Source organism: Streptomyces sp. NPDC029138 (assembly GCF_055564375.1).
This window is the reverse complement of sequence record NZ_JBVHWM010000065.1, coordinates 1-54644: the sequence shown is the minus strand read 5'-3', so window position 1 is coordinate 54644 and position 54644 is coordinate 1. Positions and strand designations below refer to the sequence as shown.

Genomic DNA, 54644 nt, shown 5'->3' with positions numbered 1-54644 from the left:
CCCGCCGTACCGCGCTCGTCATCGGCGGCAGTACGGCCGGCATGCTCGCCGCGTCCGTGCTCGCCAGCCGCTTCCACGAGGTGACGATCGTGGAGGCCGACCGGCTGCCGGCGGGCCCCGAGCCGCGCAAGGGCCTGCCCCAGGCCCGGCACGCCCATCTGCTGTGGTCGGGCGGGGTGGCCGCGCTGGAGGAGCTGCTGCCGGGCGTCACCGGTGAGCTGACCGCCCGGGGCGCGGGGCTGATCGGGGTGATGCGGGACCTGGTCAGCAAGGCGCCCTCCGGGCAGTGGTTCCGGCGGTTCACCGACTCCCGGCACCACATGATCGTGTGCAGCCGGGACCTGCTGGACGCGGTGATCCGCGCCGACGTCCTCGCCCGGCGCCGGATCACCCTGCGCGACGGCATCCGGGTGGCGGGCCTGACGGGCGACCGCCACCGGGTGACCGGCGTCCGCCTACCGGGGGGTGACACGCTGTACGCGGACCTGGTGATCGACGCGAGCGGGCGCGGCTCCCAGGCGGACACCTGGCTACGGGCCCTGGGCCACGCGCCGGTCGAGGAGCGGGTGGTCGACGCGGGCGTCGCCTACGCCAGCCGCGTCTACTCGGCCCCCGACGCCACGGCGACGCTGCGCTACCCGGTGGTGAACGTGCAGGCCGACCCGCGCGACGCGCCCGGCCGGGGCGGGGTCGTCGTACCGATCGAGGGCGACCGCTGGCTGGTCACGCTCTCCGGCACCCGGGGCGGCGAACCCTCCGCCGACCCGGACGCGTTCGAGCACTTCGCGCTCACCGGCCTGAAGGACCCGGTCATCGGCCGGCTCCTCGCGCGGGCGAAGCCGCTGACCGACCCGGTGACCACCCGCAGCACGGCCAACCGCCGCCGCTTCTACGAGAAGGCCGAGACCTGGCCCGAGGGCTTCGCCGTCCTCGGGGACGCCGTCGCCGGGTACAACCCGGTCTACGGCCACGGCCTGTCCGTCGCCGCGCAGAGCGCGCTCGCCCTCGGCCGCACCCTCGACCGGTACGGCCCCACCGCCCCCGGCACCGCCCGCCGCGTCCAGCGCGCGGTGGCCCGGCCGGTCGCGGGCGCGTGGAACCTCGCGGTCGGCCAGGACGCCTACTACCCCGGGGCCGCGCCCCAGCCGCCGACCCTCGTCGAACGCCTCCTCACCGCCTACGTCGACAAGGCGGTGGCCGCCGGCTCCGAGAACCCGCACGCCCTGCGCGGCCTGCTGGACGTCATGAGCCTGCGCACTCCGGCGGCCCGCCTGTTCGCCCCCGACATGCTCTGGACCCTCTGCTTCGGCCCCCGCAAGGGCCCCCTGCCGGGCCCGCCGCTGACGCGGGGGGAACGGGAGGCGGCGGGTCTGGACTGAGGGGCGGAGGCTCTGCTGCGGGGGCGGTGAGGGCGGTGGGGCTTGGCCGACGGCGACCGGGCTCGGTCGAGGTGTGCGGACTACACCGCCACGTACGCCACCGGATCGCTCCCCGGTACCGGTTCCGCGCGGCCCAGCTTCACCAGGCGGCGCAGGTGGGACTCGGCTTCGGAGACGGCGATGTTGCGGGAGCCGTAGGGGATGTCGGACCAGGGGCGGTTCCACTCCATGCGTTCGGCGAGCTGCCAGGGGGTGAGGGGCTCGGCGAGGAGGGCGAGGAGGCCGGCCAGGCGGTTCTCGTGGTGGTCGAGCAGGGCGCGGACGCGGCCGGGGGCGTCGGTGAAGGGGTGCTGGTGGGCCGGGAGGATCTCGGCGGGGGTGAGCCGGCCGATCCGCTCCAGGGAGTCCAGGTAGTCCCCCAGGGGATCGGTGACCGTCGCGTCGTCGGGGTCCTCGTACAGGCCGATGTGCGGGGAGATCTCGGGCAGCAGGTGATCGCCGCTGAACAGGCGCCCGTGACCGGAGAGTCGCGCCGGGTGCTCCTCCTCCAGGTGGAGGCAGACATGGCCGGGCGTGTGTCCCGGGGTCCAGATCGCGCGCAGGCGGCGGCCCGGCAGGTCGAGGAGGTCGCCGGGGACGATCTCCCGGTCCGGCAGGGCGGGGGAGAGGCCGGGCAGGGTCCGGGCGCGGGGCGTCCGCAGCGGCGCCACGTGCTCCTCGGGCGCCCCGGCCGCCGTCAGCTTGGCCGCCATGTACGCGAACCACCGCTCCGGCCGGGTCTCCCGCGTCCGGCGCACGATCGCCGCGTCGGCCGCGTGCAGCGCCACCCACGCACCGGACGCCTCGCGGACCCGCGCGGACAGGCCGTGGTGGTCCGGGTGGTGGTGGGTGATGACGACGCCGTGGACCTCCCCGACCGCCGTACCGCAGGCCGTGAGCCCCGCCACCAGCGTGTCCCAGGACCCGGGGTCGTCCCAGCCGGTGTCGATCAGCACCGGGCCCCGGCCGGTGTCCACCACGTAGACCAGCGTGTGACCGAGGGGGTTGTCCGGAATGGGCACCCGCACCGACCGTACGCCCCCGCCGTGATCGAACGTCGTCGCCATCTGATCTCCGCCCCTCCACCCGTCCACCCCGCCGCCCCAGGACCATTGCCCACTATAACTAGAACTGATATCAGTTCTGAAACAGCGTCAGAAATGACGGATGCGGTGCGGTGCGGCGGGAGGCAGTCGGCCATGACCGAGCTCGTGGAACACGGACAGCTGTTCGTCGGCGGGGAGTTGACCGACCCGCTGGGCCAGGACGTCATCGAGGTGATCTCGCCGCACACCGAGGAGGTCATCGGCCGGGTGCCGCACGCCTCCCGTGCGGACGTCGACCGGGCCGTGGCCGTCGCGCGCCGCGCCTTCGACGAGGGCCCCTGGCCGCGCGCCGGCCTGGAGGAGCGGATCGAGGTCGTCACGCGCATCAAGGACGGCATCGCCGCCCGGCACGAGGAGATCGCCCGGGTGATCTCGTCCGAGAACGGCTCGCCGTACTCCTGGAGCGTCCTCGCCCAGGCGCTCGGCGCGATGATGGTGTGGGACGCGGCGATCCGGGTCGCCCGGGACTTCACCCACGAGGAGCGCCGGGACGGCGTCCTGGGGCCGATCCTCGTCCGCCGCGAACCGGTCGGTGTGGTCGCCGCCGTCGTCCCGTGGAACGTCCCGCAGTTCGTCGCCGCCGCCAAGCTGGCGCCCGCGCTGCTGACCGGCTGCACGGTCGTCCTCAAGCCGTCCCCGGAGTCCCCGCTGGACGCGTACCTGCTGGGCGAGATCGCCCGCGAGGCCGGCCTCCCCGAGGGCGTGCTGTCCATCCTGCCCGCCGACCGCGAGGTCAGTGAGTACCTGGTCGGACACCCCGGCGTCGACAAGGTCTCCTTCACCGGCTCGGTCGCGGCCGGCAAGCGCGTGATGGAGGTCGCCGCCCGCAACCTCACCCGGGTCACCCTGGAACTCGGCGGCAAGTCGGCGGCGCTGGTGTTGCCGGACGCGGACCTGGAGGCGGCCGTCTCCGGGATCGTCCCGGCGGCCTGGATGAACAACGGGCAGGCCTGCGTGGCCCAGACCCGGATCCTCGTACCGCGCGCCCGCTACGCCGACTTCGCCGACGCCTTCGCGCAGGCGGCCCGTGCCCTCGTCGTCGGGGACCCGCTCGACCCGGCCACCCAGGTCGGCCCGCTGGTCGCCCGGCGCCAGCAGCAGCGGAACCTGGACTACATCCGTGTCGGCCAGGAGGAGGGCGCCAAGATCCTCACCGGCGGCGGCCGTCCGGACGGCGTGGAGCGCGGCTGGTACGTCGAACCCACCCTCTTCGGCGACGTCGACAACTCCATGCGCGTCGCCCGTGAGGAGATCTTCGGCCCGGTCATCTGCCTGCTGCCGTACGGCGACGAGTCCGAGGCGGTGAAGATCGCCAACGACTCGGACTACGGGCTGTCCGGCAGCGTGTGGACGGCCGACGTCGAGCACGGCATCGACATCGCCCGCCAGGTCCGCACCGGCACCTACTCCGTGAACACCTTCAGCCTGGACATGCTCGGCCCGTTCGGCGGCTACAAGAACTCGGGCCTGGGGCGGGAGTTCGGTCCGGAGGGGTACGGCGAGTACCTGGAGCACAAGATGATCCACCTCCCGGTGGGGGCCTAGGCGATGGGCGACCGCTGGCACGTGGAGGTCGACCGGTCGCTGTGCATCGGCTCGGCCCAGTGCCTCCACCACGCCCCGAACGACTTCCGCCTCGACTCCGCGCGCCAGTCCCACCCGGCACAACCGGACACGGACGCGGCCGAGCAGATCCTGGCGGCGGCCGAGAACTGCCCGGTGGAGGCGATCGTGATCACACTGCTGGGCAGCGGGGAGGCGGTGTTCCCGCCCGAGGAGTAGGGCGTGTCGGGCGTGTGTCCCCCTTGGCCAGGACCTCTCAGGAGAATTCGTGCAGCACCACCCAGTAGTCGTACTCCTCCACCGAGGCGGCGCACAGGTGCGGCCGTCGGTCGAAACGGTCACGAACTCGGGGGAACCCGTCACCTCGGCAATGCGTGAGGGCAGATGCGTGCCGGCCGTGTCCCTGACCCGTACCCAGCCGATCTCACTGCCTCCCGACACGGGAGGCAGGATCAGGAACTCGCCGTTGTCGTCGTAGAGGGACACGCTGGACGCGTGGAGATGCCACTTCTCGTCCAGTGCGGCGGTGGCACCCGGTGACGTGGCGGGGACGGTGGCGACCGGTTCGACCTCGACTCCGGTGACGGCGTAGAGGGCGGACCGCACGGGAGGCCCGCTCCGGGCCGCCTCCTCCACCACCTGAAGTCCGCAGCGCTCCAGGACGTCCCGCCATGCGGGCTTCTCCGGTTCCTTCGTCATCTGTGACCCGTTCCTCGTTCGCCGGGCGGTCGGCCGCGGTGTCAGTTGTTCACGCCCTCGCCGGCACCCTCATCACTCGCGCCCAGCGCACCGCGCCGCGCAGCGACACGTCGCCCTGTTCCTGATCAGCCCGCACCGGACGTGCGCACCGGGGCCCGCGTGATGCCGCGGGCGGCCTCACTGCGGTCAGGACGCGGCGACTGGCCACGGCTACCTCAGCACGGACGCCGGGTTCTTCGTGTTCGCGGCGACGTGGTCGGACTTCAGGTCAGCCGAGCCAGGCGAGTGGGTCCTCCTCGTCCTCCCCGGACGCCCGGACCGTCGTAAAAGTGACAGGGACTCCCAGCTCCGCAAGACCTGCGAGGACGTCTGGCGAGATGTAAAGCCCCGATCCAGACTCGGCAACGCCTGCCACATCGACCTTCACCGATTTTCCCGCCTCCTTCAGCGCGTCGAGCGCCGACTTGCGGGGCTTGAGGAATCCGATGAGTGCCGCGGCCTGTTCGTCGGCGCATTGCGAGCGTCGCTCGTCAACAGTGAGCGTAGCCCAGCCGGGGCCGGAATGGATTCCCACGCCTTCCAGTGAAGCGAACTCTTCGCTGTCGGCCAGTTGCAACTCGATAAACAGGGATCCGGAATCCACTTCATGACCCGATACAACCAGGGACGTGATCAGGTCACCCCAGGGCTTCAATCCCGCCGCAGGTTCCATTTCCATGATTACTCTCTCAGCGTTCGTTCATGCTGGCTGCAACCTTGATCGGAAATCCCAGGAGTGCGATTCTCTTGATTTCTTCGGAATGAAGAGAAAGAGTGGAATCGTTTCCGGAGAAGCCGAAGAGGTTGACGGTCACCTCATATCCTTGTCCGGCCAGTTGCCTGAGCTCGGTCCGCTTCCGTTCCGCGATGGAGAGGATACTGTCCAACTGTTCGTGGAAGTCCCGGGTGGTGCGCTCGTCACAGCTGATCCTCCACTGTCCAGCGATCTCGCCCGGGCGGTCCCATTTACTGACGCCCGGATTTCGTACCCCAGTGGGCTCGATGGCAAGGAAGGGTGTGATCTCTTCGGGGTGCAGATCTCTTCCCTTGATGACGAGCGACACCTCCGTCAACACCCAGTAACGCTTTACTGTCACATTCATACATGGCTCCTCACGAGTCAAGTTGTTCTACTTGATCTCACGACAGGCTGCCCAGTGAACATTTCCCATGCCGGGCTCCAGCAGCTCTCCCAGTTGCGTCCTCTGCCCAACGGTCGTCGAATTCTCGAACACACTGAAACCGCCGGCACCTGACGAAAGACGCCCCGCTCGACGGTCAGGCCGTTGAGGCCGGGCAGTTGCTCGCCGTGTTGCGCGTAGAAGGAAATAGAAGTGCCCTCCGGAACCACGATTTCACCGGCTCCCGATTCGATGTAGCCATGCCCCGCGAAGACTTTCTCCCCGTCTGGGCGGCCACCGGCGAGCGCCCGGTCCGCATAGTAACGGCCATCAGTGTCCGGCCATTTCTTGTTCACTATCTGCGGGTTGGAGTCGCGCAGCGCCTGCATGACGTCGGCACGCTCGGGCATGGGGTCCCCGGAGCCCCTGGCGACCTGACGCTCGAGGCCCTCCCTCACTCCGCGTCGCGCCGCCGCCCCGCCCCCGCGTCGACGTCCACCGCCACCTCGTCCGGCACGATCCCGCGCACCGGAGGAAAGACCATGCCGTCCTCCCCGTCCGCGCAGTCCAGCGCCACCCCGCACGGCACCCCGGCCGCGGGAACGGCGACGTCCAGCAGGCGTGCGCCGAGGATCGTCTGGTACGTCCACTCCCGGGCCGCCTCACCGCGTGCGACGGCGTAACGGGCCAGCGCCTGCTCGTCGGAGAAGGCCAGGACGAAGCGGATGCCGTTGAAGTCGGCCGTCAGCAGGCCACGTTCGGAGTCCGGGCCCGAGCCGTCGCCCAGAGGCACCAGGACCGGCGTACGGCGGAGCTCGCCCAGCAGGGCGGCGAACGCCCGCTTGCGGGCTTCGGCCTCCGCGGCCGCTTCGCTCCGTACGGCCGGTTCGGGCGCTTCAGTCGGTTCAGGCTGTTCGTCGGGGGCGGGCGTCAGGTCGGGTGCCGCCTCCGTGCCCGGTTCTGTACGTCCCGGATGTGCGTTCGCGGACGCCGCCCCTTCCGGTGAAGGGAGCGTCATCTCGGCATAGTCGTACAGCCGTGACCTGGGAATGCTCTGACGAGGCGTCTCCTCCGCCTCACCCCCGTGTTCAGCCATGCAGCCCATCGTCACCACCGCGACCGGAGGGAACAACCCGCCGCTGTATCACCCTTGTCACGGCCGCGTCTCAGTGGGCGGCGGGGTACGCTCCTGCGGTTCCGGTGTACCTCGACGTGGCGAGCAGGGTGGGAAAGAGTGGACAAGGCCGAGGCCGAGCAGCTGATCGACCAGGCGTACGTGGCCTGGGACGCTGAGGACTGGCTGACCGCCGCCGGGCTGTTCGAGCGGGTCCTCGCGCATTACCCGGACGAACCGAAGAGCCCGGTGTGGTGGTACGACGCCGCGCTCGCCCACAAGTTCCTGCGCAACTGGGGCAAGGCGTACGCGCTGGGCCGCGAGGCCGCCTCCCGGGCTCCGCGGGGTGAGGGTGATCCGGCGTACTGGAACCTCGGCATCGCGGCGACGATCCAGCGCGACTGGGCGACGGCCAGGGACGCCTGGGAGGGCTTCGGTATCGAACTCCCGCCGGGAGAGGGCGAGATCAGCGGGCGGTTCGGGCCGGCGTGTGTTCGGCTGGACACGGGCGGGGAACGGGAGGTCGTCTGGATCGACCGGCTCTGTCCGACTCGCGGCCGGGTGATGAACGTGCCGGTGACCGGCGGACGCCGCTTCGGCGAGATCGTCGTCCATGACGGGGAACCGAAGGGGCGACGGATCATCGAGGGGCGGGAATACCCCGTCTTCGAGGAACTTCTCCTCTTCGAGCCGTCCGAGCTGCCGACGCTGACCGTGATGGTGAACGTGAGCGAGGTGGCCGACATCGACGCCCTGGTGGAGCTGTTCGACCGGCACGGCTACGGTGCCGAGCCGGCGAGCGGGTTCGAGGTTCTGTGCGCCTGCTGTAGCGAGGGCACGCACGAGCAGGAGCGGAAGACCCACGCGGGTGCCCAGCGGGTGTCCTTCGGGGCGCCTGAGGAGGAGGCCCGCCGCCTGCTCGACCAGTGGGCGGCCAAGACGCCGATCGGCCGGAGCTGGAGCGGGCTGGCCGCGATCGGCTGAGCGTGGACGCTCGGGCGCGCCGGCGCCGCCCGGCGCGGACGAGCAGGGTGCTGATGGGGAGAATTGGTCGGAATTGAGGGGTTCCGTCAGGCGATATCCGCTCTATCCGTTCTATCCTGGAATCAGCCTACGAGGCGAGTGAGGGAGTCCGACCGGAGTAGCCGACTCAGGCGGGATGCGCAGGCATCCGCCCGGGCCGACAGCGACGGTAGGGCTGAGAGGCCGGAAGGCAGCAGTCAGGCCGGACGGCGACCCCCATAACCTGATCCGGACCATGCCGGCGAAGGGAACCCGTCTCGTAGGTCTTTTGTGTGCCCCGCGTCATGCGCGTCCCGTCGGCTCCGTCAGGTCGATCAGCCGGCACACCGTCTCGATGTCGATCTTCACCTGGGCGATGGAGGCACGGCCCGAGAGCCAGGTGATGAGGGCCGAGTGCCAGGTGTGCTCGATGACCCGGACCGCGGAGAGCTGCTCGGGGGTGGGGTCCGCGAGGCCCATCGCGTCCAGGATGATCGCCGTCGTCTGGCGGGAGACCTGGTCGACCTCGGGTGAGACGCTGCGGTCGGCGAAGGTGAGCGCCCGGACCATCGCGTCGGCCAGATGAGGCTCGCGCTGGAGCGCGCGGAAGGCCCGCATCAGGGTCTCCGCGACCCGCTCGGCGGCCGTGTCGCCCGCCGGGGGCTTCTTGCGCAGGGTCCCGTGCATGTGCTCCAGCTGGTCCTGCATGGTGGCGACCAGCAGATGCACCTTGGACGGGAAGTAGCGGTACAGCGTGCCGAGAGCCACCTGCGACGACTCCGCGACCTCACGCATCTGTACGGCGTCGAACCCGCCCCGGCTGGCCAGCTGCGCGCTCGCGTGCAGAATCCTGCGCCGGCGGGCCTCCTGCCGCTCGGTGAGGGGCGAGGCCGGACGCGAGGTGCTGGCTTCCGCAGGCATGGATCCCCGTTCCGTGACAGTCGGTGAGGCCGTTTGTCGGGCTCGTGATCGGACAGCATGGCAGGGCGGCGCGCCGTGGCGCGAATCACCTGATCCACTGCTCACAGCGCCCCTACCTGCCGGTAGATTCAGAGGCTCTTGAACGATCAAGTCTGAAACTTGTTCTAGATTACCGTCCCGTCGTAGTGTCGCGGGACAGTGCAGGCAGAAGGGGGCACGGAGTGACCGCTGAGGCCCGGGAAGCGGGTGCCGATCAGGAACCCGCTGCCGACGGCGGACGACCGCTCGACATCGCGCTCCTCACCTATAAAGGGAACCCGTTCTGCGGGGGCCAGGGCGTCTACGTACGACACCTCTCGCGGGAGCTGGCCCGCCTGGGCCACCGCGTGGAGGTCATCGGCTCCCAGCCGTACCCCGTCCTCGACGAGGGCCACCCCGGCCTCACCCTCACCGAGCTGCCCAGCCTCGACCTCTACCGCCAGCCCGACCCCTTCCGCACCCCGAAGCGCGAGGAGTACCGGGACTGGATCGACGCCCTTGAGGTCGGGACCATGTGGACCGGCGGCTTCCCCGAGCCGCTGACCTTCTCGCTGCGCGCCCGCCGTCATCTGCGCGCCCGGCGCGGCGAGTTCGACGTCGTCCACGACAACCAGACCCTGGGCTACGGCCTGTTGGGCGACATCGGCGCCCCCCTGGTCACCACGGTCCACCACCCCATCACCGTGGACCGGCAGCTGGAGCTGGACGCCGCCGACACCTGGCAGCGCCGCTACTCGGTGCGCCGCTGGTACGCCTTCACCCGCATGCAGAAGCGCGTCGCCCGCCGGCTGCCCTCGATCCTCACCGTCTCCGGCAGCTCCCGCCAGGAGATCGTGGACCACCTCGGCGTCCGGGACGACCGGGTCCACGTCGTCCACATCGGCGCCGACACCGACCTGTTCGCGCCGAATCCGGCCGTCCCCGAGGTGCCGGGCCGGATCGTCACCACCTCCAGCGCCGACGTGCCGCTGAAGGGGCTGGTGTTCCTCGTGGAGGCGCTCGCCAAGGTGCGCACCGAGCACCCCGCCGCCCATCTCGTCGTCGTCGGCAAGCGCCCGCAGGAGGGCCCCGTCGCGCAGGCGATCGAGCGGTACGGCCTCGAAGGCGCCGTCGACTTCGTCAAGGGCATCTCCGACGCCGAGCTGGTCGACCTGATCCGCTCCGCCCAGGTGGCCTGCGTGCCCTCCCTGTACGAGGGCTTCTCACTGCCCGCCGCCGAGGCCATGGCCACCGGCACCCCCCTTGTCGCCACCACCGGCGGTGCGATCCCCGAGGTCGCGGGGCCGGACGGCGAGACCTGCCTGGCCGTACCGCCCGGCGACGCGGGGGCACTGGCCGCCGGGCTGAACCGGCTGCTCGGGGACCCGGAGCTGCGGGCGCGGCTCGGCCACGCGGGCCGTCGGCGCGTGCTCGACCGCTTCACCTGGGCCCGCGCCGCCGAGGGCACCGTGGCCCACTACCGCGAGGCCATCGCCCGCTCCGCAGGCCCCCACCGCTCCGCGGGCCGGCCCCCGAGCCGCTCCGCGGCCCAGACCCCCGGCCGCTCCGCGGCCCCGGCAAGTGTTGCAGGCGTCTCCTCCGAAAGCAGGGCCACGTGCTGACCGTCGACTTCTCCCGGTTCCCGCTCGCCCCCGGCGACCGTGTCCTGGACCTCGGCTGCGGAGCCGGCCGGCACGCCTTCGAGTGTTACCGGCGCGGCGCCCAGGTCGTGGCGCTGGACCAGAACGGCGAGGAGATCCGCGAGGTCGCCAAGTGGTTCGCGGCGATGAAGGAGGCCGGGGAGGCACCGGAGGGCGCCACCGCCACGGCGATGGAGGGCGACGCCCTCGCCCTGCCCTTCCCCGACGAGTCCTTCGACGTCGTCATCATCTCCGAGGTGATGGAGCACATCCCCGACGACAAGGGCGTGCTCGTGGAGATGGTGCGCGTGCTCAAGCCGGGCGGGCGCATCGCGATCACCGTGCCGCGCTACGGCCCCGAGAAGGTCTGCTGGGCGCTGTCCGACGCCTACCACGAGGTGGAGGGCGGCCACATCCGCATCTACAAGGCCGACGAGCTGGTCGCCAAGGTCCGCGAGGCGGGACTGAAGCCGTACGGCAGCCACCACGCGCACGCGCTGCACTCGCCGTACTGGTGGCTGAAGTGCGCGTTCGGCGTCGACAACGACAAGGCGCTGCCGGTGCGGGCGTACCACAAGCTGCTGGTCTGGGACATCATGAAGAAGCCGCTCGCCACCCGGCTCGCCGAGCAGGCGCTCAACCCGCTGATCGGCAAGAGCTTCGTGGTCTACGCGACCAAGCCGCACCTGCCGCGGCTGTCCGAAGGGGCGGCCGCCGAGTGACCACCCCCCGGACAGAACACCTCGTCCTGCCCGGGGTCCTCACCGCCGAGCAGGCTGCCGCGACCGTCCGCGGCATCCTCGCCGCACAGCGGGAGGACGGCGCGATCCCGTGGTTCCGCGGGCATCACCTCGACCCGTGGGACCACACCGAGGCCGCCATGGCCCTGGACGCGGCCGGTGAGCACGAGGCCGCCGAGCGGGCGTACAACTGGCTCGCCCGGCACCAGAACGAGGACGGCTCCTGGTACGCCGCCTACGCCGACGGTGCCCACGACGAGGTCACCGACCGCGCCCGCGAGTCCAACTTCGTCGCCTACATAGCCGTCGGCGTCTGGCACCACTACCTGTCCACGGGCGACGACACGTTCCTCGACCGCCTGTGGCCGACCGTCTACGCGGCTGTCGAGTGGGTGCTGCGGCTCCAGCAGCCCGGCGGACAGATCGGCTGGCGCCGCGAGGACGACGGCACGCCGACGACGGACGCCCTGCTGACGGGCAGCTCCTCCATCCACCACGCCCTGCGGTGCGCGCTCGCCATCGCCGAGGAACGGGAAGAGCCGCAGCCGGACTGGGAGTTGGCCGCCGGGTCCCTCCGCCACGCGATCCGCCGCCACCCGGAGCGCTTCCTGGACAAGGACCGCTACTCGATGGACTGGTACTACCCGGTCCTCGGCGGCGCGCTCACCGGAGCGGAGGCCAAGGCCCGCATCGAGGCGGACTGGGACCGGTTCGTCGTCCCCGGCCTCGGTGTGCGCTGCGTGGTCCCGAACCCCTGGGTGACCGGCGGCGAGTCCAGCGAACTCGCCCTGGCCCTGTGGGCGATGGGGGAGTCCGACCGGGCCCTGGAGATCCTCCAGTCCATCCAGCACCTGCGGGACGCGGACAGCGGCCTGTACTGGACGGGCTACGTCTTCGAGGACGACGCGATCTGGCCCCGCGAGCTGACCACCTGGACGGCAGGGTCCCTGCTGCTGGCCGTGGCCGCGCTGGGCGGCCACGAGGCCACGTGCGCGGTGTTCGGCGGCGAACACCTGCCGGCCGGCCTGGCCCCGGACTGCTGCGGCTGACCCGGACGAGGACGCCACGGCTCCGCGAGCGTTCAGCGCGACCGTGCCGCCGGGGTCAGTGCCGGTGCATCCGGTTGGCTATGGCGTGGCCCACGAACAGGTAGACCACCGCGGCGAGCCCGTATCCGGCGACGACCCGGGCCCAGGCCTCGTCGAAGGTGAAGAGGTCGTGGGACCAGCCGGCCAGCCAGGCGGCCGCGTCATGGACGAACTGGACCAGGCTGTTGGCCCGGTTCGCGTCCAGCAGGTACATCAGGATCCACAGGCCGAGGATCAACGCCATGATGTCGGCGACGACCGCGATGACCGTCCCGGCCTGGTTCGCGCCGTTGCGATATCGAGGGGACATACTTTCCGGATTGCCGGGCGGTGTGCCGTGAAACCCCCCAGGGAGCCCGGAGCGAACCCGGACGCGACCCGGACACCACCCGGACGGCGTCCCCCGAGTGGCGCACCCCGCAGCCCCGGGTGAGGCTGCCGGAGGAAGCAGACCGCTCGGGGAGGACACGTCCGGAGGACTCCGTGCCCGTACCGATACGGCGCCTCGTCGTGGCGCTCACCTTGTGCTGCGCCCTGGTGGCCGGTGCCACCGCCTGTGGAGGCACCGAGAAGAGCAGTACGAAGGACACCGCGGCGGCACAGGTCGTGCCCGCCGTCGACAAGCCCAGCCCGACCACGTCCGCGGAGAAGCGCAAGTTCGCCAAGACACGCTTCGTGGCGGACGCGGGCCTCGCCGCCGGCGCGACCTACCAGTGGATCGTGAAGCCCTGGAAGGCCGGCAAGTTCAAGAAGGGCGCCGAGGGCCGCAAGCTCGCTCTGGTCAAGGCCGGTCTGGCCGGCGCCTTCGCCTACAACCGGCTCAAGGCGGCTCAGAAGAACGCCCAGGCCGACCCGACCCTCTCCAAGGCCCTCGCGCCCCTCAGCAGCGGCATCGAGGCCCTGAAGAACCTGCCGTCCAAGCTCCGCAAGGGCGACGGGAACGCGGCAAACTCGTTCAACGAGGTCATCGGCAACGTCAAGGACGCGGGCAAGAGCGCCGGCGCCCCGGTCAAGGACCAGGTGCCCTCGGCGTCCCAGCTGTCCAAGGGCTAGGAGTTCAGCTCCGCGAGCACACGCAGCGTGTGCGGGTCCGGTGACAGGGCCAGCAGGTCCGTCACCGGGCCCCGGCGCCACAACTCCAGCCGTTCGGCGATGCGTTCGCGCGGACCGACCAGGGAGATCTCGTCGGCGAAGAGGTCCGGCACGGCCAGCACGGCCTCCTCCCGGCGCCCGGCGAGGAACAGCTCCTGGATCCGCCGGGCCTCGGCCTCGTGCCCCATGCGGGCCATCAGGTCGGCGTGGAAGTTGCGGGCCGCGTGCCCCATCCCGCCGATGTAGAAGCCGAGCATGGCCTTGACGGGCAGCAGCCCCTCGGCCACGTCGTCACAGACCTTCACCCGGGCCAGGGGAGCCACCAGAAACCCCTCGGGCAACTTCCGCACCACGTCCCCGTACACCTCGGGCCGGCTCGGGGCCCAGTACAGCGGCAGCCAGCCGTCGGCGATCCGGACCGTCTGGGCGACGTTGCGCGGCCCTTCGGCGCCGAGGAGGACGGGGAGGTCGTGGCGCAGGGGATGCGTGATCGACTTGAGCGGCTTGCCGAGGCCGGTGCCGTCCGGGCCCCGGTAGGGCAGCGGGTGGAACCGTCCGTCCACCGCCACCGGCGCCTCCCGGCGCAGCACCCGCCGTACGACGTCCACGTACTCCCGGGTCGCGGTCAGTGGCGACTTCGGGAACGGGCGGCCGTACCAGCCCTCCACCACCTGCGGCCCGGAGAGCCCGAGCCCGAGCAGCACGCGTCCGCCGGAGAGGTGGTCCAGGGTGAGCGCGTGCATCGCGGTGGCGGCCGGCGAGCGGGCGGCCATCTGGGCAACCGCCGTGCCCAGCTTGATCCTTGACGTCTGCGCGGCGATCCAGGTCAGCGGGGTGAAGGCGTCCGAGCCCCAGGACTCGGCCGTCCACACCGAGTCGTAGCCGAGCCGTTCCGCCTCCCGGGCGAGCGGCACATGACCGGCGTCCGGACCGCGCCCCCAGTAGCCGAGTGCGAGACCGAGCCGCATACGCCTGCCTCCTGACATGTCGTCAGATACGAGCCGGGAGGCGACTGTACGACAACGGCCCCCCGCCCGGAAGGGCGAGGGGCCGGTGCGCCACGGCGGTACGGCTCAGCCGCGCTGGATGCCGGAGGTGTCCTGGAGCACGCCACGACGGCCGTCCTGGGTCTGCGCGACGAGCGCGGCACCGCGCTGCTCGACGGCCAGGTACCAGGTGCCCGGCGCCAGTTCGGCGATCTGGTTCGGCGAACCGTCCTCCGAGAACAGCGGGCGGGGCACCGGCACGGCGAACCAGAAGGGCGAGAAGTCCGCGGCGGCCGGCTGCGGCGCCGGAGCGGCACCCTGCGCGGCCGGCGGCTGCTGCCCGAACGGCTGGCCCGGCTGCGGCTGCGCGCCGTAGGGCTGCTGCGGCTGGGCGCCCGGGTAGCCGTAACCACCGGGCGGCTGGGCGCCGTAGGGCTGCGGGGCGACCGGCTTGGGGGCCGGGATCAGGGCGGCCTGGAGGGCGGGGACCAGCGGGGTGGCGATGGCGGCGGCGGACAGGACGAGTGCGGCGATGAACCCGAGGACGAGACCGGCGCCGGCGTCCACGTTTTCGAGGTCGATCAGCGTCCACAGCAGCGTCCAGGCCGTCAGGATCGCGAACGCGGTGCCGGCGGCGCCGAGATCGAGCCCGGCCACCTTGCGCGGCTGGGGCAGGCAGCGGTTGACGACGATGAGAACGGCACCGATCACCGCGCCCATGTAGGTGCCCAGGCCCATGCCCAGGTTGTCCCACGCGCTCCGGCTGACTTCAGCGCCGAAGCCGGAGTAGGTGTAGAAGTCGAGGAACGACGCGATGAACAGCACCACCGCTGCTCCGATCACCACGCCGTCGCCTCTAGTGAGGGAGCGGATATTCACTTCAGGTCCTTCGTAGGTCGTCTCGTCGTCGGTAGACACTATCGTCCGCAAGATCCGGCTGTCCGGCCGGTTCCGCCCGCCGGTCACGAATCGCGCAGGAAACTCACGATTCCCTCAGAGATCCCTTGCGCCGCCCGCTGTCGCCAGGCGCCGCTGGTCAGCAGTGCCGCGTCCTTGCTATCGCGCATGTTGCCGCACTCGATGAACACCTTGGGAACCGTTGACAGATTGAGACCACCCAGGTCCGTCCGCGTGACGAGACCGGTACCGCCGCCGAGGTAGTTGGAGGGCGGCTCCCCCGTCTCGCGGAGGAAGTTGCCCGCGACGCGCACCCCGAGAGCGTGGGAGGGGCCGACGATGTCACGGGTGTCGGCGGCACCGGCGTGCACGGACCCCGGCAGGATGACGTGGAAGCCCCGGTTGCCGGCGGCCGATCCGTCGGCGTGCAGGGAGATCGCCGCGTCCGCGTGCGCCGTGTTCCCGATCCGCGCCCGCTCGTCCACGCACGGACCCCACGCAGGGCTGTCGCCGTCGTGCGTCAGCTTCACCGTGGCGCCCTGCCGCTCCAGCAGGTCCCGCAGCCGGTGCGCCAGGTCGAGCGTGAACCGGGCCTCGGTGTAGCCGTCGTTGGTGGACGTCCCGGTGGTGTCGCACTCCTTGTGGTTCGTTCCGATGTCCACCGGGCGGTTGATCTCCGCCGTGTGCCGGAAGTTGCCCGGATTGTGCCCCGGGTCGACGACGACGACCTTCCCCTTGAGCGGGCCGGAACCGCCGGGCCGGTCGGAGGGCGAGGGGGACGCCTTGCCGTCGTCACCGCCGCTGGTGCCACTCTTGTCGCTCTTGTCGCTCGGGGAAGCGGCCGGGGCGGAGGACACCGCGGAGGTGTGCGGGGCCGGCGCGGGGGAGGCCGTACGGTCCTCACCGCCCGGGCCGCCACCGCCCACCGCCTCGTACACCACCCAGCCGAGCAGTGCTCCGGGTACCAGCGCGGCGAGCGCAACGGTCAGCGGGCGCCGCCGGGGCCGGCGGGGCTGCGGGGGATCGAAGTCCGGGCCAACGTACGACACGACTGCGACTCTAACCGGGGCCTCAGATCCCCGCTCCCGTTCGCCTCAGGACGCGCAGCGAGCCGGTCGCCGAGACCTCCGTGAACGCGCCCGATCCAAGGGCCCGCAGGTACACCCGGTACGGCGCCTGGCCGGTGAACTCGTCCTCCGGGTGCGGGAAGACGTCGTGGATGACCAGCAGCCCGCCCTCGGCCACACGGGGGGCCCAGCCGTCGTAGTCGGCCGTGGCGTGTTCGTCCGTATGGCCGCCGTCGACGAACACCAGTCCGAGCGGGGAGTTCCAGATCGCCGCGATCTGCGGGGAGCGGCCGACGAGGGCCACCACGTGCTCCTCCAGCCCCGCCTTGAACAGCGTGCGCCGGAAGGCGGGCAGCGTGTCCATCAGGCCGATCTCGGGATCGACCGTCTCCGGGTCGTGGTAGTCCCAGCCGGGCTGCTGCTCCTCGCTGCCCCGGTGATGGTCGACGGTGAGCGCCGTGACCCCGGTCGCGCGTGCCGCGTCGGCCAGCAGGACGGTGGAGCGCCCGCAGTATGTCCCGACCTCCAGCAGCGGCAGCCCGAGCCGGCCGGCGGTGACCGCGGCGTCGTAGAGGGCGAGCCCCTCGTCGAGGGGCATGAACCCCTTCGCCGCCTCGAACGCGGCCAGGATCTCGGGCTTGGGAGCGGCGGGCATGGGGCGCCTTTCGGTCGTACGTCGGTCCGGGCGCCCATGCTGCCGCACCCCCGGTCACATGGGTGACAGGGGGTGCGTCGAGCGCCCGAAGGGGCGCGGGGCCGTATCCAATACGCGGCTCCGCCGCGTGAGCGCGACAAGTCACGACGGCGCGTCACCCGCGAGGCGGCAGAGCCACCCGAGTTCTACGCGCTGACAGTCTCCCCTGGCAGCGAAAGATCGAGATCGACAGCCCGCTCCTCACCGGAATGCGTCGCCGAGGAGGCCAGCGGTCCATGGCCGGAGGCCCGCGCGGCCAGCACGTACGCCCCCTCACCCGGTACCGCCAGCACATAGCTGCCGTCCACCTCGGAGAGGGTCGCACCGGCCTGCCGCCCCCGGCGGTCGATCAGGGTGACCTTGGCCCGGGCGACGGGCGCGCCGCCGGCGTCCAGGACCCGTCCCCGGAACCCGCGCAGCACCTCCTCGGCACGCTCCAGGTTGGCCTCCTCCTCACTGCTGGCCCGCAGCTGCGTGTGCCGCGCCGGACGGGCGGCGTTCGGCAGGAAGAACGCCAGCAGCAGACCCACCGCGACGGCGGCGGTGGCGATCAGGAAGGAGACCCGGAACCCGTGCATGGTCGGGATCGCGACGCCGCCCACGTTGTTCGCGGTGTTGGCCAGCACCATGCCGATGACGGCGCTCGACACCGACGTGCCGATGGACCGCATCAGGGTGTTCAGGCCGTTGGCCGCGCCGGTCTCCGAGGCCGGGACCGCGCCGACGATCAGCGCGGGGAGCGAGGAGTAGGCGAGGCCGATGCCCGCGCCGAGGACGACGGACGTGACGATCGTCTGCCAGGCCGCGTCCATCAGGCCGAGGCCGCCGCCGTAGCCGATCGCGATGACGAGCAGGCCGGTGATCAGGGTGACCTTGGGGCCGTAGCGGGCGGACAGACGGGCGTACACCGGGGCGGTGAACATCATCGTCAGGCCCAGCGGGGCCACGCACAGACCCGCGACGACCATGGACTGGCCGAGGCCGTAGCCGGTGGCGGTGGGCAGCTGGAGCAGTTGGGGCAGGACGAGCGAGACGACGTAGAAGCTGACGCCGACCATGATCGAGGCCAGGTTGGTGAGCAGCACCTCGCGGCGGGCGGTCGTGCGCAGGTCGACCAGGGGCGCCGGGACACGCAGCTCGAACAGGCCCCACAGCAGCAGGACGACGACGGCCGCGGCGAACAGGCCGAGCGTCGTGCCCGAGGACCAGCCCCAGTCGCTGCCCTTGGTGATGGGGAGCAGGAGCAGCACGAGTCCGGTGGACAGACCGAGCGCGCCGACCAGGTCGAAGGAACCCTTGGCCCGCATCGGGGACTCGGGGACGACGAGGAGGGTGAGCAGGATGGCGAGCACGCCGAGGGCGGCGGCGCCGTAGAAGAGGGCGTGCCAGTTCGTGTGCTGCGCGACCAGGGCCGCTGCGGGCAGCGCGAGGCCGCCGCCGACACCGATCGACGAACTCATCAGGGCCATGGCGGAGCCGAGCTTCTCGCGCGGCAGCATGTCCCGCATCAGGCCGATGCCGAGGGGGATCGCGCCCATGGCGAAGCCCTGGAGGGTACGGCCGACGATCATGGTGAGCAGTTGGTCGGTGAAGGCGCTGACGAGGGCGCCGACCACCATCACGGCGAGGCTGAGGATCAGCATGCGGCGCTTGCCGTAGAGGTCGCCGAGCCGGCCCATGATCGGTGTGGCGACGGCGCCCGACAGGAGGGTCGAGGTGAGGACCCAGGTGGCGTTGCTGGGGGCGGTGTCCAGGAGCTGCGGCAGGTCCTTGATGACCGGCACGAGCAGCGTCTGCATCACCGCGACCACGATGCCCGCGAAGGCGAGCACGGGGACCACGGCGCCGCCCGCTCTCCGGGTGGGCTGGTCGGTCGTCTCTGGCATGGGGTGAGGCCTTCCGCGTGTCATAAGTGCTGGGTAAACCTCGTATGCACAGGCAACTATTCCGTTGCTTCGGGCCCCTAACGAATTCTTGACCGTTCCATGGGTTACTGACGGGGTGTCATGGCGAGTGGGCCTGCCGGGAGCTGAGAGAGGCCGGAGGTCTGGCTCAGAGCCAGCCCTGCTGCCGTGCCTCCCGTACCGCCTCGGCCCGGTTGCGGGTGCCGGTCTTGCCGATCGCGGAGGAGAGGTAGTTGCGGACGGTGGACTCGGACAGGCGCAGCCTGCCGGCGATGTCGGCGACGGTCGCCCCGTCCACCGACGCCGTCAGCACCTCCCGCTCACGGGGCGTCAGCGGATTCGGCCCGGCGCTGAGCGCGGCGGCGGCCAGCGCCGGATCGACCACGGTCTCCCCGGCGAGCACGCGCCGGATCGCCGCGGCCAGCTCCTCCACGGGCCCGTCCTTGACGAGGAAGCCGGCCGCTCCGGCCTCCATGGCGCGGCGCAGATAGCCCGGCCGGCCGAAGGTGGTGAGGATCAGCACCCGGCAGTCGGGAGCCCGGGTCCGCAGCTCGGCCGCCGCGTCCAGCCCGCTCATGCCCGGCAGCTCGATGTCCAGCAGGGCCACGTCCGGCCGGTGCGTGAGCACGGCGTCCACGATGCCGTCGCCCGAGCCCAGTTGGGCGACCACCTCGATGTCCTGCTCCATGCCGAGCAGCAGGGCGAGAGCGCCACGCATCATGCCCTGGTCCTCGGCGAGCAGCACCCAGATGCAGGTGACGGGCCGGTGGTCCCGGGGCATCTCGTCGTCCATCGCCACAGGTTACGCCGGGCGTCCCGGGGCGGGGCCGTACGACCGGGTCACGCGGACCGGCGAGGGACCCGTTGCCGCGGGCGGCCCGGTCGGCCCTGCGTCATGTCGTGCCGAACCGCGTCCCGGCGAGTGGACTCGGCGTTCCCTCGGTGGGGTCGGGCAGTGCGCGCAGGTACCAGGGGAGGGGCGCACGGATGGCCGTCGGTCGGGGTCGGCGGCGGTACGGAGACCGGGGGCGCGCCGGCCGGCCGCTCACCGGGGCGAGCGGTGCGCGCTCGCGGAAATTGCCTACCGTGGCCGTGGGAAAGGGCGGAGACTCGGCTCATGGCTGACATGGGGGCGTTCCGGGAGGCGGTCAGCGCGTGGGCGGCCGGTGGGTCCGATGGTCCCGCGCGTGAGCTGGCGGCGCGGCTGTCCGTCCGGGCCGTCGTCCTGCTCGAAGGGCCGAGCGACGCGGCGGCGGTCGGCGCGCTGGCCGGGGGCCGCGGCCGGGACCTGGCCGCCGAAGGGGTCTGCGTGCTGTCGATGGGCGGTGCGATGAACGTCGGGCGGTTCGCCACTCTCCTCGGGCCTCCCGGCCTGGGCCTGCGTCTGACGGGGTTGTGCGACGAGCGGGAGCGCCCGTACTACGCCCGCGGCTGGGAGCGGGCCGGTGCGGCGCCGCACGGGTTCTTCGTCTGCGCGGCGGATCTGGAGGACGAGCTGATCCGGGCGCTGGGCGTGACCCGGGTGGAGGAACTGGTCCGGGCGGAGGGCGACTCGCGCCCGCTCCAGACCTTCCTGCGCCAGCCCGCGCAGCGGGGGCGCACCGCACAGCAGCGGTTGCGGCGCTTCCTCGGCACGAAGAAGGGGCGGAAGATCCACTACGGCCGTGTCCTCGTCGAGGCCCTCGATCCCGACCGCGTACCCGCCCCGCTCGACGGCCTGCTCGCCAGTCTCTGACCGAGCGACGACGGGGCCAACGCCTTCGACAGCGGCACGTCCTGGACGGCCGACGTCAGCCGGGCGGTCGCCGCGCCCCGGGCGCCGTGACAGCCGTAGCCGTACCAGTGGCGGTACCCACCGCCGACGGGACCTCGTCACCGCCCACCGGAAGGTCGGCGGTGACGGTGAAGCCGCCGCGTGGCGCCGGGCCGGCCGTGAGGGAGCCGCCCGCCGCCGCGAGGCGCTCGGTCAGCCCCTTCAGCCCCGTACCGCCGACGCCGCCACCGGCGGGGCTTCCGGCGCCCGTGCCGTTGTCCGTGACGGTCAGCCGGACCCGCTCGGCGGCCCCCTCGACGGTGATCTCGCAGCGGCCGGCACGGCTGTGCCGGACGACGTTGGTGACCGCCTCGCGCACCACCCAGCCGAGCAGCGCCTCGGCCTGCGGGGCCAGCGGCGGCCCGGACTGGCGGACCACCGGCTCCACGCTCGCCGCGGACAGCGCCGACCGGGCCCGGGTCAGCTCGGTGGCCAGGCTGCCCTCGCGGTAGCCGGTCACCGCCTCCCGGATCTCGGTGAGCGCCTGCCGGCCCACCGACTCGATGTCCGAGATCTGGGCCAGCGCCGCGTCCAGGTCGCGCGACGCCAGCCGGCGGGCCGCCTCCGACTTCACCACGACCACCGACAGCGTGTGCCCGAGCAGATCGTGCAGATCGCGGGAGAAGCGCAGCCGCTCCTCCGCCACCGCGCGCCGGGCCAGCTCCTCCCGGGCGGCGCGCAGCTCCCGCACGGCCTCGGACAGGCTGAGGATCGCGGCGGTGACCATGCTGGACAGGAAGGTGGCGTAGGCGATGCTCGACGCGTCGTCCCAGCCGTCCCGCAGCCAGGTGACGGCTCCCGCGTAGAGCGTGAGCAGCAGGCCGACGCGGCCCAGCCACGGTCCGCGCAGGGTGGCGCCCGTGGCGAGGCCCAGCAGGGGGAAGAACATCAGCCAGTTGCCCCCGTACCCGAGGGCGAGGCCCGTCGTGACCAGGCCGAGCAGGCCCAGCGCCACCCGGGTGGACGCCGACTCCCGGCTCGCCCGGTCGAAGGCGCGGAAGGTGACGTAGACGTAGAGGGAGTTGAAGGCGAGCAGGCCCAGGCCGCCGATCCACGGGTTCGGGGTCTCGCCCTGGATCACGTTGGAGAAGGAGCCCATGCCCAGCAGCAGCCAGGGCAGCAGGGTGAAGCCGGTGGGCGGCGGGCCCGGATGCTCGACGGCCGGGTGATCCGTGCCGGCGCGCCGGGCGGCCCGCCGCGCGGCCCTGAAGCGCCGCATGTCCGCCCGCCACACCAGCCGCTCCCGCTGCCAGGCCGCCGCCTGACAGCGCAGTCTCCGCCACCACGTCATCTCCGTGTCCCCCGTTTCAGTCGTCAGAACGGCCCCCCGCACGAGGGCGGGAGGGCAGCACAGCGTACGAATCGAACGGTACGGATCCGGGCCCGGCGCCGGCAGACACGCATGTACCGATTCGGGCAGGACAAATGTCACGGCCGGCCCACCCGGGCTGACACGGTGTCAGGAGCCTTCACAACTGCGGAGCGCTCGGCTATACAAGGGGCGCCGGACTGGAACGCGTTCTAGGTCCGCACGTGGACGACCTCGGTGCGGCCGACGGTGCGGACGTCCGCACCGAGGTCTTGAGACCCGTCAGGAGCCCCATGCCCATCGACGCCGCCAAGGCACTCGCCGCCGAGCCCCGGTCGGGAGAGATCTCCTGGACGCGCAAGGACGTCCTGCTCTACCACCTCGGCATCGGCGCGGGCGTCCCCGCCACCGACCCCGACGAGCTGCGCTACACCCTGGAGTCCCGGCTGCACGTCCTGCCCAGCTTCGCCACCGTCGCGGGCGCCGGCTCACCGGGCGTGATCAGCGGGCTGTCCATGCCCGGAGTCGACGTCGACCTCGCACGCGTCCTGCACGGCGGCCAGACGCTCACCCTGCACCGCCCCCTCCCGGTCGAGGGCACCGCCACCGCCACCGGCCGCATCGCCGCCGTGTACGACAAGGGCTCGGCCGCCGTCCTCGTCATGCGCACCGAAGTCGCCGACGCCGAGGGCCCGTTGTGGACCAACGACGCCCAGATCTTCGTACGGGGAGAGGGCGGCTGGGGCGGCGACCGGGGACCGTCCACCCGGCCGGAGCCGCCCACCGGGGAGCCGGACCGCATCGCCGAGCGGCGCCTGCGCGAGGACCAGGCGCTGCTCTACCGCCTGTCCGGCGACTGGAACCCCCTGCACGCCGACCCCGAGTTCGCCAAGCTCGCCGGCTTCGAACGGCCCATCCTGCACGGCCTGTGCACCTACGGCGTCACGCTCAAGGCGGTCGTGGACACGCTCCTCGGCGGGGACGTCAGCCGGGTGCGGTCGTACGCCACGCGGTTCGCCGGGGTCGTGTACCCGGGGGAGACCCTGCGGATCCGGATGTGGGCCTCGGAAGCCTCCGTGCGGGTCGCCGTGAGCGCCGCCGAACGGGACGACGCGCCCGTCCTCGTCGACACCGTCGTCCACCACGCCTGAACCCTGGATCACCGCGAGGGGAGCCGCACCATGCGCGCAGCCGTACTGCACGAGATCGGCCAGGAAAAGCTGGAGGTCCTCGACGACGTCGAGGCGGTGGGCTTCGGCCCCGGCAAGGTCCGGGTCCGGGTGCGCGCCACCGGGCTGTGCCACTCCGACCTGTCCGCGATGAGCGGGGTGCTGCCCCAGCCGGCGCCCTTCGTACCCGGTCACGAGGGCGCCGGCGAGATCCTCGAGGTCGGCGACGGCGTACGGCACCTGAAGCCCGGGGACCGGGTCGTCCTGTGCTGGCTGCCGGCCTGCGGCGCCTGTCCGGCCTGCAAGCGCGGGCAGACGCAGCTCTGCCTGGCCGGGTTCATGAACGCGGGCACCCCCAACTTCCGGCGCTCGGGCGGCGACCTGTTCGGCTTCGCGGGCACCGGCACCTTCGCCGAGGAGGTCGTGGTCGACGCCGGCTGCGCCGTGCCGATCCCGGACGACGTGCCCTTCGACATCGCCGCCCTCATCGGCTGCGGGGTGACCACCGGCCTCGGCGCCGCCCTCAACACCGCCGATGTGGCCGCCGGTTCGTCGGTCGCCGTCATCGGCTGCGGAGGCGTCGGCATCTCCGCCGTCCAGGGCGCGCGGCTGAAGGGCGCCGCCGAGATCGTCGCCGTCGACCCGGTCGCCTCCCGGCGCGAGTCCGCCCTCGCGTTCGGCGCCACGAAGGCCGTGGCGCCCGAGGGGCTGGCCGACGCCAAGCAGCAGGTCACCGGCGGCGAGGGCTTCGACTACGTCTTCGAGGTCGTCGGCAGGTCCGCCACCGCCCGCACCGCCTACGAGAACACCCGGCGCGGCGGCACCCTCGTCGTGGTCGGCGCCGGCGCCATGGACGACTTCCTCCAGCTCAACATGTTCGAGCTGTTCTTCGACGAGAAACGCATCCTGCCGTCCATGTACGGCGGCGGCGACGTCCTGCGCTCCTACGAACGCACGATCGCCCTGTGGCGGGCCGGCCGCGTCGACCTGGCGGGCCTGATCACCCACCGGGTGCCGCTCGCGGGGATCAACGAGGCGCTGGACCAGATGCGCACCGGGACCGCCCTGCGCACCTGCATCGAGATCTGAGGAAGCGGCGCATGACACTGCCACTTGACGGGCTCTGCGCGATCGTCACCGGCGCCGGACGCGGGCTCGGCCGGGCCGAGGCCCTGGAACTCGCCCGGCTCGGCGCGGCCGTCGTCGTCAACGACTACGGGCAACCGGGGCGGGACGGCTCCGGTGCGGCGTCGGCGGGGCCCGCGGAGGAGGTCGCGGCTGACATCCGTGCGGCCGGCGGCACCGCCGTGGCGCACGCCGGGGACGTCTCCGACTTCGCACAGGCCCGCGAACTGGTCGGGTCGGCCGTCTCCGCGTTCGGCAAGCTGGACATCCTCGTCAACAACGCCGGCATCCTGCGCGACCGCATGGTCTTCTCCATGACGGAGGACGAGTGGGACGCGGTGATCCGCGTCCACCTCAAGGGCCACTTCAACACCATCCGCTTCGCCGCCGCGCACTGGCGGGAGCGGTCCAAGGCGGCCGGGGCGGCGGTGTACGGGCGGATCGTCAACACCTCCTCCGAGGCGTTCCTGGCCGGGTCCGCGGGCCAGCCCAACTACGCGGCGGCGAAGGGCGGGATCGTCGGCCTGACCACCTCCACCGCCCTCGCCCTCGCCAAGTACGGCGTCACGGCCAACGCCATCTGCCCGCGCGCCCGGACCCGGATGACCGAGGACGTCTTCGCGGGCCCGCGGAAGCCGGAGGAGGGCCTGGACCCGCTCGCTCCCGAGCATGTCGCCCCGCTCGTCGGCTATCTGGCCTCGCCGGCCGCCGCCCGGGTCAACGGCCAGTTGCTCGTCGTCCACGGCGGCATGGTGGCCGTGATGGAACGGCCCCGGGTGCGGGCCCGGTTCGACAGCAGGCAGGAGTCCTTCACGTACGACGAACTCGACGCGCTGCTCACCCCGCACTACGCGGACCGGCCGGCGGGGGAGACCTTCGCGGCGGCGGAGGTGCTGGGGCTCGGGCGGGGGTAAGGCGAAGGGGGCGCTCGCCGAGCGAACGCCCCCTCTTCTTCGGTGCCGTCAGGCAGCTGCCTCCGCCGTCTCCTGGACCGGCTTGCGATGCCGGCCGTGCGGAGCCGACTCGCTCTCCTGGGCCGCGACCGGGCCCCGGTGCCGACCGTGGCCGGCGGTCTCGGAAGAGCCGGCAGACAGCTGCTCAGTCGTGCTGGTGTCGCTCATCGGACGTATTCACCCCGTCAACCTGATCTTTCGTACAGCCGGGCGAGTTTAACCGGCGCACCACGGGCCGAATCCAGGCGCACACGCCAACCGGCACTAGTTCGTTACAAGACGTCCCAAGGGGGCCTGTTGCAACGGCACGGGCCGGGTCACCGGCGGTACCGGAGGCCCCGGTTCCGCCGGTTCCGCCGCCTCCGCCGGGAGGATCCGCTCCTCCGCGACCGGGTCCCCCGCCCCCTCCGTGGCTCCGGCCGCCGGGCCCCCGCCGCCCCTCGTCACCGCGTCCCCGCTCGGGGCGACCAGCCCCGACACACCGCACGGAATCGCCTCCGTGGCGTACGGCAGGCGCAGCACCCCGTCGCGCGTGAACAGCCCGGCACCCGCCAGCCAGCCCTCGGGCGCCGGGAGGTGCCGGACCTCACGGTCGGCCGGGCGCCACATGCCCACCCAGGTGCCGAAGGTCCCGTCGACGCGCAGGCCCACCGCGCAGTTCTCCGGCATCAGCACCTGCCCGGGCTGGATCGCGAACGGCGTCACCACGCACTCCGGCACCCGCAGGCATTCAGGGAACCGCACCGGCAGGGTGCTGCCGAGCACGCCCCAGCCCAGGCGTTCGCGCCCGGGGGAGGGCGCGTCCGAGGAGATCAGCAGCAGGCCGCTGTCGGGATCGGCGAGCAGCAGCCGGTCGTCGCTGCCGTCCGCGATCTGGAGCAGCGGCGAGACCTCGCCGGCGCGCTCCAGGTCCACCACCACCGTCTTGGTGCGCCCGCCCAGTTCCCGGTCCAGCGCCAGCATCCGCCCGGCCCCGTCCAGCCAGACCCCGCCCGAGCAGCGCCCCGGCACCTCGGCGCACCGCTCCGGGCCGAACGCCCCGCCCGCCACCAGCCACACCACGCTGGAGCGCGGCCCGACCGCGAGGGCGTACGCCCGCACGCCCCCCGGCGCCGGCGGCAGCAGGGTGAGCCGGGTGCCGGGCTCGGCGCACTCCACCGCGCCCAGCGGCAGCTCGCCGGTGCCGGGCCCGGTCGGGTACAGCAGCGAGAAGGCGTGCCGCCCGGCCACCAGGCGGTGGATCAGCACCCGCCCGTCCCCCATCGGCTGCACCTCGGTCCCGGGCTCCTCCGGCTGGTTGCCGGGCAGGGGCACCGCGTACGGCTCCGGGCCGTCCAGGGTCCAGCGCTCCGGGAACCAGGAGTCACCGTCCCGCGCGAGCCGGGCGGCGTACGCGCCGTCCACCGTGATCGCGCATCCCGCCCCCGGCACGCCGTCGGCCCCGTCCGTGGAGGGGGGTTCGATCGCACAGGCCGTCATCGTTCGGTCACCTCCGGCGACGAAGCTAGTTTTCGCAGGCACAGGCGGGGGACCGGCCCTCTCCGGCTTCACACGTACGTGTGGTGCAGAAGCGATTCACCTGAGGAAACCGGGGCGTCTGTGCTGAGCGGGGTCAGACCGGACGCATGCGGTACAGCCGCGCCGAACAGCCAGGTAGCCTTGGCCCGTGCCCTGTCTGTCTGAAGTCATCGCCGCGCTGGAGAACCTGTGGCCCGCCGAGCGGGCCGAGTCCTGGGACGCGGTCGGCACGGTCGTGGGCGACCCCGCCCAGCAGGTCACCCGGGTCCTGTTCGCCGTCGACCCCGTCCAGGAGATCGTCGACGAGGCTGTGAAGCTCGGCGCCGACCTGCTGGTCACCCACCACCCGCTGTATCTGCGCGGGACGACCACGGTCGCGGCCACGCACTTCAAGGGCCGGGTCGTGCACACGCTGATCAAGAACGACATCGCGCTGCACGTCGCCCACACCAACGCCGACACCGCCGACCCGGGTGTCTCCGACGCCCTCGCCGGGGCCCTCGACCTGAGGGTCGTACGCCCCCTCGTGCCGGACCCGACCGACCCCGAGGGCCGCCGCGGCCTGGGCCGCGTCTGCGAACTCGACCACCCCCTCACCGTCCGCGAACTCGCCGCCCGTGCCGCCGAGCGGCTGCCCGCCACCGCGCAGGGCATCCGGATGGCCGGCGACCCCGAGGCCGTCGTCCGCACGATCGCCGTCAGCGGCGGCTCCGGCGACAGCCTCTTCGACCAGGTCCGCGCGGCCGGCGTCGACGCCTTCCTCACCGCCGACCTGCGCCACCACCCGGCTTCCGAGGCGGTGGCCCACAGTCCCCTCGCGCTGCTCGACGCGGCGCACTGGGCCACCGAGTGGCCCTGGTGCGAGCTGGCCGCGAGCCAGCTCGACGAGATCTCCGACCGCCACGGCTGGGACCTCCGCGTCCACGTCTCCAAGACGGTCACCGACCCCTGGACCGCCCACGCGGCGTCCACCACCACCATCTAGCAACGGGAGCCCCCAACTGAACGCCGCGCCCGCCGACCAGATCCGACTCCTCGACGTCCAGGCCCTCGACGTCCGCCTCCAGCAGCTCGCGCACAGGCGGAGGTCCCTGCCCGAGCACGCCGAGATCGAGTCGCTGACGAAGGACCTCACGCAGCTGCGCGACCTGCTCGTGGCCGCGCAGACCGAGGAGAGCGACTGCGCCCGCGAGCAGACCAAGGCCGAGCAGGACGTCGACCAGGTGCGGCAGCGTGCCGCCCGTGACCAGCAGCGCCTGGACTCCGGCGCGGTCACCTCGCCGAAGGACCTGTCCAACCTCCAGCACGAGATCGCCTCCCTGGCCAAGCGGCAGGGCGACCTGGAGGACGTGGTCCTGGAGGTCATGGAGCGCCGCGAGGCCGCGCAGGAGCGGGTGAACGAGCTGACCGAGCGGGTCGCCTCCGTGCAGTCGAAGATCGACGACGCGACCGGTCGCCGTGACGGGGCGTTCGAGGAGATCGACGCCGAGGCCGCCTCGGTGACGAAGGAGCGCGAGGTCGTGGCGGCCTCCGTCCCCGCGGACCTGCTCAAGCTCTACGACAAGCTGCGCGCGCAGCAGGGCGGGATCGGCGCGGCCAAGCTGTACGCCCGCACCTGCCAGGGCTGCCGCCAGGAGCTGGCCATCACCGAGCTGAACGAGATCCGCTCGGCGGCGCCGGACACGGTGGTCCGCTGCGAGAACTGCCGCCGCATCCTGGTGCGTACGGCGGAGTCGGGTCTGTAAGGAGCTTCAGGGGTGCGGGAGTTCATCGTCGAGGCCGACGGCGGGTCGCGGGGCAACCCCGGGCCCGCGGGCTACGGCAGCGTGGTCCGTGACGCGGCGACGGGGGAGACGCTGACGGAGACGGCGGAGTACATCGGCGTCGCCACGAACAACGTCGCCGAGTACCGCGGCCTCCTGGCCGGCCTGCGCGCCGCCCACGCCCTCGATCCGACGGCCCGGGTCCACGTCCGAATGGACTCCAAGCTGGTCATCGAGCAGATGTCGGGCCGCTGGAAGATCAAACACCCCGACATGAAGCCACTGGCGACGCAGGCGAGGGCGGTCCTCCCGCCGGACCAGGTCACGTACGAGTGGATCCCCCGCGACCGGAACAAACACGCGGACCGCTTGGCGAACGAGGCGATGGACGCGGGGGCGAAGGGCCGGCAGTGGTCACCGTCCCGGTCCCGGGCGGCCCTGGACACGCCACCTGCCATCCCCGAGCCGTCGGGCCCACCCGGAGACCCGGCAGCGGGGGCGGCAAAGGCCCGCGCGGCCCTGACGGAGGGCCGGGCCGCCGGTTCGGCGAAGCCGGTGGCTGCTCCGGCCGAGGACGACGTCGAAGCGGAAGCGGCACGCGAGACGGGGGCCGCCGCAGCTGACGCGGGTCCCGCGGCCGGCGAGGCTCCGGGCACTCGTGGGGAAACCGTCAGCGAGCAGCGTGTCACCAGTGCCCCTGGTTGGAGCGCCGCCCCCGACCTGGGTGCCCCCGCCACCCTCGTCCTCCTCCGTCATGGCGAAACCCCCCTGACCCCCCAGAAGCGCTTCTCCGGCAGCGGCGGCACCGACCCCTCCCTCTCCGCCGCAGGCCGAGAGCAGGCGTACCGCGTGGCCGAGGCCCTGGCGAGGCGCGGCACGATCCAGGCCGTCGTCGCCTCCCCCCTCGCCCGCACCCGCGAAACCGCCGAGATCGTCGCCGCCCGCCTGGACCTGGACGTCACGCTCGAGGACGGACTGCGCGAGACGGACTTCGGTGCCTGGGAGGGCCTGACCTTCGGCGAGGTCCGCGAACGCCACCCGGACGACCTGAACGCCTGGCTCGCCGACCCGGAGGCCCGCCCGACCGGCGGCGGCGAGAGCTTCGCCGAGACGGCCACCCGGATCGCCGCGACCCGCGACAAGCTGACCGCGGCCTACGCGGGCCGTACGGTCCTGCTGGTCACGCACGTCACCCCGATCAAGACCTTCGTCCGCCTCGCGCTCGGCGCCCCGCCCAAGTCGCTGTTCCGGATGGAGCTTTCGGCGGCCTCCCTGTCGGCGGTGGCGTACTACGCGGACGGCAACGCGAGCGTACGGCTGTTCAACGACACCTCTCACCTGCGCCCGTGAGCCGCCCGCCCCTACGCCCCTGAGCCGCCCGCAGACCTCAACCGGGCCGCGGCACGCGCCAGTTCTTCGATCCTTCCCCAGTCCCCGGCGGCCACCGCCTCCGCCGGGACCATCCAACTCCCGCCCACACACCCGACGTTGGGCAGAGCCAGATACTCCGGTGCGTTCTGCGGACCGATCCCGCCCGTGGGGCAGAACCGGGCCTGCGGCAACGGCCCGGCCAGCGACCTCAGATACGCCGTACCGCCCGCCGCCTGCGCCGGGAAGAACTTCATCTCCCGCACCCCCCGCTCCAGCAGCGCGACGACCTCCGAGGTGGTCGACACCCCGGGCAGGAACGGCACCCCGGACCCGCGCATCGCCTCCAGCAGCGCCTCCGTCCACCCGGGACTGACCAGGAACCGCGCCCCGGCCGCCGTACACGCCTCCACCTGCTCCGGCGTGATCACCGTGCCCGCCCCGACCACGGCCTCCGGGACCTCGGCGGCGATGGCCCGGATCGCGGCCGGCGCGGCCGGGGTCCGCAGGGTCACCTCGATCGCGGGCAGCCCGCCCGCCACCAGCGCCCGCGCCAGCGGTACGGCGTCGGCGGCGTCGGTGAGCACCACGACGGGCACGACCGGGGCGAGGTCCAGCACGGAGGCAGCCGGAAAGGAGGGCAGCGGCGAGGTCATGCGCTCATCGTGCCCAGTTACTGCAAGCTACGCAATGAGCGTTGCGCATGGTGCAACGCTCGGGCGCCTGGGGTCAGTGGATCTCGTCCACCAGCACATCCAGCGCCCACGCCCTGCCCGCCTTCCCGGGGGCCTCCGCCTCCACCACGTACCCCAGCTCCCGCAGCACCTCCACCAGCTCGGCGGGGTCCTTCGGCGCGGCCCCGGCGGTCAGCAGGGCGCGGACGATCCGGCCCTTCGTCGCCTTGTTGAAGTGGCTGACGACCTTCCGGGTCGGCGCGTGCAGCACCCGTACCGTCGCCGTGCGCCCGGCCACCTCGCCCTTCGGCCTCCAGGCCGCCGCGTAGGCCGAGGACCGCAGATCGAGGACCAGGCCGTCGGCCGCCGCCTCCGGCAGCACCTCGGCCATCGACGCCCGCCAGTGCCCGGCCAGCGCGCCCAGCCCCGGCAGCTTCACGCCCATCGAGCAGCGGTAGGAGGGAATCCGGTCCGTCACCCGCACGGCACCCCACAGCCCGGAGAAGACCAGCAGCGAGTCCGCCGCGCGGCGCCGCGCCGCCGTGTCCAGCGTGGCCAGGCCGAGGGCGTCGTAGAGGACACCGGTGTAGATCTCCCCGGCGGGGCGGGCGCCGGCCGTGCGCAGCCCGGCGTTCTTCGTGACCTCGCCGCGGAGCCCCTCGCTCAGCCCGAGCACCTCGCGGGCCTTCTCCTCGTCGCCGGAGCACAGCTCGGCCAGCTCCCCGAGCACGGCCTCCCGCGCGGCGGTCAGCCCCGGCAGGGACAGCGACTCCAGCCGAAGCGGGGCGCCCTCACCCGCGTTCGCCTTGCCTTCGGAGGGCGGCAGCAGGACCAGCAACACGTACTCCTTACGTAGACCTCCGCGCCAGGGTACGGCGTGCCTCCGGTGCCGCCTCGACCTACGCTCGCTGTATGCCCCGCCGCAAGATCCGCGTCACCGGTGCCCCCGAAGCGCCCCTCCGGGCCGCGCTCGACGCGCTGCGTTCCGAACTCGGCATTCCGCAGGCCTTCGCACCGGAGGTGCGGGCGGCGGCCGAGCAGGCCGCCAAGGACCCCGCCCTGCCGGTGCACGACGCGACGGACATCCCCTTCTTCACCCTGGACCCGCCCACCTCCACCGACCTCGACCAGGCCACCCACCTGTCCCGGCAGGGCACCGGCTACCGCGTCCGGTACGCCATCGCCGACGTCGCCGCCTTCGTCGCCCCCGGCGGAGCCCTGGACGCGGAGGCGCACCGGCGGGTGACCACCCTCTACTTCCCGGACGAGAAGGTCCCGCTGCACCCCACCGTGCTCAGCGAGGGCGCGGCCAGCCTGCTGCCCGGCCAGACCCGGCCGGCCGCGCTGTGGACGATCGACCTGGACGCGGAGGGCCGTACCCTCGCCGTCGACGTGCGCCGGGCCCTGGTCCGCAGCCGGGCCAAGCTCGACTACGCGGGCGTGCAGCGGGACATCGACGCGGCGACGGCCGAGGAGCCCGTCGCGCTGCTCAGGGACATCGGCGTGGCGCGGGAGCGGCTGGAGGCCGAGCGCGGCGGGATCTCCCTGCACGTGCCCGAGCAGGAGATCGTCGAGCGCGACCACAGCTACGCGCTGCGCTATCGCGCCCCGCTGCCCGCCGACCGCTGGAACGCCCAGCTCTCCCTGCTCACCGGCATGGCCGCCGCCGATCTGATGCTCGCCCACGGCACCGGCATCCTGCGCACCCTCCCGGCGGCCCCGGACGGCGCGGTCGGGCGGCTGCGCCGTACCGCCACGGCCCTGCACATCGACTGGCCGCACCACGTGTCGTACGCGTCCCTGCTGCGCACCCTGGACCCGCACGACCCGCACCACGCGGCCTTCCTCCAGGAGTGCACCACCCTGCTGCGCGGCGCCGGCTACACCGTCTTCCGGGACGGCGCGCTGCCCGCGCTCACCACGCACGCGGCCGTCGCCGCCGCCTACGCGCACTGCACGGCCCCGCTGCGCCGCCTCGCCGACCGCTACGCCTCGGAGATCTGCCTGGCCGCCGTCGCCGGTGAGGACCCGCCCGACTGGGTGCTCGCCGCGCTGGACGTGCTGCCCCGGCGGATGGCCGAGGGCTCCCGGCGCGCGGGCACGGTGGAGCGGGAGTGCGTCGACATCGTGGAGGCGGCCCTGCTCAAGGACCGGGTCGGGGACGTCTTCGACGGCTGCGTGGTGGACGTGGACGAGCACCGGCCGACCGTGGGCACGGTGCAGGTGCTGTCCCCGGCGGTCATCGGACGGATCGAGGGCGCGCACCTGCCGCTCGGCGAACGCCTGCGGGTCCGGCTCACCCGGGCCGACCCGGCCACGGCGAAGATCCTCTTCACCGTGGCGTGAGCGGCGCCCGGTCTTCCTCGGCTCCGTACGGCGGCTGCCGGCCGGTGATCCGGTGCAGGACGGGGCACGGGACCACCGGCGTCCGGGGCGCCGGAGCGGGTGGGGCCGGACGGCCGAGGACATGGCGCGGCGCCTCGCCTGACGTCGGCATGGACGCGGGGCCCTGTGACGTTGTACCCGTAGCGGGGAGCACGGCGTGCGCGTCGGCATGGAGGCGGGGCTTGCGGCGTTGCAGCCCGGTACCAGGGAGCACAGCGCATGCCGGGCGCCGACGGCGGGAGTGGCGAGGGGGACGGTCCGATGGGGGAACAGGCACGGTGGACGCGGGCGCGGCTGGGCCGCTGCGGGCCCCCGCTCGACCTTCTCACCGCGAGCTTCCGCCGGCACGTCTACGCCCCGCACGCCCACGACGAGTACACGATCGGCGTCTGCGTCGGCGGCTCCGAGATCATCGACTACCGGGGCGGCCACATCCGCACCGGCCCCGGCACGATCGTCGTCCTCGAACCCGGCGAGATGCACACCGGCGGCCCCGGCAACCCCACCGACGGCTACGCCTACCGCGCCCTGTACGCCGACCCGTCCCTGCTGACCGACGGCACCCTCGGCGGCCTGCCGCACTTCCGCGAACCCGTCATCGACGACCCCGCCCTGGCCACGGCCCTGCGCACCGCCCACACGCGACTCAGCGCCTGCCCCGACGCGCTGGAGACCGAGTCCGTCCTGCCCTGGCTGCTCACGGCCCTGGCCCAGCGCCACTCCACGGCCCGCCCGCTCCCCGACCGCATCCCCGGCGCCGACGCCATAGCCCGCACGGTCCGCGACCGCCTCGCCGACGAACTCACCGACCCGCCCTCCCTCGCCCTGCTCGCCACGGACCTCGGCCTGTCCCGCTACCAGCTGCTGCGCGCCTTCCGTACGACGATGGGCATACCCCCCTACGCCTGGCTCGCCCAGCACCGGGTCACCAAGGCGCGGGTCCTGCTGGAGACCGGCCTGCGCCCGGCCGAAGTGGCCGCCCTCGTCGGCTTCGCCGACCAGGCGCACCTGACCCGCTGGTTCCGCCGGGTGCTCGGGGTGACCCCGGCGGCCTACCGCAACAGCGTTCAAGACACCCCCGCACCGGGAGGCCGACACTCGGCCGCATGACTGCACGCGGCTGGTTCCTGTTCTCCCTGATGGGAGTGGTCTGGGGCATCCCCTATCTGATGATCAAGGTGGCGGTGGACGCGGTGTCCCCGCCGGTGGTGGTGTTCACCCGCTGCGCGCTCGGCGCGGCCCTGCTGCTCCCGTTCGCCCTCCGCCAGGGCGGCTTCCTCGACGCGATACGACGCCACTGGCGGCCCCTGCTGGCCTTCGCGGTCCTGGAGATCATGGTCCCCTGGTTCACGCTGACCGACGCCGAACGGCGCCTGTCCAGCTCGACGGCGGGCCTGCTGATCGCGGGCGTACCGATCGTCGGCGTGGTCCTGGCCCGGCTCCTGGGCGACACGGAGCACCTGGGCGTCCGCCGTGCGACGGGCCTGAGCCTGGGCCTGGCCGGGGTGGCGGTCCTCACCCTCCCGCACCTCACCGGCGGCGACGCCCGCTCGCTGGCGGAGGTCCTGCTGACGGTCCTGGGCTACGCCACGGCCCCCTTGATCGCCGCCCGCCGTCTGAAGGAGGTCCCGTCGCTCCATCTGACCGCCGCCTGCCTCACCCTGGCCGCCCTGGTCTACGCCCCGGCGGCGGCCCTCACCCGCCCGGCCGCCCTGCCCTCTCCCACCGTGCTGGCCGCGCTGGCCGGCCTGGGCGTGATCTGCACCGCGGTGGCCTTCGTGGCGTTCCTGGAGCTGATCAAGGAGGCCGGCCCCACCCGGGCCACGGTGATCACCTACGTGAACCCGGCGGTGGCCGTGGCGGCGGGCGCGCTGTTCCTGGACGAGCCGCTGACCCTTCCGGTGCTGGCCGCCTTCGCCCTCATCCTGGCCGGCTCGGTCCTGGCGACGGCCGCGGGTCCGCGACGCGGCACGCGCCCGGTACCATGGTCCACACGGCAGACGAGCCGGGCGGACGGCCGCGTGGAGTCCCCTTAGGGGGCTTCCCGAGGAACGTCCGGGCTCCACAGGGCAGGGTGGTGGCTAACGGCCACCCGGGGTGACCCGCGGGACAGTGCCACAGAAAGCAGACCGCCCGGGGCTCCGGCCCCTGGTAAGGGTGAAACGGTGGTGTAAGAGACCACCAGTGCCCAGGGTGACCTGGGCAGCTAGGTAAACCCCACCCGGAGCAAGGTCAAGAGGGGCCGCCTTTCGCAAGAGGGGCGTCCCTGCGCGGACGATCGAGGGCGGCCCGCCCGAGTCCGCGGGTAGACCGCACGAGGCCGGCGGCAACGCCGGTCCTAGATGGATGGCCGTCGCCCCGGCGTCCGCGAGGACACCGGGGAACAGAACCCGGCGTACAGCCCGACTCGTCTGCCTCTCCTCCGCTCAACCGGCTTGGAAAGCCAGGCCGTTGGGGCGGAAGGGGGTGGCCTCCGGCGATCTTCGTGGGTAGGGTCCCGTCGTATGGTGCCACGCCTTGTCGTCATCGGGGCCGACGTCGACACCGCCCGGGCGGCACACTCCCTGGGCTGCCACACCGTCTTCCTCCAGCCGCCCGGATCGCCGGTGGAGGAGCTGGTGGACGCCGACTCCCATCTCTACTCCGTCGACTGCGCCGGTGACCTCTTCCCCGAGTTCGTGGACACCGTGCTGCGCCCGCTCGCGCCGGACGCCGTCGTCTCCCTGTCCGCGTCCGGGGTGCTGCCGGCCGCCGTGGCCGGCGCGGTCCTCGGTCTGCCGGGGACCTCCGCCCAGACCGTGCGCCGGCTGCGGGAGGGCGGTGGGGCGGGCCGGGCAGCTGGTGGCCGGGTGCTCGGAGTGCAGACCTTCGGTACCGGGGGCCGGGGACACCGGCTCCTCGCCGTCGTCGGAAGCCGGGGTGGGGACAGCCGGGGAGGGGACAGCCGGGGTGGGGATGACGCGGTCGAGTCTCCCTCGCCGGGACCCGGCCTGCCCTCGCCGGAACCCGAGATCCTCTCGCCGCAACCCGAACTCCTCTCGCCCGGCCCCGGCCTCGTGGCCGGCCTGGAGAAGGAAGTGGGTGCCTTTCTCGATCAGGCCGGGCTGGCCGACGGGCCCGCGTACACCACCGTCGCCGTGACCGGTGGTCGCGTGGACGTGGTCACCGCCGTGAACTGCCCCGGTCCCGGCGACGTACCGGCACTCGTGCGCCGGGCCACGGGGGTGGACGTGCGGCGGTGGGCGCTCGCGCGGGCCCTCGGGCTCCCGTCCGACGACCTGGTCGAGGCGATGGGGCAGGAGGGCGCCCGGTGAAGACATCCGCGCTGCTGGTCAACCACCACCCGTACCCGCACTTCCGCCGCGCCGGCCGCTCCCTGCTGCCGCTCACCGAGGTGGACCTCCACCTGGTGACACGCAACCGCTCCTTCGGCGGGACCGACGGTGTGGACGCCGACGCGCTCCCGTACGTCACCGTGTGCGCCGCCCGCGACGAGGAACAGTGGCGGACGGCCTGCGAGTGGGCGCTGCGCACCCGGCCCATCGAGCGGATCGTCGCCGTGCACGAGCGGTCCGTGCTGCTCGCGGCCGAACTGCGCTCCCGGTTCGGGCTGCCCGGCATGGACGTCGACACCGCCCTCCGCTTCCGGGACAAGGTCCGGATGAAGGAGGCCGTACGCGCCGCCGGGGCCGCGCGGGTGCCGGACTTCGCGGCGCTGAACGGCCCCGGGGACCTGGCCGCGGTCGACTGGCGCACCGGGCCCAAGGTGATCAAGATCCGCCGTGGACTGGCCGCCCAGGACGTGCACATCGTCCCCACCCGGCAGGACGCCGAACGGCTCTGCGCGACCCTGGACCTCGGCGAGGAGCGGTACGAGATCGAGGAGTTCGTCCACGGGCCCATCTACCACTGCGACTCCGTCGTGCGGGACGGGCGGATACGGTTCGCGAGCGTGGGCCGCTATCTCGCCGACCCCGCCTCCTACGCCTCCGGCGGCACCTTCGGCACGGTCATGGTGCTGGACGGCGGCCTGCGCGAGCGGATCCGCGCGCTGAACGCCCGGGTGCTGGCCGCGCTGGGGCTCAGGGACGGCACCACGCACCTGGAGCTGTTCCACACCCCGGACGACGAGCTGGTCTTCTGCGAGGTGGCCGGCCGGCCGCCGGGCGGGATCATTCCGCCGGTGATCGAGTGGCAGTACGGCTTCAACATCGTGGAGGCGTCCGTACGGCTCCAGTGCGGGCTCGACGACCGGCTGGGCCGCGGGGACGCGGACCCCGGCCCCGGCGTGTGCGGATTCATCGCCTTCTACCCGCACGACCGGGGGCCGCGGACCGTCGACCCGCGCCGGTTCGCCGCGCTGGGCGTCGTCGAGCACCTGGGCCACCCGGGGATCGGCGCCCCGGCCGGCCGTGAAGAGGCTGCCGCCTCCGGTGACACCGTGCGGCACTCCGTCGACTTCCGGGACTCCTACGTCCTGCGAGCCCCGGACGAGGCCACCCTGCTGCGCCGTATCGACGACATCCGCACCGCCTACCTCGGCTGACCGCCGCCGGCCGGCTCAGCGGCCGTCCGGGCCCGCCAGACCGGCCACGTGGTCGTGCATGGCCTGTACGGAGGTCAGTTCCTGGATCAGCACCGGATCGACCGCGAAGCCGTACCGCTCCGACAGCCGCAGCAGGATGGTGAGGTGCTGCAACGAGTTCCAGGAACCGGCGGTCAGGCTGGCGCCGTCCCCGATCCCGTCCGGGCCGGCCCCGACGACCTCCGCGATCTCGTGCCGGATCTCCTCACGCAGGCTCTCCATCGGCCCTCCTTGTCACCAGCTGCTCCATGTTCCGCGCGTACCAGGGGTCCAGGACGTCGAAGAAGTCCGCGAGCGACACGGCGCCGATCCGGCACAGCCCCACCTGCGCGTACCGCATGGCCCCGGCCCGCCGCAGCACGTCCTCCAGCGGCGCGTACGACACCTCCAGCGTGGGGATGCGCGTGTGGTGCCGGAACTCGCGCTCCGTCGCGACGCCGTCGACGACGAGCTTTCCGCGGTGGGGCTTCCAGCGGCGGTACGGGGCGCCGTGCCGTTCCTCCAGGCAGTGCATGTGCGAGATGCCGTCGTGGAAGTTGCACCCGATGATCAGCAGCTGGGTGTCGAACCGGGTCATGTACTCGTACACCGAGTCCGGGCCGAACGACGTCTCCGACTCGATCGCGCACAGCTCGTCGGCGAGCGGGCCCCGCGCGCACACCGGGTTGAACGGGGGTGCGAACGAGCGGCGGGTGCCGGGCAGCCGGCGGAAGTACTCCGTGAGCATGCCGAGACCCGAGGGTGTGTGCTCCCGGTCGAAGACCTTCTCCCGGCGGAAGCTCTTGCCGCCCGAGGGCATGACGAGCGTGCCGGACGCGCCCAGCACCTGGTGCAGCGCGCCGAGCACCAGCTCCTCGGGGCGTTGGACGTAGGCGAGGCCGGCCAGCGAGGAGCCCGCGTAGACCAGTTGGCCCGCGGACAGCCCCACCGCACGGAAGGCCCGCTCCACGGCGGCCGGGGTGACTTCCGGAAACCCGCTCGCGCTCACCCCGCCACGACCTTCCGCAGACTGAGCGGCCACTGGTCCACCTCGCATCCGAACTGGCTGAACACTCCAAGACACCACCGGTCGATGCCGAACCCCATGCAGCAGCTGTGTGCCGTGGCGCCGTCGGCGAGGCCGATGTCCCAGGCCTTGCCGAAGTGGTCGCCGTGCCGGTTCACCGAGGCGGCGGCCACGGGCGGCCCCTGACCGAGGTCGAGCAGCACCTCGTGCTTCAGCTCGAACGAGATCTGGAAGGCCCGGTACCGCGCCGACGTGTCGATGAAGAACGGGTCGGACGCCGTCACCACCCGGCCGCGCAGTCCGAACCGCTCCGGCAGCGCCCGGCACACGGCGAGCAACTCGTCCCGGAACGCGGCCACTTCGGCCTCCGAGCCGGCACACACGATCTCCCGGACCCCGAACTCCCGCGCCCGTCCGAGGCCCTGGGTCGCCCCGCTCTCGTACCGGTAGCAGCGGGTGTACCCGGTCAGCCGGACCGGCTCGGCGAGTCGCTTCCCGGCCAGGGCCGGGAAGACCGGCTGGCAGGCAGCCGGGGACAGCATCGCCTCCGGCCGGTCCGCGCTCGAATCCAGGCCGCCGAGGTCGACGTCCGTCGCGTCCGGGCGCAGCGCGGCGGCGACCCGGGACCGCAGCTCCCGGTCCTCGTGCAGATGGAACACGTAGTTCCCCGCGTGCGCGTTGTCCGCCAGATAGCCGGACCTGATGAGCGTGCCCGTGCCCAGCAGTGCCGGCAGATGGGTCTCGCGCGCGCCGAGCTGCCGGGCCGTCTCGGCGAAGGTGTGCTCCAGGCCGTAGTAGAGGTCGGCCATGAGCCCGGTGTAGACGAAGCTGCCGGCCAGTTCCTCGGTGACCCAGCCACGGGCGGTGAGGTCGGCGAGCACCCGGTCGGCCGGGAGCGGCGCGGGCAGGGCGGCGGCCGCGTCGCCCGGGCTCTCGTACACGGTCCGGGCGGGGAACTGGCCCAGCTCCGCCGTCATCGTGGCGACATCGGCGAGCACATGTGCCGTCAGCCGCTGCTCGTCGGCGTCGTCCGGGCAGAGGATGGTCACCGTGGCGGGGTCCTCGTCGGACACCTCGACGCCGCGCACGGCCCGGTCCGTCCAGTAGAGGTTCTTGCGCAGCGACTCCCGGACATCGGCGGGCAGCCCGGAGTCGAGCCGGAAGGACAGGGACTTCATCCGGCACCACCCGCTCCGACGGGGCCGGCCGTGCCGCTTTCGGCGCGTCCGGCTGTCATGCTCGCGGCGGGTACGGCCGTGATGCTCGCCGCCTTCATCCGGATCTCGGCCACCTCCAGCTCAGGCGTGGACCGTTCCGTGACCGCCGCGCCCACCGTGGCCCACTGGTCCTCGCCCGCGCGGAACACCGCCCGCAGTGTCTGGCTCCAGGACAGCTCGCCACGCGGGGTGCGGACGCCGAACAGTCCGTAGTAGGGGCCGCGCGGGTGCGACTCCACGTCCGCGATCAGTTCCAGGCCGGCCTCCCTCGGGGACGCCCCGTGGGGGAGGAGTGCCAGCAGGGCGGTGGCCTCGGTCGTGCCCGGGTGCGGCACGGTGTCGAAGCTGGTCAGCAGGTGGGACAGCGCGCCGAGCCGCATGACGCGCCGGTCGCCGCGCTCGGGGCAGCCCAGCGCGGCCAGCGCCTCGGCCATCCGGCGGGCGGAGCCGTCGTGCTCCAGCACCAGCCGGGCCGGCAGGTCCGCCGTGCCGGTGTGGTCGGCCGAGGCGAAGGTCCCGGAGAGCTTGTGGGTGGCGATGCCCTGTGCCGGTGACCCGGCGACCAGGAGTTCCGGGCTCGTGCCCGCGAACTCCAGGCCGTCGACGGCGGCGTAGAAGGACCGGCTCAGGCCGAACGCGTCGTCGGCCCCGGCCGCGAAGGTGGCCGGCAGGTCGACGGGGAAGCCGATCTCCGAGCGCACGCAGACCGTGGCCCGGCGCCGCGAGTCGCCGTCGATCCAGCCGAGGACGCGCCGCGCCAGGCCGGCGAACTCGGCGCAGGCGGCGTCCGTCACGGCCACCGGGGTCACCGGTGCCGGTGCCGGTTTGGTGGGCGTCGGCCGGGGACCGTCGGCGTGGATCCGCCCGGCGCCGTCGATCTCGACCACGGTCTCGGGTACGACGAGATGCGTCGCGGGATACGCGGCCGGCGCCGGGACGGCCCCGACGTGCCGTTGGTTCAGGTCGTAGCCCAGGTAGCCGATGACCCACTGCCCGGTGTGCTCGGTGAGGAACGCGTCCAGCTGCCGGTCGAACTCCCCGCCCAGCTTGCCGTGCGCGGTCCGGCGCCCCGGCAGGTGACACTCCCAGGTGCCGTCGCGCGAGGTCAGCCAGGAGCGGGCGCCGAGGCCGACGACCGCCCCTCGGGGCGAGCCGAACGCGAGGACCGGCCGGTCCGGCCGGCGCGTCCGGCTCTCCTCGATCACCGCCCGGGCGACGCGCCGGGCGTCAGGAGACATGCGCGGTGAGCCCGAGTTCCTCCAGCAGGAACCCGAGGTGGGTGGTGAGGAAGGTCTGCGCCAGTTCCAGGTCGGGCTGTTCGACGGCCCGGCTCACCTCGTCGTCGGAGAGCACGAAGTCGAACTGCTCGTTGCGCTCCAGGAGTTTCTGGTGGGAGATCTCCTTGAGCAGGGCGGAGATCCGGGTCCAGTCGTCCTCGGTGAGATCGTGTTTCCGCGCGGACCGGAAACGGCCGAGCAGATGCCGGGTCTCGTCCTCGATGGTGCGCTCCGCCACCTCCAGGATCTCCGCGTCGACCTCCTGCGAGGCGTCCAGGTGGGCGGCCGAGGAGCGGATGCCGAAGTAGAGACCGAGGCCGCCGCCCTCGGAGAGGTCCACGGCGATCTCCCCGAGCCGGTCCTCCCGCCACTTCCAGCGCAGTTCGGTCAGTGCCTTGCCGTCCCCGAGGTGGCCGAGGTCCGCGATGCTGGGCGGCGGGCTGGACGTCTCCGCCAGCAGGTACAGGTCGTGCAGCTGGGCGTAGTGCCGCAGCTCGTCGGAGGCGAAGGCCAGCTTGACGTAGGTGCTGCGCAGCGGGTTGGGGGCGATCGAGCCGGCGTCCAGGCCGGCGATCTCCTCGGCCACCTCCTGGATCATCGTGGCCACGGTGGTGCCGCGCGGACCGTAGACGCCGCTTCCGGTCCATTCCTTGAACATCTGGTGGCCGATCCACCGCTTGTCCTTCTCCGGGGTGCGGTGTCCGGCCGAGAAGTAGCGGACCGCCAGCTCGTGTTCGAGCGCCCAGAAGGGGGCGCTGGTCAGGAGGGTCTGCTGAATTCCGGGACCGAAATCGGCGGGGTCAAGCATAATAGGAACCTCCGTTGACGTGAATGCACTGCCCGGTGATGTAACCGGCTTGGACGCTGCTGAGAAAGACGGCGGTGGCCGCGATCTCTTCGGTTCTGCCGCGCCGTGGTATCGCTCTGCGCGCCTCGTCCCGCAGACATGCCTCGCTCAACGGACGACTCCGCTCGGTGTCCATCACGCCGGGCGCGATGCAATTGACGGTGATACCGTCCGGGCCCAGCTCCGCCGCCAGTGAACGGGTCAGTCCGACCGTCGCCATCTTGGTGGCGGCGCGTACCGATCCATGGCCGAGAAATGCACCGATGCCGGCGAATGTGAGAATGCGGCCCCAGCCCTGGCGCTTCATTCCGGGAAGCGTTTCCGCGCAGAGGTTGAGGGGCCCGGTCACGGCGGTGTCGTACGCCCTGCGGTGGTCGTCGTGTGCGGTCAGCGAGTCGGATTCGGCCCGCCGGACAGCGTTGTTGACAAGGATGTCCACGGTCCCGAGCTGCTCCTCGACGCGTCCGACGAAGTCTCGGACCGCGTTCGGGTCGGAAATGTCGAGAAGCCCGGTGACCGTCTTCGCGCCCCTGCTTTCGGCGAGCCGTTGCGTTTCCCGCATCCCGGCTTCGTCCGACTGTGTGCACAGTGCGAGACGGGCGCCTTCGTCGCTGAAAGCGAGGGCCAGCGCTCTGCCGAGATTGGCATTGGCTCCGGAGATGAGTACGACTTTGCCTCGAATGCTGAGATCCATCGGATTCCTAGCGGGATCCTCTGCCTCTGTCATCGAGCCGACAACAGAGTCTAGAGCGATCCGGTGAGGGGTGTCCAGGTTTCCTGAGGCTTCCCTGCGTCGTCTGAAGTGAAACTCGTGTGACGATCAACTCCCAATGGAACGAGGTGTGTTGGGGGCTTCGGGCGTACTGTTACGATGCGCCGGACCGGTGCGTGGGATTCGAGGGGGTCATTCCCATGGCGCATGAAACAAAAGGGAGCCAGCCCGCCGAGAACGGGCGAATCGCGTCCGGTCCGGAAGCGGTGTCCCTGCGTGTCCTCCTCGCGTCGACCGCCGTCTGCAAGGTCGCGGACTGGCAGCTGGGCATCGTGATGCCGCTGGCCATCCTGCGGCAGACCGGCTCGGTGGCGATGTCGCTCGCGGTGTTCGCGCTGCGCGGGGTCGCCTATGTGGCCTCCCCGTTCCTCGGGGCGTTCATCGACCGCTTCGACAAGCGGACCGTCTTCGTCCTCGCACAGGTCCAACAGGCCCTCTGCCTCGGCCTGTTGGCGTGGTTCACCACCCAGCCCGCCGTCGTGTCCGTCCTCTTGCTGCTGTCCGGCATCGGCGGTGTCGCCACCTCCATCACGGGCCAGTTCGTGCTGATCCCGGAGCTGATCCGCCCCGAGGGCCGTGCCGTGGCGGTGGCGAAACTGACCTCGGTGATCGAGTTCTCCAAGGTGGCCGGCCTCCTGCTGGGCGGGGTCACCCTGGACTCGCGAGGCCCGGTGTTCTCCTCCGTCCTCATCGCCGCCCTCTATCTGGTCGCGGCGGTGGTGGCCCTGCCCCTGCCCAGGGTGCCCTCCCGGCACACGAGGACCTCGCTGGGCCACGACCTCGGCCTCGGCTTCCGCTGGCTCCTGCGGCCCGAGATCCTCTGGCTGGTGGCGGTCATGCTGATCGTGAACCTCGCCGTGGGACAGATCGAACCGGCGCTCGCGACCCAGTTCGCCCGGACGGGGATCGAGCCCACCGCCATCTCCCTGGTCATGGCCGCGGGGCTGGTCGTCGGCGCGGTGGCCAGCCGCTTCGCCCCGCTGCTGCTGCCCGCGCGGCGCATGGAGCGGCGCATCCTCGTCTTCCAGGTCATCGCCCTGGGCGGGCTGGCCCTGGTCGCGGTCCCGGCGCTCGCGGTGAAGATCCTCGGCTACATGGCGGTCTCCTTCGCCGTGGGCGCCAGCAACGTGGTGTCCATCACCTACCGCCAGGAGAGCATCCCGGTGGAGTACGCCGGGCGCGTGAACTCCGTGATCCGGATGTTCATCACGGGGGCGATCCCGCTGTCCGGGTTCCTCTACGCATGGTCGAGCCGGTTCGAGGGATGGCTGTTCTGGCTCCCCGAACTGGCCGTCTGGGCCGTGGCGGTGGCCCTGTGGTGCGGTCACACCCTGCACACCGAGCGGGCCCCGGCGCACGCGGGCCCGCCCCCCGACGGCCCGCCGGCGGCGGGCACCCTCGCCGACGAAGGAGGAGCCGGTGGAGATCCTGGACCAGGACGGCCTGGTCGTCGCGGCCGTGACCTGCAAGGAAGTTGAGGAGCGGGACGGGCGGTGGACCGGCCCGCCGGCCGACGTGGAGCGGATCACCGATCCGGAGAACCTCACCGACGAGCTGCGGGCACGCCTGGACCCGCTGATCCGGCCGCGCTGGCTCAACTGGGTGGCCGAGGCCGGCGATTCGGACGAGGACTTCCTGGCGCGACTCGGCTCCGGCGAACGCCGTAACGTGCGTCTCGGGCGCCGGTTCCTGCGCGAGGAGGGCCTGCGCACGGACGTGAGGGCGGGGCTGTCGGAGGCGCTGATGGACGAGTTCCTCGTGCTGTACGCCGCGCAGATCGCCGCGATGCCCCGGGGCGTGGACTTCGCCCACCGGTGGCGGGACCGCATGCTCGCCACGGGTGCGGACCACGTGGGCGCCTGGGTGTACGACGGCCCGCGCCTGGTGGCCGGCTCGATCTGGCGGGTGCGCGGGGACGAGGGCATGCTCCAGCTGCGGTTCTCCGCCGTCTCCCCGCGGCTGCGCTCGGGCCGGCTGATGCGGGCCCTGTACGCGGAGGCGTTCCGGTACGCCCGTGAGCGGGGCCTGTCGTACCTGTCGCTGGGCAATGACCCCTCCCTGTTCGGGCATGTGGTGCAGCCGGGCCTGTTCGCCTTCAAGGGCCGCTTCGGGTTCACCCCGGTGCCGGCCGGGGTGCTCGACGCGCGGCTCGGCGGCGACCACGCGGACCGGTTCCTGAGCCTGCGGGCGCTGTCCCGGCCCGCGCTCGTGGTGACCCGGCGGCCGGGCCCGCTGCCGCCGTGGCCCGCGGCCCTCGCCGCGCCGGGCTGCGACCTGGTCCTGCTCACGAACGGCCCGGACGTCGACCCGGACGAGTTTCGCACCCCGGTGCTGCGGGCGGGGCGCACGGTGGTCGTGCCCGGCTGAGCGCCGGGTGCCACGGCCACCGTGCCGCCGTCCCGTGGACCGAGCGGCCCTCGGTGCCGTTCAGCGGTGTGCAGTCGTCCTCAGTGCTGCTGCGCGAAGTAGTCGTACGCCTTGGGCAGCACCTTGGTCAGCTGCTCGGTCTTCGTCCGGATCTCCTCGAACTCGCGGAGCGCGGCCTGGCTGTCGGAGAGCCCCAGCGCCGGCGAGGGCTGCACCTCGATGCCGCCCATGCCGAGCAGGATGCACATGTACGAGTAGGGCGGCAGACCGTGGTAGTAGGGGAACACCGTCTCGCTGTCCGGCAGTTGGGTCTTCCACAGCTCGATGCGCTCGGCGAGTCCGTCGGGCAGGGCGCGGGACTTGGCATCCCGCCAGTACGGGGTGTCGGTCCGCTTGGCCGCCACGTAGTGCAGCACCAGGAACTCCCGTACGCCGTCCATGACATGGGCGACCGCCTTGTTGTACCGGTCGCGGTGCGTGGGGTCCCAGCCCGGGTCGGGGAAGTTCTTGACCAGCTGCTCGATCGCGTGGTGGATGAAGAAGATCCCGGTGGACTCCAGCGGCTCCACGAATCCGCTGGACAGGCCGATGGCCACGCAGTTGTTGACCCAGGAGTTGCGGCTGCGGCCGATGCGCATCCGGATGTGGTTGGCGGGCGCGTCCTGTGCCGCCGGGCCGACGAACTCGCGCAGGGTGCGCTCGGCCTCCTCCGGCGAGAGGTAGTCCTTGGCGTAGACGTACCCCGTGCCGACCCGGCCCATCAGCGGGATCGTCCAGATCCAGCCGGCGTCCTGGGCGGTGGCCGTGGTGCAGGGCAGGATGCCCCGCTTGCCCATGTCCATCGGGACCTGGAGCGCCACGGCGCTGTCGTTCGGCAGCGTGTCCTGGTACGACACGAACGGCTCTTCAAGGGCCTTGTTCAGCAGCAGCGCGCGGAAACCGGTGCAGTCGATGTACAGATCGCCGGTGATGTCCCCGTGCTCGGCGGTGCGCAGCCCGGAGATCCAGCCGCGCTCGTCCAGGTCGACGTGCTGGACGTCGTCGATGATGCGCGTGACCCCGCGCTCCACCGCGTACCTGGCGAGGTATTCGGCGAGCAGGGACGCCTCGAACTGGTAGGCGTACGGGAACTGCGTCTTGCCCTGGTGCTCCGACATGGTCAGCCCCTGCATCTCTTCGGCGTTCTCGTCGAAGGGCTGGTCGATGAGGGTGCCGTCCAGGTGGCGGGGGCTGAGCCCGTTGTCGATCACCGACGCCATCACGAAGCAGTCCTTGTCGAACCGGTCGCTGGGACGCTCCTGGAGCCACCAGTCCGTCAGCGGGAAGCCGTTGACCGACCGTATCTGCTCGAACGGGTGGTAGAAGTAGTGCCCCTTCTCCCGCCAGTTCTCGAAGCGGACCGCGAGCTTGTAGGTGGCGTTGCAGGCGGGCATCCAGTCCCGCTCCTTGAGCCCGAGGAACTCGAAGAAGTGCCGGATGTCGCTGAAGGTCGCCTCGCCGACGCCGACGGTCGAGACGTTCCCGGACTCCACCAGGGTGATGCCGATCCGGTCGCCGAACGCCGCCTTGAAATACGAGGCGGTCATCCAGCCCGCCGTGCCGCCACCGACGATCACCACGTTGTTGGGCATGCCTGTCTCCGTTCGTGAAAGGGGATTTCGGGCAGTGCTGAGGAAAGGTGAGGGAGCGGGTGAGAGCCGCGGCGGGCCGCGGGAGGAACTGGGAGAGGCGCACGGCGGGAGCGGGGACGCTCCGCGGGGTCAGGGCAGCGTGCGCGCGGGATGCGGGTCGTACCGGGTCACCCGCTGACGGGCGGGCCCGCGCCGGCCGGAGGGAACGGGGCGTGGCGGCGGGCCCGGGGTGGTCCGCCGGGACCGGTGTACGGCCGGCCGCGGCGGACCCGGGTTCACTGCTGGACCGGCTCGAAGACCAGGACGTTGGTGCCCGGAGTGGCGTGGGCGCAGTGCTCGATCCCGGCGGGGATGACATTGATGTCACCCTTGCGCAGGGTGATCTCGTTCCCGTCGCGGAACACCAGGGTCAGGGCGCCGTCCAGGACGAGGTGCATCTCCTTGGCGTCGTGGTGGTGCCAGGGCACATCACCTTCGGTCTTGACCAGCCTGACGTCGTAGCCGTCGATCCCGGCGACCAGTTCCGACGTCCGGTTCTGCGGGAAATCGGCGAGGACGGAATCGATGTTCACAATGTCCATGACATCCACCTTTCCAGTGGGGAACGAACCTGCCGTACCCGCTCGGTGCACCGGAGCCGGCAGGAAGGGAACTCTTCACTCGGCCGCCGCCGCGGCGACGGGCACCACCGCCTCCCGGTCCCGGATCGCCCAGCGGGTGACCAGCGGAACCGCGAGACCGGCCGCCACCTGCACGGCGGCCACCACCAGCCAGGCCGCCGCGCCACTGCTGACGACCTGCGCGATCACCAGCGGCGCCACGATCTGCTGCGCGCCCGCACTCAGCCAGAACAGCGAGACGTACGTCGACTCCTCACCCGGCTTCGCCAGCTTGTAGGAGATCCCCCAGCCGCCGGCCGACTGGAAAAGCTCGCCCGCCGTCATCGCCGTGATGCACAGCACCAGCAACCCGACGGCCGGCCCCGTCGAGACCGAGGGCACCACCGCGAGCAGCGCACAGCAGGCGGCGAGCCCGAACCCGGCGACCCGCATCAGCCGGGCCGCGCTCGGCAGATCGGCGGCGCCCCTGCTGACCCGGACCTGGAACAGCACCGCGAGCACGGTGTTGATCACCAGCAGCCCGGAGACCACCGAGCGGGGCGCCGAGGTGGTCGTCGCGACCCACAGTGGAATGCCCACGCTCAGCAGGCTGATGTGCATGGTGAGGACGATGTTGAGCAGCGCCAGCGTCAGATACGGCCGGTCCCGGAAGACCTGGGCCGACACCCGCCGCCGGAGCCTGGAGGCGTCCCCGGTCGCGCCCGGCAGCAGCGGCAGCCGCCAGGCGAGCGCGCAGAAGACGAAGAAGGACAGCGCGTTGCACAGGATCACGGCGGTGTAGGCGGCCCGGTTGTCGAGCACCAGGGCCACGCTGCCCAGCAGGGCGCCCGACGCGTAGCCGACGTTGCGCAGCGCGCCGGTGACCGCCATCGTCCGCACCCGCTGGTCCTCGGGGACGGCCATCCCGACGAGCACCTGCCCGAGCGGCGCGGCGGCCTTGTCGACGAGGCCCATCAGGACGACGACCGTGAGGAACCAGGCGAAGTCCGGCACGAACGGATACACCACGAACAGCACCGCCCGCCACAGCGTCACCAGGACGAGCAGCCGACGGGCGCCGAACCGGTCCGCGACCATCGCGACCGGCACGGTCGTCACCAGCCCCACCCCGGCGGCGACCGACAGACCCAGACCGACCTGCCCCACGGACAGGCCGACCTGACGGGTCAGGAAGATCGCCGAGACGGCCAGGAACGACCCCGTGCCCGCCGCGTCGATCAGCGACATCAGGGTCAGCTTGCGGCCGGCCGCGCCCTCCGGCAGCCACCCGCGCAACCGGCCGAGGACACCGGCCGGCCCGGCCCGGCCGGTGTCCTCGGCGGCGGGGGAGGCGGACTGGTCCGACTGGTCCTGGGACATGCCGCTCACCTGGTCCCGATACGGATCGCGGCGCGCCCGGCCTCGGCCCGCCCGAGCGCCTCGGCCCGGTCGGGGCCGCTCGCGACGACGAAGCCGGACCGGTCCCAGGAGGAGGACCAGACCCGGGCCGTGTCGCCGGGGCCGACCGAGACGTGCACCGCGTCGACGCCGGGCAGCGCCCGCGCCTCCTCGACGCCGCGCACGTCCTCCACCACCCCCGGGGCGGCCGACAGGAACTGGATGGTGACCGTCCGGGCGGCCGGGCCGGGCAGGTGTGCCGGGCGCCCGGAGAGCAGGTCGATCAGGCAGTTGCGCAGCGAGGTGTCGTACGCCTGGTCGATCAGGTCGGTGATGCGGTCGCCCGGGCAGCGGCCGGCGCACTCGATGAGGGTGAGACCCTGCTCGGTCCGCATCCACTCGGCGTGCAGGATGCCCGTGTCGAAGCCCGTCGCGGCGACCAGCATCCGCATGCCCTTGTCGAACTCCGCCCGCTCGTCGTCGCCGAGCGCGGCCGGCAGCAGATGCCCGGCCTCGACCGGGTGCCGGCCGGGGATCACGAACTTCTCGGTGACGTTCAGGAAGACGACGGTGCCGCCGTCGACCAGCGCCTCGACGCTGAACTCGGCACCGGTGAGCCGTTCTTCGACCAGATACCGCCAGCGCATCGGCCGGTCCGGGATCTTGCCGGGCTCGTCGGCGCCCAGCACCGCCTGCCATGCCTGGTGGGCGATGTCAGGGTCCACCGCGTCCAGCAGCTGCACGCCCAAGCTGCCCTGCCGGTCGGCGGGCTTGACCACCACCGGCCCGCCACCGGCGAACTCGACGATGTCCGCGGCGGACCGGATCTCCCGCCAGCGCGGATTACGCACCCCCGCCGCCGCGGTGACCTCGCGCAGCGCGCTCTTGTCGCGCAGGGTCGCGGCGGCCCGCCCGGAGGCCCCGGGCAGCCCCAGCCGCTCGGCGATCTCCGCCGCGGCCACGACCGCGTACTCCAGGCCCGGGACGACCGCGGTCACCGGGACCCGCGTGTGCAGGTCCTCGGCCACGGCCAGGTAGTCCCCGCCCTGGTGGTACGTCGATGGCACGAGGCCGGCGACACAGCCGAGGGCCGCTGCCTTCCCGGCCAGGTCCCCGTTGCGGATGATGTCCGGCTCCTCCAGCACGGTGATGCTCGCGGGCGGCACTTTGCCGTCGATGCCCCGCAAGAACACCGAACTGAAGCCGATCATCAGGATGTGCGTCATGAAAGTGTCTACTCCGTAGCGATGGTTGCCGCAGTGCGCCGGTCGGACAGCGCCTCGACCGTCACGATCTGGTACTCGGCGACTCCGGCCCTGACATACGGATCGTCCTCGACGATCTCGCTGATCTCCTCGCGGGTCACCCCGTCCGCGATGATCACCCCGGCGTGTCCCGGGGACGTCGACTTGCCCGAGAGCCGGAAGACACCGGCGGCGTGGAACCGGTCGAGGTAGGCGATGTGGTCGGGCGTGTACTGGCGGAACACCTCCGCCGGCGCCCAGTTGCGGATGATCAGCACATGCGTCAGACCGTGCTGGGCGCTCATGCCGCCACCTCCAGGGCCTCCGTGTACAGGGACAACAGCGGTTCGGCCGCGGTGGCGCCGAAGAACCGGTGCCAGATGGCCAGACAGCGCCGGCGGTCCAGCTCCGAGCCGGTGTCCAGCCGCAGGAAGTAGATGTCGGTCTCCACCATGCTGCGGATGCCGAGAATGGGGCGCGGGCTGCGCAAGGGCCGGAACGCGCCGTTGTGGATGGCGGACGCGTCATGACCCGGGTAGAACTCGCCGACCATGCAGCCCTGTTCCAACGCCTCGAAGCGCAGCTCCTCCTGGACCCGGGTCACGGCCTCGCGCAGGAAGGACTCGTCACCGCCGAACGGGACGAACACGACCGACTCGTGGTCCTCACCGTCCTGGGACGCGTTGCGGATGCGGCCGAGCCACTCCCGTGTGACGGCGCGCAGCCGCGGGATGTCGCTCTCCGTGCCGACCCGCACCGGATTGACCAGCACCCGGCCGTGCTTCATCGCGCGGTCCATGAACGGACAGACCGCGCCCTTGCGGCCGAGGTCGGGGTGGGGCTGCATGATGAAGCCGGAGATCCAGTCGAGGACGTCCGCGACCACCTGGGGAGATTCCGTCTTCTCCGCACCGGTGGGGGCCGGCGTTCGGCTCATGTCTCATCCTTCGCTAAGGCTGGCAGCAGCGTGGACATGCGGCGGGCGCGATACGGCGGTCAGCGCCGCAGCCGCAGAATGCGCAGATCGTCGTGCCCGGCCTCCCGGTCCTGCCGGACCCGGGCGACCAGCTCGTCGAGGTCGTCCGTGACGTGGACGAACCGGCCGTGCAGTTCCTCGTAGCCGCCGGAGACCAGGGCGAGCACCAGCCCGGCCACCTTCTCCGGCGGCTGCCACACCTCGGCGGGCACCCGTGCGAGGTCCGTACGGTCAGCGGTCATCGCCGTACGGACGAGACCGGGGCTCAGGTCGACCACCATGACCCCGGTGCCGCGCAGCTCCGCGGCGAGGGAGTCGGTGAAGCGCATGAGCGCCGCCTTGGACACACCGTACGCCGGGGGCGAACCGGAACCGTCCGAGCCCTGAAGGGAGTTGATGTTCACGACGTGCCCCGCGCCCCGGCGGACCATCGACGGCAGGACGCGATGGCTGAGCAGGGCCGGGCCGCGCACGTTGGTCTCCAGGACGGCCCACCACTGCTCGGGGGCGGTGTCCAGGAACGGTCTCATCGGCCCGGTCACGCCCGCGTTGTTCACCAGGACGTCGACGGCACCCAGGGCGTCCTCGACGGTGGCGCAGACGCGGGCCACGTCCCGGGGGTCCGTCACGTCACCCGGTACGGCGAGGGCACGGCCGCCGTCCGCCGCGACGAGGGCGGAGGTCTCCTCCAGCTGGTCCTTGGAACGCGCGGTGAGGGCGACGGCGTACCCGGCCGACGCCAGGCGCAGCGCGATGGACCGGCCGATTCCGCGTCCGGCCCCGGTGATCAGTGCGACCCTGCTCATGATGTGTGCGACGTCCTAGATCGAGTGCGGGCATGGATCGGTTCGGCCGGGCCGGTTCGGGCGGGCACCGGCAGACGCGTCAGTTCAGTACCGAACGGGCGTAACCGGCCGCCGCTCTCGGGAAGTTGAGCATAATGTGGCTGGCGGCCGTGGTGACGTCCCGCCAGATCCGCTGGAGGTCGCGGCCGTTGGCCAGCGCTCCGGTGCCGGCGCTGCGGACCAGGCGGTCCACAGCGGCGACACAGAGTTCGGTGGCCAGCGCGCAGTCGCGGGCGCCCCGCTCGGGCCGGCCCTCCGGGAACGCCCCGGAGTCCGCGGCCACGGCCACGCTCTCCAGGAGCAGCGCGGCGGTGTCGATCTCCGCCGCGGCCCGGGCGAACGTCTGCTCCGCCGCACCGCCCGAGAGCGCCATCGCCGGCGGTCTGCGCGGGCCGCTGTACAGCAGCTTCCAGGTCTCCAGCGCGGCGCGGGCGGCGCCCAGCACCGGCGCCGCGAAGCTGAGCCCCGAGACGGCCTCCAACGGCACGGCGCAGTACGGCACATCGGCACCGTCCCGCCGCCCGGTGTCCAGATCGCTGCGGGCGAAGGCGTGAGCGTCGGGAACCAGCCGGTCGCGCACCCGCACGGTGTGGCTGCCGGTGGCCCGCATGCCCAGGGCCGACCAGGTCTCGGAGATCTCGTAGCCGGCGCGCGGTACCGCGAAGAACATCCGCGCCTCGCCCCGCTCGGTCCCGGCCAGCGCCAGGACCAGCGCCCACTGCGAGAACTGGACCGAACTGACGTTGGGCCACGAGCCGTTGAGCCGCCACGCGGCGCCCTCACGGACGGCGGTGCCGGCCGGCACCAGCGAGCCGACGACCAGGGTGTCGGGGCCGTCCGCCCAGACGGCGGCGCGGCCCTCGTCGGGCAGGTAGGCGGCGAACCGGCCGAGGGTCGCGGCGAGGGAGGCGAACCAGGCCGCTGAGGTGCAGCCCCGGCCGATGTCGGCGGCGCCACGGGTCATGTCGAGAAACGAACCGGAACCGCCGCCCCAGGGGGGCGGCACAAAGAAACGGGCGAATCCCGCCCGGAGAACAGCCTCTGTCACCTCTGGGGCTAACTGCCCGGTTTCATCTGCCTTCGCGGCGTGGCTGGAACACAGCTGTCGGGCCACTTCCATGGCCCGATGTGTGTCTATGACCCCCGTCATTGATGCACCAACGCTTCCGTGGTAGCGGAAAACTGTGCTCGACTCTGCCCTGGTAGGACAGCTTCAGACTTTTACCATCCGGACGAGGCTCAAACAAGGCTGCCGGATTGTTTGCACGCCGGTTACGTTCCGCCGCTTCCGGCTCATGACAAAACGGACCTTCACGGAGGAAGGGTTGGGGAGGGTTGTCTCACGCTCGACGTTCTGCCTACGCTCTTATGGATTCGCAATCAGCCGGTGATCCGCTGCCGGCCGGCTGATTTTTCCTCTCTGCTCGGCTGTGCCGCAGAGTTCACAGCTCCGTCATAGGAGTCTCAAAGAGTACGCGGCTACGTTCCGCCACCGCGTTCAGGCCAACCGCTACCCGGGAGCCTTTACATGACCATTCCTGGCGTCATCGACTTCCACGTTCACGTCGGCGATTTCGACCGGATGCGGGATGACATCAAGAACCTCCTCGAAGGAACCGCGAGCCGCCGTGACTTCGACATGAAGGCGCTCTTCTCCGACCCTCGCGGGCTCGCCGCCTATCTGCGCGGCGCCGGGGTGATCCGCACCGTCCTGGTGGCCGACGAGGGCCCCGGCGTGAACTTCGTCCCGACCACCGACTTCATCTGCGACTTCTGGGAGGCGGCGGGCGAGGACAAGGACTTCTACATTCCCTTCGGAAATGTCAACCCGAATCGGACTCCGGACGTCATCGCCAAGTACGAGTCGGATCTCAGGCGCGGGATCAAGGGATACAAGCTCTACCCGGCCGACCACGACTTCCACCCCATCACCCCGGAGCTGATGGAGTTCTACCGGAGGCTGGAGGCCGACGGCCTCATCCTCATGTTCCACACCGGGACGACGGGCCAGGACGACGGCGTCGACGAGTACGGCGATCCGAAGATCTTCCAGCCCATTCTGGAGGAATGCCCCGACCTCACCGTGGTGTTCTGCCACGCCGGCAAGCCGATCTGGACCAATGAAGCCACAGAAATGGCCCAGACCTACCCGAACCTGTATCTCGACACCGCCTTCATCAAGCCCGAGAAGCTCCTCGTCTATCTCCCCAGGCTCGCGGAGATCTCGCACAAGGTCCTTTTCGGCTCCGACTGGCCGGTGGGTGTGTCCTCCCTCTCCGCCCACCTGAAGGAGATCCGCAACCTGGGCCTGCCCGAGGAGGCCGTCGAGAACCTGCTGTACCGCAACGCGGCCCGGCTCCTCGGCATCTCCTGACCGCATCATGAACACGGAGATCCTGGTGGTGGGGGTCCCCTGGAACCTCCACGAACTGGGCACGGTGGTACGCGACGCCGACGCCCTCGGACTGCGCGTCCACCTGGCCGACACCGAGGAGGCGCTGGCCAAGGTGGACGCCTCGGTCCGCTGCGCCAGGGTGCCGGTCGCGGAGCTGGGCGTCGAGGCGGTGGGGGGGGGGGGTGGCGCCCCCCCCCCCCCCACGGTCGTCTCGGTGGCCGAACGGCAGCTCGTCCTCTCCCCCCAGGTGCGCGAAAAGCTTGGTCTGCCCCGCCCCCCCCGAGGGGCGGAACCGCGGG

54 protein-coding genes, 1 other RNA gene and 1 pseudogene (1 of these 56 running past the window's edge) are annotated in these 54644 nt (G+C 72.2%); 25 read left to right on the top strand and 31 right to left on the bottom strand.

Annotated features, from left to right (window positions below; all coding sequences use genetic code 11):
* Positions 1-1379 carry the 3' portion of an FAD-dependent oxidoreductase gene (locus ACZ4WH_RS35110; protein WP_468188463.1) on the top strand. 19 nt of this gene lie to the left of the window's left edge, so only the last 1379 of its 1398 coding nucleotides appear in the window; the start codon falls outside the window, past its left edge; its stop codon occupies positions 1377-1379.
* Positions 1380-1459: 80 nt separating this feature from the next.
* On the opposite strand, the gene ACZ4WH_RS35105 is transcribed toward ACZ4WH_RS35110, so the two are convergent.
* Positions 1460-2485, bottom strand: a complete 1026-nt coding sequence (locus tag ACZ4WH_RS35105) for an MBL fold metallo-hydrolase (RefSeq protein ID WP_468188461.1) — start codon at positions 2483-2485, stop codon at positions 1460-1462.
* A gap of 132 nt (positions 2486-2617) precedes the next feature.
* On the opposite strand from ACZ4WH_RS35105, the gene ACZ4WH_RS35100 reads away from it, so the two are divergent.
* Together ACZ4WH_RS35100 and ACZ4WH_RS35095 are read left to right on the top strand one after the other, a co-directional pair.
* The gene (locus tag ACZ4WH_RS35100) at positions 2618-4069 is read left to right on the top strand and encodes an aldehyde dehydrogenase (protein ID WP_468188459.1); all 1452 of its coding nucleotides are present in this window, start codon (positions 2618-2620) and stop codon (positions 4067-4069) included.
* 3 nt (positions 4070-4072) lie between these two features.
* A complete protein-coding gene (locus ACZ4WH_RS35095) occupies positions 4073-4306 on the top strand; it encodes a ferredoxin (protein ID WP_468188457.1) in 234 nt (77 codons plus the stop codon).
* A 748-nt stretch (positions 4307-5054) separates the two neighbouring features.
* Here ACZ4WH_RS35095 and ACZ4WH_RS35090 read toward each other — a convergent pair.
* The 4 genes from ACZ4WH_RS35090 to ACZ4WH_RS35075 are packed head-to-tail and all read right to left on the bottom strand — an operon-like array spanning position 5055 to position 7042.
* Positions 5055-5504: a hypothetical protein gene (locus ACZ4WH_RS35090; RefSeq protein ID WP_468188455.1), complete on the bottom strand. Its 450-nt coding sequence runs from the start codon at positions 5502-5504 to the stop codon at positions 5055-5057.
* Between the two features lie 10 nt (positions 5505-5514).
* A complete protein-coding gene (locus ACZ4WH_RS35085) occupies positions 5515-5928 on the bottom strand; it encodes a DUF4279 domain-containing protein (protein ID WP_468188453.1) in 414 nt (137 codons plus the stop codon).
* 17 nt (positions 5929-5945) lie between these two features.
* Positions 5946-6356, bottom strand: a complete 411-nt coding sequence (locus ACZ4WH_RS35080) for a putative adhesin (protein ID WP_468188452.1) — start codon at positions 6354-6356, stop codon at positions 5946-5948.
* 44 nt (positions 6357-6400) lie between these two features.
* Entirely contained in the window at positions 6401-7042 is a 642-nt protein-coding gene (locus ACZ4WH_RS35075) for a hypothetical protein (protein ID WP_468188450.1), read from the bottom strand.
* Between the two features lie 138 nt (positions 7043-7180).
* On the opposite strand from ACZ4WH_RS35075, the gene ACZ4WH_RS35070 reads away from it, so the two are divergent.
* Positions 7181-8044, top strand: coding sequence for a tetratricopeptide repeat protein (locus tag ACZ4WH_RS35070; RefSeq protein WP_468188448.1), 864 nt, complete (start codon positions 7181-7183; stop codon positions 8042-8044).
* 321 nt (positions 8045-8365) lie between these two features.
* Here the strand turns inward: ACZ4WH_RS35070 and ACZ4WH_RS35065 are convergent, their stop codons facing one another.
* Positions 8366-8983 (bottom strand): TetR family transcriptional regulator, encoded by a 618-nt coding sequence (locus tag ACZ4WH_RS35065; protein ID WP_468188446.1) that lies wholly within the window; start codon positions 8981-8983, stop codon positions 8366-8368.
* Positions 8984-9204: 221 nt separating this feature from the next.
* Between ACZ4WH_RS35065 and ACZ4WH_RS35060 the strand changes: the two genes are divergently transcribed.
* From ACZ4WH_RS35060 to ACZ4WH_RS35050, 3 genes are read left to right on the top strand one after another with little or no spacing between them, the layout of a single operon-like run.
* Complete coding sequence (locus ACZ4WH_RS35060; protein WP_468188444.1) at positions 9205-10623, top strand: glycosyltransferase family 4 protein; 1419 nt, start codon at positions 9205-9207, stop codon at positions 10621-10623.
* Positions 10617-11363, top strand: coding sequence for a class I SAM-dependent methyltransferase (locus tag ACZ4WH_RS35055; RefSeq protein WP_468188442.1), 747 nt, complete (start codon positions 10617-10619; stop codon positions 11361-11363). The genes ACZ4WH_RS35060 and ACZ4WH_RS35055 overlap by 7 nt, the downstream gene beginning before the upstream one ends.
* Positions 11360-12430 (top strand): prenyltransferase/squalene oxidase repeat-containing protein, encoded by a 1071-nt coding sequence (locus tag ACZ4WH_RS35050; RefSeq protein ID WP_468188440.1) that lies wholly within the window; start codon positions 11360-11362, stop codon positions 12428-12430. Before ACZ4WH_RS35055 ends, ACZ4WH_RS35050 begins: the two co-directional genes overlap by 4 nt.
* Positions 12431-12485: 55 nt before the next feature.
* Here ACZ4WH_RS35050 and ACZ4WH_RS35045 read toward each other — a convergent pair whose 3' ends face one another.
* A complete protein-coding gene (locus ACZ4WH_RS35045) occupies positions 12486-12779 on the bottom strand; it encodes a hypothetical protein (protein WP_356129289.1) in 294 nt (97 codons plus the stop codon).
* A 173-nt stretch (positions 12780-12952) separates the two neighbouring features.
* Here ACZ4WH_RS35045 and ACZ4WH_RS35040 point away from each other — a divergent pair, with 173 nt between their 5' ends.
* The gene (locus ACZ4WH_RS35040; RefSeq protein WP_468188438.1) at positions 12953-13522 is read left to right on the top strand and encodes a hypothetical protein; all 570 of its coding nucleotides are present in this window, start codon (positions 12953-12955) and stop codon (positions 13520-13522) included.
* On the opposite strand, the gene ACZ4WH_RS35035 is transcribed toward ACZ4WH_RS35040, so the two are convergent.
* The 6 genes from ACZ4WH_RS35035 to ACZ4WH_RS35010 all read right to left on the bottom strand — a co-directional run bounded on the left by ACZ4WH_RS35035 (position 13519) and on the right by ACZ4WH_RS35010 (position 19890).
* The gene (locus ACZ4WH_RS35035; RefSeq protein WP_468188436.1) at positions 13519-14529 is read right to left on the bottom strand and encodes an LLM class F420-dependent oxidoreductase; all 1011 of its coding nucleotides are present in this window, start codon (positions 14527-14529) and stop codon (positions 13519-13521) included. The two genes, ACZ4WH_RS35040 and ACZ4WH_RS35035, sit on opposite strands and share 4 nt — an antisense overlap.
* 105 nt (positions 14530-14634) lie before the next feature.
* Complete coding sequence (locus tag ACZ4WH_RS35030) at positions 14635-15426, bottom strand: DUF5336 domain-containing protein (protein WP_468188434.1); 792 nt, start codon at positions 15424-15426, stop codon at positions 14635-14637.
* Between the two features lie 83 nt (positions 15427-15509).
* The gene (locus ACZ4WH_RS35025; protein ID WP_468188432.1) at positions 15510-16493 is read right to left on the bottom strand and encodes an N-acetylmuramoyl-L-alanine amidase; all 984 of its coding nucleotides are present in this window, start codon (positions 16491-16493) and stop codon (positions 15510-15512) included.
* Between the two features lie 22 nt (positions 16494-16515).
* The gene (locus ACZ4WH_RS35020; protein WP_468188430.1) at positions 16516-17166 is read right to left on the bottom strand and encodes a class I SAM-dependent methyltransferase; all 651 of its coding nucleotides are present in this window, start codon (positions 17164-17166) and stop codon (positions 16516-16518) included.
* Between the two features lie 185 nt (positions 17167-17351).
* The gene (locus tag ACZ4WH_RS35015) at positions 17352-19091 is read right to left on the bottom strand and encodes an MFS transporter (protein ID WP_468188428.1); all 1740 of its coding nucleotides are present in this window, start codon (positions 19089-19091) and stop codon (positions 17352-17354) included.
* Between the two features lie 166 nt (positions 19092-19257).
* The gene (locus ACZ4WH_RS35010; protein ID WP_468188482.1) at positions 19258-19890 is read right to left on the bottom strand and encodes a response regulator; all 633 of its coding nucleotides are present in this window, start codon (positions 19888-19890) and stop codon (positions 19258-19260) included.
* 336 nt (positions 19891-20226) lie between these two features.
* Between ACZ4WH_RS35010 and ACZ4WH_RS35005 the strand changes: the two genes are divergently transcribed.
* Positions 20227-20844, top strand: a complete 618-nt coding sequence (locus ACZ4WH_RS35005; RefSeq protein ID WP_468188426.1) for a TOPRIM nucleotidyl transferase/hydrolase domain-containing protein — start codon at positions 20227-20229, stop codon at positions 20842-20844.
* 55 nt (positions 20845-20899) lie between these two features.
* Here the strand turns inward: ACZ4WH_RS35005 and ACZ4WH_RS35000 are convergent, their stop codons facing one another.
* Positions 20900-22213, bottom strand: coding sequence for a sensor histidine kinase (locus ACZ4WH_RS35000; protein ID WP_468188424.1), 1314 nt, complete (start codon positions 22211-22213; stop codon positions 20900-20902).
* A gap of 311 nt (positions 22214-22524) precedes the next feature.
* On the opposite strand from ACZ4WH_RS35000, the gene ACZ4WH_RS34995 reads away from it, so the two are divergent.
* From ACZ4WH_RS34995 to ACZ4WH_RS34985, 3 genes are read left to right on the top strand one after another with little or no spacing between them, the layout of a single operon-like run.
* On the top strand, positions 22525-23382 hold the full coding sequence (locus tag ACZ4WH_RS34995) for a MaoC/PaaZ C-terminal domain-containing protein (protein ID WP_468188422.1): 858 nt from the start codon (positions 22525-22527) through the stop codon (positions 23380-23382).
* Positions 23383-23412: 30 nt separating this feature from the next.
* Positions 23413-24489 (top strand): Zn-dependent alcohol dehydrogenase, encoded by a 1077-nt coding sequence (locus tag ACZ4WH_RS34990; protein WP_468188421.1) that lies wholly within the window; start codon positions 23413-23415, stop codon positions 24487-24489.
* A gap of 11 nt (positions 24490-24500) precedes the next feature.
* Positions 24501-25439, top strand: coding sequence for a 3-oxoacyl-ACP reductase (locus tag ACZ4WH_RS34985; protein WP_468188419.1), 939 nt, complete (start codon positions 24501-24503; stop codon positions 25437-25439).
* 303 nt (positions 25440-25742) lie between these two features.
* Here the strand turns inward: ACZ4WH_RS34985 and ACZ4WH_RS34980 are convergent, their stop codons facing one another.
* The gene (locus ACZ4WH_RS34980; protein WP_468188417.1) at positions 25743-26957 is read right to left on the bottom strand and encodes a hypothetical protein; all 1215 of its coding nucleotides are present in this window, start codon (positions 26955-26957) and stop codon (positions 25743-25745) included.
* 187 nt (positions 26958-27144) lie between these two features.
* On the opposite strand from ACZ4WH_RS34980, the gene ACZ4WH_RS34975 reads away from it, so the two are divergent.
* The 3 genes from ACZ4WH_RS34975 to ACZ4WH_RS34965 are packed head-to-tail and all read left to right on the top strand — an operon-like array spanning position 27145 to position 30109.
* Positions 27145-27981 (top strand): Nif3-like dinuclear metal center hexameric protein, encoded by an 837-nt coding sequence (locus ACZ4WH_RS34975; RefSeq protein WP_468188415.1) that lies wholly within the window; start codon positions 27145-27147, stop codon positions 27979-27981.
* 16 nt (positions 27982-27997) lie between these two features.
* On the top strand, positions 27998-28741 hold the full coding sequence (locus ACZ4WH_RS34970; protein ID WP_468188480.1) for a zinc ribbon domain-containing protein: 744 nt from the start codon (positions 27998-28000) through the stop codon (positions 28739-28741).
* 12 nt (positions 28742-28753) lie between these two features.
* Complete coding sequence (locus ACZ4WH_RS34965) at positions 28754-30109, top strand: bifunctional RNase H/acid phosphatase (protein ID WP_468188413.1); 1356 nt, start codon at positions 28754-28756, stop codon at positions 30107-30109.
* Between the two features lie 11 nt (positions 30110-30120).
* Here ACZ4WH_RS34965 and eda read toward each other — a convergent pair whose 3' ends face one another.
* The gene (gene eda / locus ACZ4WH_RS34960) at positions 30121-30783 is read right to left on the bottom strand and encodes a bifunctional 4-hydroxy-2-oxoglutarate aldolase/2-dehydro-3-deoxy-phosphogluconate aldolase (protein WP_468188411.1); all 663 of its coding nucleotides are present in this window, start codon (positions 30781-30783) and stop codon (positions 30121-30123) included.
* Positions 30784-30856: 73 nt separating this feature from the next.
* Positions 30857-31639 (bottom strand): peroxide stress protein YaaA, encoded by a 783-nt coding sequence (gene yaaA / locus ACZ4WH_RS34955; RefSeq protein ID WP_468188478.1) that lies wholly within the window; start codon positions 31637-31639, stop codon positions 30857-30859.
* 74 nt (positions 31640-31713) lie between these two features.
* On the opposite strand from yaaA, the gene ACZ4WH_RS34950 reads away from it, so the two are divergent.
* From ACZ4WH_RS34950 to ACZ4WH_RS34925, 6 genes and pseudogenes are all read left to right on the top strand, one after another.
* Complete coding sequence (locus tag ACZ4WH_RS34950) at positions 31714-33147, top strand: RNB domain-containing ribonuclease (protein WP_468188409.1); 1434 nt, start codon at positions 31714-31716, stop codon at positions 33145-33147.
* Between the two features lie 300 nt (positions 33148-33447).
* A complete protein-coding gene (locus ACZ4WH_RS34945) occupies positions 33448-34296 on the top strand; it encodes an AraC family transcriptional regulator (protein WP_468188476.1) in 849 nt (282 codons plus the stop codon).
* Positions 34293-35072: pseudogene (locus tag ACZ4WH_RS34940) on the top strand (DMT family transporter); the annotation flags it as partial. The gene ACZ4WH_RS34945 and the pseudogene ACZ4WH_RS34940, both read left to right, overlap by 4 nt.
* A gap of 115 nt (positions 35073-35187) precedes the next feature.
* Positions 35188-35600, top strand: an RNA gene (gene rnpB / locus ACZ4WH_RS34935) — RNase P RNA component class A.
* A gap of 90 nt (positions 35601-35690) precedes the next feature.
* The gene (locus ACZ4WH_RS34930; RefSeq protein WP_468188407.1) at positions 35691-36500 is read left to right on the top strand and encodes a ParB N-terminal domain-containing protein; all 810 of its coding nucleotides are present in this window, start codon (positions 35691-35693) and stop codon (positions 36498-36500) included.
* The gene (locus ACZ4WH_RS34925; protein WP_468188405.1) at positions 36497-37732 is read left to right on the top strand and encodes an ATP-grasp domain-containing protein; all 1236 of its coding nucleotides are present in this window, start codon (positions 36497-36499) and stop codon (positions 37730-37732) included. Before ACZ4WH_RS34930 ends, ACZ4WH_RS34925 begins: the two co-directional genes overlap by 4 nt.
* Positions 37733-37747: 15 nt before the next feature.
* Here ACZ4WH_RS34925 and ACZ4WH_RS34920 read toward each other — a convergent pair whose 3' ends face one another.
* From ACZ4WH_RS34920 to ACZ4WH_RS34895, 6 genes are read right to left on the bottom strand one after another with little or no spacing between them, the layout of a single operon-like run.
* Positions 37748-37993 carry an acyl carrier protein gene (locus tag ACZ4WH_RS34920; RefSeq protein WP_468188403.1) on the bottom strand — a complete coding sequence of 82 codons (246 nt, stop codon included), beginning with the start codon at positions 37991-37993 and terminating at the stop codon, positions 37748-37750.
* Positions 37977-38759, bottom strand: a complete 783-nt coding sequence (locus ACZ4WH_RS34915) for an AAC(3) family N-acetyltransferase (RefSeq protein ID WP_468188401.1) — start codon at positions 38757-38759, stop codon at positions 37977-37979. Before ACZ4WH_RS34915 ends, ACZ4WH_RS34920 begins: the two co-directional genes overlap by 17 nt.
* On the bottom strand, positions 38756-39955 hold the full coding sequence (locus tag ACZ4WH_RS34910; protein WP_468188399.1) for an aminoacyl--tRNA ligase-related protein: 1200 nt from the start codon (positions 39953-39955) through the stop codon (positions 38756-38758). Before ACZ4WH_RS34910 ends, ACZ4WH_RS34915 begins: the two co-directional genes overlap by 4 nt.
* Positions 39952-41232 carry a chorismate-binding protein gene (locus tag ACZ4WH_RS34905; protein WP_468188397.1) on the bottom strand — a complete coding sequence of 427 codons (1281 nt, stop codon included), beginning with the start codon at positions 41230-41232 and terminating at the stop codon, positions 39952-39954. The genes ACZ4WH_RS34910 and ACZ4WH_RS34905 overlap by 4 nt, the downstream gene beginning before the upstream one ends.
* Positions 41222-42079 (bottom strand): hypothetical protein, encoded by an 858-nt coding sequence (locus ACZ4WH_RS34900; protein WP_468188396.1) that lies wholly within the window; start codon positions 42077-42079, stop codon positions 41222-41224. The genes ACZ4WH_RS34905 and ACZ4WH_RS34900 overlap by 11 nt, the downstream gene beginning before the upstream one ends.
* Complete coding sequence (locus ACZ4WH_RS34895) at positions 42072-42812, bottom strand: SDR family NAD(P)-dependent oxidoreductase (protein WP_468188394.1); 741 nt, start codon at positions 42810-42812, stop codon at positions 42072-42074. Before ACZ4WH_RS34895 ends, ACZ4WH_RS34900 begins: the two co-directional genes overlap by 8 nt.
* Positions 42813-43096: 284 nt before the next feature.
* On the opposite strand from ACZ4WH_RS34895, the gene ACZ4WH_RS34890 reads away from it, so the two are divergent.
* Both ACZ4WH_RS34890 and ACZ4WH_RS34885 read left to right on the top strand, forming a co-directional pair.
* On the top strand, positions 43097-44368 hold the full coding sequence (locus tag ACZ4WH_RS34890) for an MFS transporter (protein ID WP_468188392.1): 1272 nt from the start codon (positions 43097-43099) through the stop codon (positions 44366-44368).
* Positions 44310-45257: a GNAT family N-acetyltransferase gene (locus ACZ4WH_RS34885; protein WP_468188390.1), complete on the top strand. Its 948-nt coding sequence runs from the start codon at positions 44310-44312 to the stop codon at positions 45255-45257. Before ACZ4WH_RS34890 ends, ACZ4WH_RS34885 begins: the two co-directional genes overlap by 59 nt.
* 80 nt (positions 45258-45337) lie before the next feature.
* On the opposite strand, the gene ACZ4WH_RS34880 is transcribed toward ACZ4WH_RS34885, so the two are convergent.
* The 8 genes from ACZ4WH_RS34880 to ACZ4WH_RS34845 form a co-directional block, all read right to left on the bottom strand.
* Entirely contained in the window at positions 45338-46888 is a 1551-nt protein-coding gene (locus ACZ4WH_RS34880; RefSeq protein ID WP_468188388.1) for a tryptophan halogenase family protein, read from the bottom strand.
* 275 nt (positions 46889-47163) lie between these two features.
* Positions 47164-47469 carry a cupin domain-containing protein gene (locus tag ACZ4WH_RS34875; protein ID WP_468188386.1) on the bottom strand — a complete coding sequence of 102 codons (306 nt, stop codon included), beginning with the start codon at positions 47467-47469 and terminating at the stop codon, positions 47164-47166.
* A 75-nt stretch (positions 47470-47544) separates the two neighbouring features.
* Positions 47545-48867, bottom strand: coding sequence for an MFS transporter (locus ACZ4WH_RS34870; protein ID WP_468188384.1), 1323 nt, complete (start codon positions 48865-48867; stop codon positions 47545-47547).
* 5 nt (positions 48868-48872) lie between these two features.
* Positions 48873-50111, bottom strand: coding sequence for an ATP-grasp domain-containing protein (locus tag ACZ4WH_RS34865; protein ID WP_468188382.1), 1239 nt, complete (start codon positions 50109-50111; stop codon positions 48873-48875).
* An 8-nt stretch (positions 50112-50119) separates the two neighbouring features.
* A complete protein-coding gene (locus tag ACZ4WH_RS34860) occupies positions 50120-50434 on the bottom strand; it encodes a YciI family protein (RefSeq protein ID WP_468188380.1) in 315 nt (104 codons plus the stop codon).
* On the bottom strand, positions 50431-51066 hold the full coding sequence (locus ACZ4WH_RS34855; protein ID WP_468188378.1) for a DUF6875 domain-containing protein: 636 nt from the start codon (positions 51064-51066) through the stop codon (positions 50431-50433). Before ACZ4WH_RS34855 ends, ACZ4WH_RS34860 begins: the two co-directional genes overlap by 4 nt.
* 59 nt (positions 51067-51125) lie before the next feature.
* On the bottom strand, positions 51126-51911 hold the full coding sequence (locus ACZ4WH_RS34850; RefSeq protein WP_468188376.1) for an SDR family NAD(P)-dependent oxidoreductase: 786 nt from the start codon (positions 51909-51911) through the stop codon (positions 51126-51128).
* Between the two features lie 79 nt (positions 51912-51990).
* Positions 51991-53070 (bottom strand): acyl-CoA dehydrogenase family protein, encoded by a 1080-nt coding sequence (locus tag ACZ4WH_RS34845; protein WP_468188374.1) that lies wholly within the window; start codon positions 53068-53070, stop codon positions 51991-51993.
* 408 nt (positions 53071-53478) lie between these two features.
* Here ACZ4WH_RS34845 and ACZ4WH_RS34840 point away from each other — a divergent pair, with 408 nt between their 5' ends.
* The gene (locus tag ACZ4WH_RS34840) at positions 53479-54324 is read left to right on the top strand and encodes an amidohydrolase family protein (protein WP_468188372.1); all 846 of its coding nucleotides are present in this window, start codon (positions 53479-53481) and stop codon (positions 54322-54324) included.
* Between the two features lie 7 nt (positions 54325-54331).
* The coding region (locus ACZ4WH_RS34835) for a hypothetical protein (protein WP_468188370.1) at positions 54332-54644 on the top strand (313 nt) is incomplete at its 3' end.

Coding starts and splice junctions, on each gene's coding strand:
- ACZ4WH_RS34875 (WP_468188386.1), bottom strand. CDS start 47,469: ATGGACATTGTGAACATCGATTCCGTCCTCGCCGATTTCCCGCAGAAC.
- ACZ4WH_RS34995 (WP_468188422.1), top strand. CDS start 22,525: ATGCCCATCGACGCCGCCAAGGCACTCGCCGCCGAGCCCCGGTCGGGA.
- ACZ4WH_RS34985 (WP_468188419.1), top strand. CDS start 24,501: ATGACACTGCCACTTGACGGGCTCTGCGCGATCGTCACCGGCGCCGGA.
- ACZ4WH_RS35080 (WP_468188452.1), bottom strand. CDS start 6,356: ATGCCCGAGCGTGCCGACGTCATGCAGGCGCTGCGCGACTCCAACCCG.
- ACZ4WH_RS35065 (WP_468188446.1), bottom strand. CDS start 8,983: ATGCCTGCGGAAGCCAGCACCTCGCGTCCGGCCTCGCCCCTCACCGAG.
- ACZ4WH_RS35020 (WP_468188430.1), bottom strand. CDS start 17,166: ATGCCCGCCGCTCCCAAGCCCGAGATCCTGGCCGCGTTCGAGGCGGCG.
- ACZ4WH_RS35085 (WP_468188453.1), bottom strand. CDS start 5,928: ATGAATGTGACAGTAAAGCGTTACTGGGTGTTGACGGAGGTGTCGCTC.
- ACZ4WH_RS35000 (WP_468188424.1), bottom strand. CDS start 22,213: ATGACGTGGTGGCGGAGACTGCGCTGTCAGGCGGCGGCCTGGCAGCGG.
- ACZ4WH_RS34895 (WP_468188394.1), bottom strand. CDS start 42,812: ATGGATCTCAGCATTCGAGGCAAAGTCGTACTCATCTCCGGAGCCAAT.
- ACZ4WH_RS35095 (WP_468188457.1), top strand. CDS start 4,073: ATGGGCGACCGCTGGCACGTGGAGGTCGACCGGTCGCTGTGCATCGGC.
- eda (WP_468188411.1), bottom strand. CDS start 30,783: ATGACCTCGCCGCTGCCCTCCTTTCCGGCTGCCTCCGTGCTGGACCTC.
- ACZ4WH_RS35105 (WP_468188461.1), bottom strand. CDS start 2,485: ATGGCGACGACGTTCGATCACGGCGGGGGCGTACGGTCGGTGCGGGTG.
- ACZ4WH_RS34905 (WP_468188397.1), bottom strand. CDS start 41,232: ATGTCTCCTGACGCCCGGCGCGTCGCCCGGGCGGTGATCGAGGAGAGC.
- ACZ4WH_RS34870 (WP_468188384.1), bottom strand. CDS start 48,867: ATGTCCCAGGACCAGTCGGACCAGTCCGCCTCCCCCGCCGCCGAGGAC.
- ACZ4WH_RS35035 (WP_468188436.1), bottom strand. CDS start 14,529: ATGCGGCTCGGTCTCGCACTCGGCTACTGGGGGCGCGGTCCGGACGCC.
- ACZ4WH_RS34980 (WP_468188417.1), bottom strand. CDS start 26,957: ATGACGGCCTGTGCGATCGAACCCCCCTCCACGGACGGGGCCGACGGC.
- ACZ4WH_RS34850 (WP_468188376.1), bottom strand. CDS start 51,911: ATGAGCAGGGTCGCACTGATCACCGGGGCCGGACGCGGAATCGGCCGG.
- ACZ4WH_RS35090 (WP_468188455.1), bottom strand. CDS start 5,504: ATGGAAATGGAACCTGCGGCGGGATTGAAGCCCTGGGGTGACCTGATC.
- ACZ4WH_RS34840 (WP_468188372.1), top strand. CDS start 53,479: ATGACCATTCCTGGCGTCATCGACTTCCACGTTCACGTCGGCGATTTC.
- ACZ4WH_RS34945 (WP_468188476.1), top strand. CDS start 33,448: ATGGGGGAACAGGCACGGTGGACGCGGGCGCGGCTGGGCCGCTGCGGG.
- ACZ4WH_RS34880 (WP_468188388.1), bottom strand. CDS start 46,888: ATGCCCAACAACGTGGTGATCGTCGGTGGCGGCACGGCGGGCTGGATG.
- ACZ4WH_RS34845 (WP_468188374.1), bottom strand. CDS start 53,070: ATGGAAGTGGCCCGACAGCTGTGTTCCAGCCACGCCGCGAAGGCAGAT.
- ACZ4WH_RS34920 (WP_468188403.1), bottom strand. CDS start 37,993: ATGGAGAGCCTGCGTGAGGAGATCCGGCACGAGATCGCGGAGGTCGTC.
- ACZ4WH_RS35015 (WP_468188428.1), bottom strand. CDS start 19,091: ATGCCAGAGACGACCGACCAGCCCACCCGGAGAGCGGGCGGCGCCGTG.
- ACZ4WH_RS34950 (WP_468188409.1), top strand. CDS start 31,714: ATGCCCCGCCGCAAGATCCGCGTCACCGGTGCCCCCGAAGCGCCCCTC.
- ACZ4WH_RS34910 (WP_468188399.1), bottom strand. CDS start 39,955: ATGAAGTCCCTGTCCTTCCGGCTCGACTCCGGGCTGCCCGCCGATGTC.
- ACZ4WH_RS34990 (WP_468188421.1), top strand. CDS start 23,413: ATGCGCGCAGCCGTACTGCACGAGATCGGCCAGGAAAAGCTGGAGGTC.
- ACZ4WH_RS35100 (WP_468188459.1), top strand. CDS start 2,618: ATGACCGAGCTCGTGGAACACGGACAGCTGTTCGTCGGCGGGGAGTTG.
- ACZ4WH_RS34930 (WP_468188407.1), top strand. CDS start 35,691: ATGGTGCCACGCCTTGTCGTCATCGGGGCCGACGTCGACACCGCCCGG.
- ACZ4WH_RS35075 (WP_468188450.1), bottom strand. CDS start 7,042: ATGGCTGAACACGGGGGTGAGGCGGAGGAGACGCCTCGTCAGAGCATT.
- ACZ4WH_RS35045 (WP_356129289.1), bottom strand. CDS start 12,779: ATGTCCCCTCGATATCGCAACGGCGCGAACCAGGCCGGGACGGTCATC.
- ACZ4WH_RS34860 (WP_468188380.1), bottom strand. CDS start 50,434: ATGAGCGCCCAGCACGGTCTGACGCATGTGCTGATCATCCGCAACTGG.
- ACZ4WH_RS34900 (WP_468188396.1), bottom strand. CDS start 42,079: ATGCTTGACCCCGCCGATTTCGGTCCCGGAATTCAGCAGACCCTCCTG.
- ACZ4WH_RS34855 (WP_468188378.1), bottom strand. CDS start 51,066: ATGAGCCGAACGCCGGCCCCCACCGGTGCGGAGAAGACGGAATCTCCC.
- ACZ4WH_RS34865 (WP_468188382.1), bottom strand. CDS start 50,111: ATGACGCACATCCTGATGATCGGCTTCAGTTCGGTGTTCTTGCGGGGC.
- ACZ4WH_RS35005 (WP_468188426.1), top strand. CDS start 20,227: ATGGCTGACATGGGGGCGTTCCGGGAGGCGGTCAGCGCGTGGGCGGCC.
- ACZ4WH_RS35010 (WP_468188482.1), bottom strand. CDS start 19,890: ATGCCCCGGGACCACCGGCCCGTCACCTGCATCTGGGTGCTGCTCGCC.